The sequence below is a fragment of the Rheinheimera pleomorphica genome, from assembly GCF_011634895.1.
Lineage (GTDB): Bacteria > Pseudomonadota > Gammaproteobacteria > Enterobacterales > Alteromonadaceae > Alishewanella > Alishewanella pleomorphica.
This window is the reverse complement of the sequence record NZ_SIRR01000003.1, coordinates 346030-403700: the sequence shown is the minus strand read 5'-3', so window position 1 is coordinate 403700 and position 57671 is coordinate 346030. Positions and strand designations below refer to the sequence as shown.

The window sequence follows — 57671 nt, the reverse complement described above, 5'->3', positions numbered from 1 at the left end:
TGACAACCGGCTATATATGTCCAGATTTCTTGTTGTTTGTTTTTATCTCTCAACTCAATTGCTGAGTTCAACGCACATTCCCAAGCATTAATTGCGGTCCTAGTATCATTCAACTCAAAACGGTTTTGAGCAATCTCTTCGGCTGTGGAAAGAATCCAATTTTGATCTCCCACTCCACACTCGTGAGATAAGTTTAAAAGGCGCAATGCATAGAAAGGAGGTTCATTAAGTTTTTTTCTGTCTATCTCAGAAATAACAAAATCTGATATCGAAATAAATAAGTCAGGACGCTGTGTTTCACGGCGGAACATGCAACTGAGCCTCAAAGCTCGTTCTATTCTCTCAGCTGGATACACCCAGGTATCATTTTCAAGTAATAATATTTTGGCCGATTCAATGTAAGCTTGAATAGCCATATAGGCATGCTCAATACTTCCAGATTTCGTTACCCAACATATATCCGCTAACCTTGCTCTAAGTTCAGGAACATCAACTTCTAAGCAGAACTCAGCCAATACATTTAAAGATGATCTAGAAAAATCATTGGCTATAATTCCTCTACTATCTTGCATTATAAACTTGGGGGAAAACGGGGTTATTGTGCTTTCAGGCTTCAAATGCATTGAACACGTTGCTGATAGCAGTCTTGCAGCATTTGAGTTTTCAACATTTCTAAAAGCTGACTCCAGTTCATAATAGACTTGGCTCTTACAAGAATTAGCAATTTCAACCAGGTTAAGTGATCTAAGTTCCTCTAAAGATACTTGAATTTCTTGCACTGACACTTGAACTCCTTGTGATGATTACCAGCTAATACTTATACGATGGCTCTCCCCTTACTTCAACATGGGTTAACCAGACATTGTATAATTTATGTACAGAACACTACATTGCTTCTTTTAATCTGACAACACCTTTTAGGTACAACTAGTATTTGCATTTGTTACAAATACGGATCAAACTGCCGAATAAGCGTTGGCTATGCTCAGATGCGAACAGGATGCTTTTAAGCTCTAATGTCCGCTTTTGGCACAAACCTACCATTCCCCCTACTCGCTTTTTAACCCCACTGCCGCCAGCTGCTGCAACTGTTCAAACTGCTGCTGGGTAATTCCAAACTGCTTCAGCCTAAAGGTGTGTTTAAGTTGCAGGCTATCAACCCGGAATTTAAGCACTTTGCTATTGGGGTTTAGGCTAAAGCCACTGATATCATGCCAGGGGTAAAACTCGCTGCCGGCGATAGCATCGCCCAGCGTTATGCCATCATCGTCAGCAGTTAACGTTTTGGGCTGTTTTGTGCCTATCACAATAGAACAGCACAGTGCTAGTACTGGTGCCATTGCTACAATCACCATTAAGCGGACGTTGGGGCGTGGGTCTAACGCTAGTATTGATGGCAGGTATTTGTAGCCGAGGAAGGTAGCGCCAAGAAGAATGCAATTAACCAGCAGGATCTGATAAAGCTTGCTGGTTGGGCTAACGATGGGTTGTTGTAGTGTTATTAACATAGTGACGAGACTAACCTGCTTTTAGCCACCCAGCAAGCGGCGCTGCAGCAGGCTTTGCATATTGCGCCGGCCGTCGGCTATCAGCATCACATAGACAACATCCGCCAGGATGCGGTAGATAATACGGTAAGGTTTAAAGTAGATTTCGCGGTACTCACGCAGCCCCACTGCCAGCAGCTCTTTGGGGTAAGTACCCCGCTCTGGTGACGTCGTTAAGCTGGCAAGACAAAGCGCTAATTGCTCCAGCACATAATCGGCATTTTCTGCTACATCATGCTCAGCAATATAACGATACAGCAAGGCTAAATCCTCACTGGCGTCGTCGGTAAGCATTACCTGAAAAGCCATTAAGGCGCCGTTTTTAGCTGGCGGATGTTACTAATAACGTCGGCCAGCGGCTGCACCTTACCCTGTTCAATTTGCTGGCTGCCCAGCGCCAGGATTTTTAATAGCGCCAGGGTTTCCTGCGTTTGCTCGTAGCTGGCAATGTCTTGCAGCACAGCCTTGGCTTCGCCATTTTGCGTGATGACCAAAGGCTCTTCCTGCACGGCTAAGTTACGCACAATCTCTGCCGCGTGGGCTTTTAAATAGCTAATAGGTTTAATTTGTTGCGACAGCTTCATGCGCCCTCCTAGGTGGACCAAATATAGTCCTCTAACAGGTCTGAGGCAAGCTTCGGATCGGTGAAAATGGGGGCAGAGCACGTCTATTGTTTAACCAGCTCCGCTCCCGTTCTCGCTTTCGTGCGGTACTCAAGTCATCTAATGCACTTTTTGCACGACTTTAAATTTACTCCACTGCCCCACTGCGCCCTGGCCGAACAGCCGCTCTGAAATGGGAATAGAAACACTCAGCTCTGGCGCTTCAGGATGCTGATACGGATAGGCGTCAAGTAAACTGAACAAACCATGCCCGATAACAAAGGTATTTAACCGCTCTTTTAGCAGTTCGCCCTCACCCGTGGACGGCGCATAGCCTGTGTACGACACGCCTTGTTTATCCAGTGGTATGCCAACATTATCCACCCGGGCAAACAGCTCACCATTTAAAAAAAACTCGACAAAAGACGCATCTGGCCCACGGCTGTAACGAATCGCAACATGCTGTTTTTTACCGGGATTAATATCGACTTCACGGATGATCTGGGTGTACGCCAAGTCTAAACCGGTGCCCGGACTGCCTGTAACCACCGTTGGCAAACGCTCAATTAAGGCAAAGGCTTTGTTCTCAGAAATAAACCAATCAAATAATTGGCCGGTTTCAAAGTTAATCATATTCAGCACTACACCAGCCTGCTGGCCTTCCAATACACTCGCCTGGTAGGGCTGGTCACAGGGATCAGACAGGTTAAGGTACGAAAGCGCCGGGCCATAGCAGCCCCGGATTAATCTGCCTGGGTCAGTACCCGGGGTATGGGCGATAATTTCAGCCGAAAACTCCAGCGAGCCATGTTCAGGCACATGGAACTGCTGAGTGCTTATGGCAATGTACTTCAGATGGTCAAACACACTAAAGTCCGCCCCCACCTGAAATGGAATGGCGCTAACGGTAACCGCCTGCTTAGACACCGCCAGGCTACCGCCGGCTGAAAGCGATAAAGGCCCGTAGATATTGGCCCATTTTTGCTGATACTCCGTCAGATTTTGCGCCTCATATTTCAACACATAGTTGCCGCTTAGCTCGGCGAAAACATAAGTGCTACTTAACGCTAAACTGGCAATACAACATACGGCAGCCCAGATCTTACTGGATACAGGTAATACTCGTTTCATGATATTTCCTCTGCGATAGTGCTTAAACGACTTTGGCATATCACTGCAATTGCCTATTCGCTACCGCCAGCTGACACCGTCAAAACAAAACCGCTACAGATTAACACTTTGTTTTAACGTGCTTTTTAATGTGAGTATTAAACAAAACCACACGCCGGCATCAGCGCAATGATACGCAACAAACACGCCAGAAAATTAATATCAACACTATCAACAGCTAGCAATTGAGCACGGAAATTAGGCGATAAAGGCCGCCAAAACTGTAAATTTTTCTGACAGCTTGCTGCAGCGGTTCTTGTTAAATAATAGTTTCCGCCACACCCTGCTGGCGCAAATACCGCAGCGTAACACTGCGTCTAAGCTGATTACCAACCGAGTTAGCGGCCAATTGGTTATACACATGGTTAGCAAAAGGAATAGATACCAGTTCGAGCTCAACCCCGGCCAGACGGGCGTAGCTGGCAAAGCGCTGTACCGTCCAGGCCGGCACTAAACCGTCTTGCCGGGGTGAAAATATCAGCGTGGCCGGCGCCTGTGCCGACAGATAGCTGTAGCTGCTTACGGCCGAAATCCGTTGTGCCAGCTGGTATGGATCGCCACCAATATAGCCGGAGACCAGCATTTTAGGTGCAAAGCCGGGTATCGGATAGCCGTATTCATAAATGGCTAACGGGTCTACCGCCGGGTATTGCACCACTACTGCCGTTACCGCTGGCGGCGCTGTATCGCAGTGTGCCTGCTCTGCCTGCATCGCGCCGCCGTAGGCCATGTTCAGCGCCAGATTGCCGCCGGCTGAATCGCCCAGTAGCGCCAGTCGGTTTATATCGCCACCGTAACGGGCGGCATTGTCTTTTAACCAGCTAAGCGCACAGGCAACATCTTGCGGCGCTTTTTGCCAGCTGGGATTGTCTTCACTAAACAAGCTGTAACCTGCGCTGACAACCAGATAGCCCCGGTCGGCAAACCAGCGCAAGTCATTGCTGGTTTCCAGCAACGAGCCGGCCATAAAACCGCCGCCGTGGATATACAGCAGCACAGGTGCTTTGGCGCCTGGGTTGCTTGGTAAAAACAGCGCCAGCGGCTTTGCTATGCCGTTATAACCGTCATAACTTAACATTAGATCTGGCTTAGCTGCGGTGATGCTTTTAAGTAGCAGGGCTTGGCGCCAGTTAATATCACCCCCTGCTTTTACAGCCGTTTGCTTAAACTGATAACACACAACGCCGCTGCTTATCGCAGCCGCAACCGCCGCCGACAATGTCAGTGTCGATAAGTGCGTTTTTGGATAACGCCGTCGCCACCACCATATAAACAGGCAGCCTGTCAGGCTAAGCAATAAAAAGTGCGGTGCCAGTGTGGTCCACAGCGCCGAGCCTAGCATGCCATGCAGGCTATCGGTGGGGCTGCGCAGCGCACCAATAAACAACAGTATTATGACCAGCGCTAACAGCAATATCAGGCTGTGCAACAAACGACTAAAGTGCCTGCGCATCACTCACTCCAACCAGACTAAGCATAAACATGTAGCTTAGCGCAGCCCTGCACATTACAAAACCGGCCGCGCCGCTTAATGCTAAGCACAAGTACGATTAAAACAGCAGTGATAACTGAGCACCGACGCTAGTGCGGCTAAAACGGCGGTTCTCACCCCCTGGCTGATAATCAATTGGCGTTACCGGCGCTTGCAGGCTGTTATAGTGAAAGTTATACCAGTTACCATACAGATCAAACCGGACATTCTGATGCAGTTTAACTTCAAGCCCGGCCCTGACATTGGCATTGCAGCAACTGTTGCTATTGGTGTCTAACCAATTCATCAGGCTGCTGTTCAGATCAAATCCGGCCTGAACATAAGGGCCAACCCACCAATCCATACCGAGCCGGCCATACAAAAATACCGGCCGGAAGCGGCCGCCGTCATAATCTGCCGGATATTGTTTCAGCGTAATGCGCTGGTAACTTAAGCCCCCCTGCAGGTATAACCCATTGGCTTCGGCTTGTCGCACGCCCAGTGCAACGCCGGTAGTTTCTGCTTTGCCACCGCCTTCGGTAAATACTGAGATCACTGTCTCACTTTCGGCCAAACCGGCATCTGCCGGCACTGAAATAAGCGTTACCGCCACAATCATTGCCAGTTGAACTATTTTATCCATTGCTACCACACATTAAATTAACACTATGTACATAAGGGCGCGAATACTAGCGCAAAGCCCTGCTTTAGTGCCAGATAAATATCGGAACCCTGCCTGCGCATAGACAGCAATTTTCAGGCGCAGTAAACTGCAGCCAGAACTGATTGCTAAACAAGGTGATGCAAGTGACTAAAGAAACGTTGTCTGAACAACAAATTGCAGAAATAAAAAGCAACTTCGACTTTTTTGACCGCGACGGTAACGGCCGTATTGATTTAACTGAGTTTATCGAGCTACTTACTGCGTTGGCGCCAAAAACCAAAGCCAGCCATGTTGAGGAAGGTTTTAAGCTGGTCGACAGCAACAACAACGGCTATATCGACTTTGCTGAGTTTTTAGACTGGTGGCAAGACTGCTGGTGGGAGTACTAACGCCCCAGGCAGGCTGTTGCCTGCGCTAATCAGCAAAGCTAACCTTCCCCATCGTCACGCCCGGGATCCCTTCGCGGGCGTTACTGAACTTCTGCTTGCCACCGACCAGACATTCATTGGCCAGTACGGCAAACAATACCGCCTCTTTGGCGTCTGGGTTTATGGCTAAATCGGCGGTGGTTTTTATGCTCACCCCGGGCAAAGCTTGCTGAATGTGGTTCATCAACAGCGGGTTATGCATACCGCCGCCGCTGGCGTAAATAACAAACTTATCCAGCTGCGCTGTGGTTTGCTGAATCGCGGCAATAATCATATCGGCACTAAAACGGTTTAGCGTGGCCATAATATCGGCATGGCTTAATTGCGTAGTACCAGAGGCGTGCTGCGCTTTGGCTAAATACGGCAGGTTAAACACTTCAGGCCCGGTGGTTTTAGGGAAACTCAGACCAAAAAAGCTGTCCTGCTTCAGTGCATCAAGTAAAGGCTTACTCACCCTACCCGCCATGGCCAGGCTGGCATCTTTATCATAATACTGACCGGCAAAATGACGCTGCACATAGGCATCCATCATCGTATTGCCCGGGCCGATATCGGTGCTGAATACCGCTTCGGCGTCCAGAGTTTGCGGCAGCCAGGTAAAGTTAGCGATACCGCCAATATTTAGCATAATGCGGTTTTCGTCTTTACTGCTAAACAACAAGTAATCACCGTACACGGCTAACGGCGCGCCCTCGCCGCCGGCGGCAACATGTTTCTGGCGAAAATCACTCAGAGTAATAATGCCGGTGGCCATCGCTAAATGGTCACCATCGCCCAGCTGCAGGGTGGCGTTACCCTCACCGGCTAACTGATGCTGCCGCTTTGGGCAGTGATATACCGTCTGGCCATGGCTGGCAACAATATCAATATCGGCGGCGCTTAACTGCCAGGCGGCTAAACACTGGTTAATGATGCGGCCATGCTCCAGCGCTATCCAAGGGTTTAACAACGTCAGCGCCTGCAGGTCAACCTCGCGTTTGGCAAATACCGCTTTAACACGCTGCTTGTAGTTGTCGTCATAATCTACAGTCGCAAAGCGCAGTAACTCAACCTGGGTGTTCAGGCCATCCCCGCTTAGCTGACACAGCGCCACATCCAGGCCATCGAGCGAGGTGCCACTCATCAGGCCAATAATGGTGCGGCGCGGTTTATCGGCAATGCTATATAACTGCTGAATATGGCTGTGCATAACGGCTTCCTGTCGCTGATGTTATCAGCACAAACTGTAGCATGAATAATTTATCCAGCAATAGCCTTAATACAACTAAATAAAATTGCACAAACCCCCAAATTGGGGTATATATTCATCGAAGCGTAATTATATATGTATAAAAAATTCATAATAACGCCGCGATCTTGCTCTATCAACAGGAGTATACACTGATGACATCTTACCGTTGCAGAACATCCAACCGCCTGCAGCAGGCGACTAAACTGGCATTGGCCGTTAACCTGGCGCTGTGCAGCCCACTGCTGCTGGCGCAGCAAACTGACAGCAGTGCCGATAAAACTGAAGTGATCACTATTACCGGCTCGCGCATTGCCCGCACTGAACTGGTGTCGTCCAGCCCGGTAGCCTCGGTAGATGAAGTGCAAATTCAGCTCGATCGTGCAGTAAATGTTGAAGACATCACAGCCAAGCTACCACAAGCCGCTGCCGGCGCTAACGCCACCGGCGCCACTGTCGGTGATTCACTGGGCTCGTCGACGATAGACCTGCGCAGCCTGGGACAAAACCGCACCCTGGTGCTGATCAACGGCAGCCGCGCTGTGCCGTTTAGTTTTCGCAACTCAGTGGATGTAAATATTATTCCGGCTGGCTTAATTAAGCGGGTTGACGTATTAACCGGCGGTGCTGCCGCCGTGTATGGCGCTGATGCAGTTGCCGGCGTGGTAAACTTTATTCTTGATGATAAGTTTGACGGCGTCGAGCTATCGGCCAGCTATGAAACAGCAGACGGCGGTGGTGAAAGACTCAATACCGAAGCCATTTTTGGCGGCGATATTGCCAGTGGCCGCGGCCATGTTACCGGGTATATAGGCTATTCAGAGCGCAAGGCGCTGCTGGCGGGCGAGCGCAACTGGGCGATGCAAAACAGTGGCAGCATGATTAACAGCGGCGGCTTTTATACCGATGTAGCCAGCGGCAATAGCTTTGGTATCGACGACAACGGCGCACTGACCACTGGCCGTAACACCACTAATGTGACCGGCGAACGCTTGCTGATCCAGCCGATGGACCGGTTGTCTGCCGGCCTGTTTTTTGGCGCCGAGCTCAATGAGCATGCAGAAATTTATGGCCGCGGTATGTTTGCCAAGGTACAGGTGCAAGGTGCCGGCGCCAGCGGCCAGACACCGGTCAGCGTAAACGAGCAACTGACTCTAAGCGCCGACAATCCTTATATTCCGGCAGCGGCACGTGAATTACTCAGCTTTGATGCCAACGGTAATGCCGAGGTAAACGTAGAACGTAACCTCGGTTTGGGCCTGCAATACACCGACGCGGTGCGTGAATCCAGCCAGTTTCAGTTTGGCGTAAAAGGCGTGCTAACCGACAACTTAAGCTACGATTTGTACGCCCAATATGGTCGTACTGATGAAACCTCAACCCTTTACAACAATGCCTATCGCCTTAACAACAGCGGTGCCAGCCGTTTTGCTGCTATTGCCAACAGCACTGATATTTTTAACCCGGCGCTGGATTTAAGCAGCTTTAGCAACCCCTTGCTGTACGCCAATCGTGAACGTACGCAAAGTGTCGTGGCCGCCACCTTGTCCGGCGACTCGGCGCCCCTGTTTGAACTCCCTGCCGGAGCGGTAAGCTATGCGCTGGGGTATGAAGTGCGCAAAGAAAGCGGTAAGCAAACGCCGGGCGATGCATTTCGTAACGGTACCAGTTTCGCCGGTGTCAGCGTGTTTGAAATGGACGCCAGCTTTGACAGTAAAGAGTGGTATGCCGAGGTGTTAGTGCCGCTGCTGTTTGACCATGCCTTTGCCGATCAGCTGGATCTGGAGGCGGCATACCGCATTTCTGATTACTCTAACACCGAGGCAGAAAACACCTGGAAGCTGGGATTAAACTGGGCAATTAACGAGCAAATAAGGCTACGTGCCAGCCGCCAAACAGCATTTCGGGCGCCCAATCTGGGCGAATTTGCCAGCCCTATAACGGCGCTGTCGCTGGCACTGTTTGACCAGACCAGCGAACAGTTTGTGCCGCGTTTTGCCGGCCGTTTTGACGGCGACCCGTGTTTATTAGGTACCGGCAATGCTGAACAATGCGCCCGCTATGGTGCGCCCGCCGTCGGCACAGCGTTTGATTCGTCTACGGCCAGCTACACCTTTGGCGGTAATCCGCAAATTAAACCCGAGCAGGCACAGTCTGCTACCCTGGGGCTGGTTTATACGCCGTCTTATATCAGTGGTTTTGACGCGACACTGGATTTCTACCGCATCAAAATTACCGATGCAGTCAGCCAGATCCAACCGGCCGCAGCGCTGAAAAACTGCTATATCGATAACCCGGTGGCGGGCAACCCCTTGTGCGATGCCGTGCTGCGTGACCCGCAAACCGGCCTGATCAGCACCGCTATTGTGAACGACTTCAACCTGGCCGCGATAAAACAGGACGGTATCGACATAGCGCTTAACTACCGCTTCAACGCCCCTCTGATGCTCGGCGGCAGTATCAGACTAAGCTATCAGGCCAGCATTATTACCAAGCAAAGCCGGCAAAATAACGCCACCGTGGTGCCGACAGATTGTAAAGGCACCTATGGCAATGCGTGCTCCGGCGACTTTGCCAGCGTACTGCAGGCGGACTATAAACATCGCGCAACGTTGGACTGGAACCTGGATACGCTTGGCGTGCAGCTGGGCTGGCGTCGTATTGGCGAGGTAGAGAACGCCGCTGACCGCAGTATCCGCATTGGCGCACAAAACTATCTCGACCTGTCGGCCTCCTGGCAGGCCAGCGATACACTTAGCCTGACGGCCGGTATCGACAACCTGCTGGATAAAAACCCGCCGCTGCCACTGTCGGGCGCCAACCACTTTAATACCGTTAGTGACTACCCGGTACTGGGCCGCTCTTTCGGTGTTAGCCTGCGTTACACACCCGCGTTCTAATCCCGGACCCGGTGTTTCCCGGCCTGTATTGCAGGCCGGGCTTTTCAATTTAGCCGACTCATAATAAGCTGCGGGATATGACCTTTTTTAGCTGCGTGCCAAAGCGGCCGCCAACAGGACCTGCGGATGTCTGTACTTGATAAAATAAAAGCCCTGCGCGATAAGTTTCCCCGCGCCGAACAGCAACTGGCGGAATATATCCTGGCGAATCCGGATCATATCCGCGATATGCCCTCACAAATGCTGGCCAAAGCGGTCGGCATCAGCCAGGCCAGTGTGGTGCGCTTTACCCAGAAACTAGGCTATAAAGGCTACCCGGATTTTAAATTTGCTATCAGCGACAGCCTGCATCATCAGGCACCAGCGGTTAGCAGCGATAAACTGCATGGTGAAATATCTTTAGACGATACTTTTAGCACCATGAGCCAGAAATTGCTGGCCAGCAAAATTAATGTGTTGCAAAAAACCCATGCCATTAACAGCCAAACCAGCTTCGAACAAGCGGCGTTGTTGCTACGCAATGCCAAGCGGGTGCTGCTGTGCGGCAAGGGTGGCTCAGCGTTGGTAGCAAAAGACTTTTCTTACAAATTACAAAAGCTGGGTACTGCAGCACTGGCCGAAACTGACACCCATGTGCAGCTGGCCAATATTGCCAATTACACCGTGGAAGATGTGCTGGTGGTCATAAGCGAGTCAGGCGAAACGCCAGACAGCGTTAAAATTACTGAACAGGGCGCGGCTAATGGCGTCAACATTATCAGTATTACCGCCTATGGTGCCAATAGCGTCGCACGCTTAGCCAGTTTAAATTTGTACACCGTCGCCGATGAAAGCTCAGCGCGCTTATCGTCAATACTGGCGCGTAATGCCCAGGAGCTGGTGATCGATACGCTGTTTATTCTGCTGACGCAAACCTGCCCGCAAGGCCGCAAAAAGCTGGCCGCATCCAATAAAGCAGTCGATACCTTTCTGGCCAGGAAACGCTAGTACATTAAATTCATCTAATGTAAAAACCGCAAAGCTTGATCCAGCGCATAAGCGCTGGTGCACCTTCCTTGTATAGTGATATGGCTGTACTACTTTATAGGTACCGCTTATTTCTTACCTGCGCTGCGGAGCTTAGCGATGGATATAGTTGACCTGTCCCGGTTTCAATTTGCCTTTACGGCAATGATCCACTTTCTGTTTGTCCCTCTTACCTTAGGCATGGCGTTTATATTAGCGATAATGGAGTCGGTGTATGTGATGACCGGCAAAACCATTTACCGTGATATGACCAAATTCTGGGGTAAATTATTTGGTATTAACTTCGCGCTGGGGGTCACCACCGGTATTGCCATGGAGTTCCAGTTTGGTACTAACTGGGCCTATTACTCACATTATGTTGGCGATATTTTTGGCGCACCACTGGCAATAGAAGCCCTGATGGCATTCTTTTTAGAGTCAACCCTGGTTGGCTTGTTTTTCTTTGGTTGGGATAGGCTAAGTAAAGAAAAACACCTGGCGGTAACTTGGCTGATGGCGTTGGGCACTAACCTGTCAGCACTGTGGATCTTAATTGCCAATGGCTGGATGCAGCATCCGATAGGCTCAGAATTTAATATCGACACCATGCGTATGGAGCTGGCCAGCTTTAGCGAAGTGGTGTTTAACCCGGTGGCACAGGTTAAGTTTGTGCATACAGTATCGGCCGGCTATGTTACCGGCGCTATTTTTGTGCTGGCCATTTCCAGCTGGTATCTGCTTAAAGGCCGCGATTTAGCCTTTGCCCGGCGCAGCTTTGCTATTGCCTCGGCCTTTGGCCTGGCCAGTGCCTTGTCAGTTATCGTACTGGGTGACGAATCGGGCTATGAGCTGGGTGATGTGCAAAAGGTGAAATTAGCCGCGGTTGAAGCCGAATGGCAAACCCACCCGGCGCCGGCCGCCTTTACCGTGTTTGGTATTCCAAATGAAGAAACCCAAACTACGGACTATGCGCTGAAGATCCCCGCCGTGCTGGGGCTGATTGCCACCCGCTCATTGGATGAACAAGTGCCTGGCTTAGCCGAGTTAAAACAAAAACACCTGGAGCGGATTATCCGCGGTCAGGAAGCCTATGTACTAATGCAGCAATACCGCGCCGGTGATAAATCGCCCGCTACAGTAAACCGCTTTAACGAGCTTAAAGAAGATTTAGGCTATGGCATGCTGCTTACCGCTTATACCGATGATGTCGCCAATGCCACGCCAGAGCAGATTGCCCAGGCAGTAGAAGACTCGGTACCCCAGGTATGGCCGTTGTTCTGGAGCTTCCGCATTATGGTAGCCTGCGGTTTTGCCATGCTGCTGTTGTTTGCACTGGCCTTCTGGCACAGCGCCAAACGCACGGTCGACAAACCGAAATGGCTGCTCAAATTTGCTGTATTTAGCCTGCCGCTGCCGTGGATCGCCTGTGAAGCCGGCTGGTTTGTTGCCGAATATGGCCGTCAGCCCTGGGCGATAGGTGAAATTCTGCCCACTCACTTAGCCGTATCGCAACTAACGGTAACCGATATCTGGATAAGCTTAATCAGCATCATGGTGCTGTACACCGTCTTCGTGATTATCGAAATGTGGCTGATGACCAAGTACGCCAAAATTGGCCCATCATCACTGCATACCGGCAAATACGATTTAGAAAGCCCCGCTGTGGCGAAGGAGGCATAACATGGACTACGAAGCACTACGTTTTATCTGGTGGCTGCTAATTGGCGTATTGCTGATTGGCTTTGTGATTACCGATGGCTTTGATATGGGCGTGGCCGCGCTGTTAAAGGTGCTGGGTAACAGCAACGACGAGCGCCGCGTGATGATTAACGCCATAGCGCCGCATTGGGACGGTAATCAGGTATGGTTAATTACCGCTGGCGGCGCTTTATTCGCTGCCTGGCCCACCGTCTATGCCGCCTCCTTCAGTGGTTTTTATCTGGCACTGATGTTAACCCTGTTTGCGCTGTTTTTACGCCCTATCGGCTTTGAATACCGCGCCAAAATTGACAGTGAAACCTGGCGCAGCCGCTGGGACTGGGCGCTCACCGCCGGCTCTGCCATACCAGCGCTGATCTTTGGCGTGGCCTTTGGCAACCTGCTGCAAGGCGTGCCGTTTTACTTTGACGATATTCTGCGCCTGCATTACACCGGCAGCTTCTGGGCGCTGTTAAACCCCTTTGCCCTGCTGGCAGGTGTGCTGAGCTTACTGATGATTGTTAACCACGGCGCCACTTACCTGCAACTTAAAACCGAAGGCGAGCTAAAAGCGCGTAGCGAGAAATTATCAACGATTGTGGCCTGGCTCTGTGCCCTGCTGTTTGTGCTGGCTGGCATCTGGCTGTATGCCGGTATTGATGGTTATGTCGTCAAAAGTGTCATTGACACTAACGGCGCTAACCGTACTACCGAGAAACTGGTAGAAGTCGCTGCTGGCGGCTGGTTTGTTAACTACGGCAAACTACCGCTGCTGTGGCTGGTACCGGCGCTTGGGGTACTGGGCTTTATTGGCTGTGCGCTGGCCAGCAAAGCCAAACGTCATATCAGTGCTTTTGTCAGCTCGTCACTGGCCATGGCAATGGTAATTCTCACGGCCGGTATCAGCATGTTTCCCTTTGTTATGCCATCGAGCAGCCATCCGGCACATAGCCTGACCATGTGGGATGCCACCGCCAGTGAAACCACGCTGATGATTATGTTTGTCGTGGCATGTATTTTTGTGCCGTTAATTCTGGCGTACACCGGCTGGGGTTACTATGTGATGCGCGGGCGCTTAAACGAGCAGCATATCCGCGATAACAGCCACTCACTGTACTAATAAGGAGCCTGATATGTGGTATTTTGCCTGGATTTTAGGCGTGTTACTGGCCTGCTCATTTGGCATTATCAATGCGATGTGGCTGGAGTTAAAAGGCTACGAAGGCGAGGAAACTCCCGCTGAGTAAACCATCGCCCCCCCTGCAGCAGCTAAACCAGCTGCTGCAAAGCGTTAAACCGCGGCTAAACAAGGCGCTGTTGCTGGCGATAGCGGCAGTCGCCTTACTTGTGCTGCAATCTTATCTGTTATCACTGCTGTTTGCCGACTGGCTAACCGCACTGGCCAACGGACAAAGCCCTACCCCAACCTTATTAACCAGCTTACTGCCTGCTCTTGCCTTGTGCCTGTTGGGCCGGCCATTGCTGCACTATGGCCGCGAGCAACTTAGCGTACAAGCCAGCCAGCAGGTGCGCTTAACACTGCGTCAGCAGCTACTTCAGCCGATTGCCGCAGCCGGGCCGGGCAAAAGCCAGTACGGTACTGATGGTGCCATCAGTACCAAGCTGCTGGAGCAGGTTGATGCACTGGATGGTTTTATCAGCCGCTATTATGTGCAGCGTTATCTGGTGTTAGTCACACCGGTGATCATGGCGCTGGCAACGGCCTACTACAGCCTGCTGGCAGCGGCCATTTTGCTGCTGACAGCGCCACTGGTGCCGATGTTTATGATTTTACTGGGCAATGCTGCAGCCAGCGCCAGCCAAAAGCAGTTTACTGAACTTAGCCGCATGGGCGGTCGCTTTCTCGATTTAGTGCGGGGCATAGCAACGCTGCGTCAGCTAAACGCGCTGGACAGAGCCAGTAACTCGGTCGCCCACGCGGCAGAGCGCTATCGCGACAGCAGCATGCGGGTGCTGAAGATGGCATTTTTATCCGGCGCTGTGCTGGAGTTTTTCTCTGCGCTGGCCATCGCCTTGCTGGCGTTGTATTTAGGCTTAGGTTTATTAGGCATTTTGCCCTGGGCCAAAGGCGAGATCCCGGTACCCTATCAGGGCGCGTTATTTATTTTGCTGCTGGCACCGGAATTTTATGCGCCGCTACGTCAGCTGGGCAGTGATTACCACGCCAAAGCGCTGGCAGAAGCCGCCATCACTGAACTGCAGCCAATACTCCTTCAGCAGGCCTGGCAGCATAACGGTAATCAGCCGCTTAGTTTTGCAGCGGCACCGGCTATTCACATCAACCAGCTTAGTATTGCTGGCGCAGAGGGCCGCCAGCGACTGGCCCCGCTCAGCATCGCAATTGCCGCAGGTGAACGTATTGCACTGCAGGGGCCAAGTGGTTGTGGTAAATCGAGTGTATTAGATGCCCTGCTTGGTTTTACGCCCTATCAGGGTGAAATATGGCTTAACCAGCAAGCGCTGTCTGAAGTGAACCTGCCCCAGTGGCAAGCCAAGCTGGGCTATATGGCGCAGCAAAGCCGTTTTATCGCCGCCAGCATTGCTGAAAACCTGCGCCTGGCCATGCCAGCGGCCACAGACGAGCAGTTAAAACAAGTATTACACCAGGTTGAGTTATGGCCTCTGTTAAGCCGTTTACCTCTGGGGCTGGACACCCTGCTTGGCGAGCGCGGCCTGGGCCTGTCCGGCGGTCAGCTACAACGGCTGGCACTGGCACAACTGTTGTTGCGTGATGCTCCGATCTGGCTGCTGGACGAACCGGCAGCGCACCTGGATGGCGCTACCGCCTACCGCTTACACCAACTTATTGGTCGCTTAAGCCTAGGTAAAACCGTCATCATTGTCAGTCATCAGTTACATGGCCTGGACTGGCTGGATCAGGTTATCCAGTTACCTGAGGGCGGTAACCTTTTACGCCAGGGAGGTGCAAATGCACGCGCCTGAACCTATTCGTCTTCGTAGTTTAATGACAAGCCGCCGCGGTGCCTGGTCGCTGGCCCTGTTATTGGGTTTTGTTACTTTTGTCGCAGTGGTCACGTTGCTGGCATTATCCGGCTGGTTTATCAGCGCCGCCGCATTGGCAGGACTCGTTAGCCTGGGCGTTGGCTTTGATTATTTTCGCCCGGCTGCCATGATCCGGCTTTGTGCTATCGGTCGCACCGCCGGCCGTTATGCAGAGCGCTTAAGCTCGCATTACGCTGCACTTGGCTTACTCAAAGACCTGCGGGTATCGCGCTTTCAGCTGATGGCACAAAGCAAAACCGCCAAGCATCACTCGGCCGACGATTTACAGCGTCTGGTCAGCGATATTGATTTACTCGATCTGTTTCCACTCAAAGTGGTCGCGCCCTGGCTATCGGCCATATTGCTTAGTGCCTTGCTGCTGCTATTTTGGGCGTTACTGGCCAACAGTCTGTTGCTGGCAGCCATTCCGCTGCTTATCGCTGCCCTTATTGTGCCGCTGCTGGGGTTATCTACTGCCGTTAAACTGTCCCGCCAGCAAGCCGACACTGCCGCGCAAAGACGGCAGGCCTTGTTGGAGCCACTTAGCCTGCTGGCCAATTTAGTGTTATGGCAACGCTGGCAGCAACAATTGCAGCGGTTTAACCAGGCCGATCGCCAGTTATTAACCCTGCAACAGCGCCAACAACAGCTGATTAACCGCACGGTATTGCTGCAACACTGTTTGTTGGGGCTATCTGCATTATTACTGTTATGGCAAGGCGGTGCAGCACTGGCACAAGGTCAGCTTAAGGTGCCGTTACTGCTGGCGGCCCTACTGGTACTGTGGGCACTGTATGAAATCCTTACGCCACTGTGCCACAGTGTAGTGGCACTGGGGCTGAGTTTAGCCGCACGTGATAGGCTAAATCAGTTGGCGGGGCCCACCGCAGCGCAAACTTCCGGGCCTGTACCAACAGGCCCATTTAAACTGGCGGCCAGCCAACTGACCGCCCGTCAGCCCAACGCCATTGTTGGGCCGCACAAGATCAGTTTTACGCTTAGCAGTGGCCAGTTACTGTTTATCAACGGTGTCTCCGGTGCCGGTAAATCTACCCTACTGCAGGCATTGGCTGGCGAACTGCCTTACCGGGGCGAGCTTAGCTTAAACGGCTGGCCGCTGTCGCATTGGCAGCTTAACCACAGCATTGGCTATTTGCCGCAGCAGCCAGACTTATTTGATCTCACCCTGGCACAAAACTTACGCTTAGGTGCCCCCGACGCCAGTGACAGCGAACTGTGGCAAGTACTTGACGATGTCGCCTTAAAAACCTGGGCACAGCAGCAACCGCAACAACTGGATACCCTGTTGGGCGAATATGGTGCAGCTGTATCGGGTGGCCAGGGCCGGCGTATCGCGCTGGCACGGTTATTACTGACTAAACGGCCGATTTTGCTATTAGACGAGCCCTTTGCCGGGCTGGATAACCTAACGGCCCAGCAGGTAGCCAAAGTACTGCAACAGCGTCAGCAATCTGGCCTGTTAATTATTGTCAGCCATCAACAGCTGCAATTGAACCACAGCACAACACTAACCTTGTCTGAGCAATAAAAAACCCCGCGCCAATTGGCACGGGGCGTCAGATAAAAAGACAAAGGACAAGGATAGACGTAGTTTAGTGGATTTAGGTTTAGCTCATGGCGTTGGCACTTTGCAGTGCCGCTGCCTGAGCAGGCTCCCGGGAGGTGCCACTAACACCTCCCAGGCTGCTTACTTTACCGACGCGACAAACTCAGGATAGGCTTCAATACCACATTCTGAGGCGTCTACGCCTTCATACTCAGCTTCTTCGCTAACACGAATACCGATGGTTAACTTCAGCACATACCACACCACCAGGCTGGCAATAAATACCCAAGCGAAGATAGCAGCCGCACCAATTAACTGGCCCGTGAAGGTAGCGCCGTCTTTGCTCAGTGGCACAATCAATAAACCAAACAGACCCACCACACCGTGTACTGAAATCGCACCTACCGGATCGTCAATCTTCAGTTTGTCCAGGCCAATAATAGAGGCCACTACTATCACACCACCGATGGCACCGAATAACGTTGCCTGTAATGCTGTAGGCGTTGATGGCTCAGCTGTTATTGCCACCAGACCCGCCAGCGCTCCGTTTAACGCCATAGTTAAGTCGGCTTTACGGAATAAAATTACTGATAAGGCCAGTGCGGCTACGGCGCCAGCAGCTGCCGCGGCGTTGGTATTTAAGAACACCACAGCAACCGCATTAGCGTTACTGATATCGCCCAGCTTTAACACTGAACCACCGTTAAAACCAAACCAGCCCATCCACAGCACTAAGGTACCCAGGGTGGCCAGCGGCATATTGGCGCCCGGTATCGCGTTTACTTTACCGTCTTTGCTGTACTTGCCTTTACGCGCACCCAGCAGTAATACACCGGCTAACGCGGCTGCTGCACCGGCCATATGTACAATGCCTGAGCCGGCAAAATCAGAGAAGCCAAACTGATCATCCAGGTTTACGCCAAACATACCCTCAGCGCCCCAGGTCCAGGAGCCGTGCACCGGGTAAATAAAGCCGGTCATTACCACAGCAAAGGCTAAAAAGGCCCATAGCTTCATACGCTCGGCCACGGCACCCGACACGATAGACATGGCGGTTGCGACAAACACCACCTGAAAGAAAAAGTCAGATGCAGTTGAATACACTGCACCGCCGGTGAAGCCATCTTCACGCTCGGCAAAGCTGGTCAGGGTGGCGTCAACATCTACGGCATTAATACCGCTTAAGAAAAACTCGCCGCCGTACATAAAGGCATAGCCGCACACCAGGTACATAATGCAGGCGATAGAATATAAGGCCACGTTCTTGGTTAAGATTTCAGTGGTGTTTTTCGCCCGCACCAGGCCGGCTTCTAACATGGAGAAACCCGCGGCCATCCACATCACCAGCACACCGCAGATCAGAAAGTAGAAGGTGTCCATCGCATACTGTAAGTGATAAATTTGCTCTTGCATGATAACGGCTCCTTAGATGGCTTCTGCGTCGGACTCGCCGGTACGGATACGCACCGCCTGTTCCAGGTCATAGACGAAAATCTTACCGTCGCCAATGCGGCCGGTATGCGCGGCTTTTTGAATGGCTTCAATAAGGCGGTCAACCTGATCGTCCAGCGTGGCGATTTCCAGTTTTACCTTGGGCAGAAAATCCACCTGATATTCCGCGCCGCGATATAACTCGGTGTGACCTTTTTGCCGGCCAAAGCCTTTTACTTCTGTTACCGTTAAACCTTCTACCCCAATGTCAGCGATAGCTTCGCGGACATCGTCCAGTTTAAACGGCTTGATGATGGCACATACAAGCTTCATAGAGTGTTCCCTTTAGTAGTCGTCTTTGCGATTCGTTATTTACTAAGGAAGCCTTGTGCCAACTTTGTGAAATACATAAATATCAAAAACTTACAACATTGCGCGGGCTAGCAACGAAGAAAAGCGCACCATTTAGGTGCGTTTTTTCCCTGTGTAAGTGCATAAAAATCGCCGCGGCAACGTTGCAATTTTGTAACGCGAAAAGGTACTATTCAGCGCAGTATTAGATGCAGGATGCAGCCTTTGCCTTTTCACCAACTGTCGTTTCGCTACCCATGGCGTCCTTATCAACAAAGAGTTATTGATGCCATTCACTGCCATATGGCGGATAAAAAACTGCATATTGTCGCAGCACCAGGCGCAGGAAAAACCAGCTTGGGGCTGGAGGTTTTCAGGCTGTTACAACAAAAAACCCTGGTATTATCACCCACCCGCGTTATCCGCGATCAATGGTTGTTGCGTCTGGCAGACTTCCAGCCAGCAAACACGGCTGCGCTGCCAAACTGGACCAGCACCGATATCCGCCAACCGGGCGTACTGACATCAGTGACCTATCAGGCACTGCACTGGCAACTGTCGGGCCAGTTAGCTGAGCAGGAGACGGATCTGGTGCCAGAAGATAACCCGGCAGAAACCGAGCCTGACACGCTTAACAAGAGTGAAATAGACTGCTTTATTACTACTGTGCAACAACATCAGATTGGCGTACTCATTCTGGATGAAGCGCATCATCTTACTAACGCCTGGTGGCAGGTATTGGACAAGCTGTGTGCAGCGTTACCCGAGCTTGTTTTAGTCTCGTTAACCGCAACACCGCCTTATGACTCACAACAACACAACTGGCAGCGCTACGAGCAGCTATGCGGCCCGGTCGATGAGGAAATATCAGTCCCGGAGCTGGTAAAAGCCGGAACCTTATGCCCACATCAGGACTACATCTGGACTGAGGCCATTAATCAGTCTGAACAAAAACGTTTGCTCGAGCATGACGACAAGGTTGTCGCTTTGTGTGACAGTTTATTTGTCCAGCCTGAGTTCCTTCAGCTAATCCGCCAACATAAATGGCTAAATGCAACCATCAGTGCCAAAGACATACTGAGCCAACCAGAACTTGCCGTTGCCCTGCTGGCATTTTTAGCCGCGCACCAGCAACATCTGCCGATAGGGTTATTGCAGATCCTCGACTTCAGCTACAAAGATATCCCTACACTAAACCGCAAAAACTGGCAAATACTGCTGTCTGCCCTGCTGTTTAGCCCAGACTTCTCAGCCACTGCGGCACAACAAGAGTATATCAACCAGTTAAGACGCCAGCTTAGCGCCAGCCAGCTGCTGCATAAACGTGAACTGTTATTGGCACAGCACCCGCAGCTTAAGCGTGACCTGGCGCTCAACCCGGTAAAAATTACGGCTTGCGTTAAAATTCACCAGCTGGAATATCAGCTAAGAGGGCAGCAATTACGTCAGGTGATCCTGACAGACTATATCCGCGATGAAGCTATCAGCTCTGGTATTCACATCGGGCAGCCTGCGCTGGGCGCCTGGCCGGTGTTTGATGCGATACGGCAACATACCGCACCAACGCTTAGCATAGCCTTGCTAACCGGCCGCCTGAGTTTACTGCCTGCCACTCTGCTGCAAAAGCATAGCGATACACTAAGCCAATATAAGCTTAGCTACAGTGCTTTTGAAGCGCCCCCCGGTTACATCAAACTATCCGGGCCGCTAAATGCCCAAAGCCAGCTGTTTACCCAATTGCTCTGTGACGGTGACATTCACGTGCTAATTGGTACCCGCGCTTTGCTAGGCGAAGGCTGGGATGCCCCTGTGGTGAACTCTTTAGTGCTGGCCAGTAATGTTGGCTCTTTTATGCTTACCAACCAAATGCGCGGCCGGGCGATCAGGCTGGATAAAACCAACCCTGCCAAAACCAGTAGTATCTGGCACCTGTTGGCGGTGGACACTAAATCATTCTTTGGTTTACAGGATTTGCAGGAGTTAAGTCGCAGGTTTGATACTTTTGTTGGCCTGTCTGAACGCAAAGATGTGATTGAGAGTGGCTTCGCCAGACTGAATACCCAGGCGCTGGATAAACTGATACACAGTAACCAACCGCAGGACCTGATCCGCAATAGCAATAACAGCATGGCTAACCGGTTAAAACAACAGCATCAATTATCACAGCGCTGGCAAAAAGCACTAACGGTAGAGCATCAGGCAAAGGTTGCTCCAGGGGTAAGTACGATTAAATTACCGGCTATTCGCACCTACCACAGCGTGCAAAGCTTTAAATACCTGTTAGCACAGTTTAGTTTATTGTTCAGCCTGGTCAGTGTAATAAGCCTGGGGTTTGGCCGCACCGGCTTTAGCGCTATGTTAATGGTATTCACGCTAGGCATTATTGGCGGTATGCTCTATCTGTTACCCAGCTGTATTGCCACAGCCCGGATACTGTGGCGCCATTTACCCACAGACGGCAGCTTAAAACAAATTGGTATGGCGCTGACCGAAGCCTTATGTCAAAGCGGCCATATCAGCACCCCATTTCGGCAGTTAACGGTACAAACAACAGAGCTGGAAAACGGTCATGTGTTTTTGTCACTGCAAGGCGGCAGCTTTTATGACTCTTCACTATTTGCCGATTGTTTACACGAAGTTTTAGCACCTATTGAAAACCCACGCTATCTGGTGATTCGCGCGGGCAATTTTCTTGGCATGGCCCGTGATGACTATCATGCGGTGCCGCTAAGATTGGCCACAACCAAAGAGCAAGCCAGTATTTTTTATCGTTGTTGGAGTAAATACGTCGGTCCCGGTGATTTAATCTACTGTCGCAGTGATAGCGGCAGAGAACAACTGCTTAAAGCACGTATGCAGGCGTTTTCTGCAGCGTTTAAACCTCGGACAAAACGGCAGGACCGCTGGCTGTAAACATTATCCTGCCAGAAACTGCTGCCATTCGCGTAGCAGTTTGAGTAAATCCTCCAGCCCGCATTGGGCTTGCATACCCTGCTCGTCCAGCTGCAAATCGTCATCGGCCAGTTTATGCTGTTGCCGCTCAGGTAGTGGTTGCTCGACTGCATAAAACAAGGTGTTGTGGCTAAGCGTAACTTCACCATTATCCACTTCCAGCAAAAACTCTTTGCCCTGATATTGCATACTCTGGTGTGGCTTAAGCGCATTTAGCTGCTCAATCAGCGGCGTATACGCCTGCGCATCCTGTCCGAATTCGTCCAGCAAAAACCGGCCTATTACTTCATGCTCTGCCGCCAGCCTGATGCTGAACTGCAAGGTATTGCGGTCATAAATAAAATCGTATTCCACGCTAGTGCTCCGTTAGCGTTATATAACTGAAAGTGTAGCTGCTGCACCTGGATTCGCGAGCAGAAAAAAGGCCTGCAAAAGCAGGCCTTTAGCACAACAGGGGGCGCTTACACCGCTTGCTGGATAATCACGTTATCCGCTTTTTTGGTGTACTGCGGCATTTTGTGGAAGTTCAGGTAACGGTAAGTATCGGCCGCTGTGGCGTCAATTTGCTTAGCGTATTCCAGATACTCTGCCACCGTTGGCAATTTACCAATGATAGAAGCAACGGCTGCCAGCTCAGCTGAGGCTAAGTATACATTAGCACCCTGACCTAAACGGTTCGGGAAGTTACGGGTAGAGGTAGATACTACCGTTGACTTCTCGGCTACGCGTGCCTGGTTACCCATACAAAGTGAACAGCCTGGCATTTCAGTGCGGGCACCGACTTTACCGAAAATGCTGTAGTAACCTTCTTCCGTTAACTGCGCCTGATCCATCTTGGTTGGTGGCGCAATCCACAAACGGGTTGGCAACTGGCCTTTGTATTTATCCAGTAACTTACCGGCAGCGCGGAAGTGGCCGATGTTGGTCATACAAGAACCGATAAATACTTCATCAATCTTATCGCCGGCCACTTCAGACAGTAAACGTGCGTCATCCGGGTCATTCGGTGCACACAGTACCGGCTCTTTAATATCGGCCAGGTCAATTTCAATCACTTCTGTGTATTCGGCGTCAGCGTCAGCTTCCATCAGCTGCGGATCTTTCAGCCAGGCCTGCATCGCATTAATACGACGCTCGATAGTACGCACATCACCGTAGCCTTCAGCGATCATCCACTTAAGCATCACGATGTTAGATTCTAAGTACTCAGCAATAGACTCTTGTGACAGCTTGATAGTACAACCTGCCGCTGAACGCTCAGCCGAGGCATCAGACAGCTCAAACGCCTGCTCAACCGTTAAGTGTGGTAAACCTTCGATTTCCAGGATACGGCCAGAGAAGATGTTCTTCTTGCCTTTCTTATCAACGGTTAATAAACCTTTCTGAATCGCAGCATACGGAATAGCATGTACTAAGTCGCGCAGCGTAATACCTGGCTGCATTTCACCTTTAAAGCGCACCAGTACCGACTCAGGCATATCCAGTGGCATAACGCCGGTAGCAGCAGCAAAGGCCACCAGACCAGAACCGGCCGGGAACGAGATACCAATTGGGAAACGGGTGTGCGAGTCACCACCGGTACCGACGGTATCAGGCAGCAACATACGGTTTAACCAGCTGTGGATAATACCATCGCCCGGACGCAGTGAGACACCGCCGCGGTTCATAATAAAATCTGGCAGCGTATGGTGCGTGTCAACGTCAACCGGCTTTGGATAGGCCGCGGTGTGACAGAATGACTGCATGGTTAAATCGGCAGAGAAACCTAAACAAGCTAAGTCTTTTAACTCGTCGCGCGTCATAGGACCCGTAGTATCCTGAGAGCCTACAGTCGTCATCTTCGGCTCACAGTAAGTGCCCGGACGCACGCCTTTGACGCCACATGCCTTACCCACCATTTTCTGCGCCAGCGTAAAGCCTTTGCCAGAGTCAGCTTTAGGTTTAGGACGACGGAATTTATCAGAATGATCCAAGCCTAAGAATTCGCGGGCTCGGTCTGTTAAGCCACGGCCGATGATTAACGGAATACGGCCACCGGCACGCACTTCATCAATTAATACATCGGTTGCCAGACTAAACTCTGCCAGCACTTCATCTGTGCCGTGACGCACAATTTTGCCTTCGAATGGCAGAATGTCGATCACATCGCCCATTTCCAGCTTAGACACGTCAACTTCGATTGGCAGTGCGCCTGAGTCTTCCATAGTGTTAAAGAAGATAGGTGCAATTTTACCGCCTAATACGAAACCACCGCCGCGCTTGTTCGGCACGTAAGGAATGTCGTCACCCATAAACCACAGCACTGAGTTAGTAGCGGATTTACGTGATGAACCGGTACCTACTACGTCACCGACATAAGCCAGTGGGAAGCCTTTTTTGTTCAGCTCTTCTAATTGCTTAATCGGGCCCACTGTACCCGGCTGGTCCGGGTTAATGCCTTCACGGGCATTTTTCAGCATCGCTAACGCATGCAGTGGAATATCAGGCCGTGACCAGGCATCCGGTGCTGGCGATAAATCGTCAGTGTTGGTTTCGCCAGATACTTTAAATACGGTAACAGTGATTTTTTCCGCTAAGGCTGGCTTGGCTTCAAACCACTCGGCGTCGGCCCAGCTTTGTAATACTTGCTTGGCGTACTGATTACCTGCGTCAGCTTTTTCCGTCACATCATGGAAGGCATCGAAAATCAGTAAGGTGTGCGACAGCGCCTTGGCAGCAATCGGGGCTAATTTTTCGTTATCCAGCAGGCTGATCAGCGGCTCAATGTTGTAACCGCCCATCATAGTGCCCAGTAGTTCTGTCGCGCGCTCGGCACTGATCAGGCTGCAGCTGGCTTCGCCTTTGGCTAAGGCTGCTAAAAAACCGGCTTTAACGTAAGCAGCTTCATCAACACCTGGTGGTACGCGGTTAACCAGTAAGTCAACCAGGGTGTCTTCTTCACCTTTTGGCGGGTTTTTCAACAGTTCAACTAAAGCGGCTACCTGCTCGGCATTGAGTGGTTTTGGTGGGATACCTTGCGCTGCGCGCTCGGCCACATGTTCGCGGTATTGTTGTAGCACAGTATGATCCTCTTGGTCGTTGGCTGCAGTCTTGCCACTGCAGCGTCATTCAACAGAATGAATGGGCGTAATTATATGAAAATTCGGGCCAGATTGACATCCGGCTGTTAACCACTCAGGTTATAGTGGTTATAAATCTCGTGAATACAAAACTCAGAGTTATATATTCTTTGTTATAGTGGTCAGACCTCGCTAACCCGAAGGAGGTTGGAATCCCGAACTGGGCGTCACAGAGTGTCTGAGCCCTGCCGTAGGCATTAGGGCGAGTTGCTGTGACGAGCCAGGGCGGGAATTGCAACCGGCGGGCTGAGCTATGCTGTAAAAACAACAGGCTGAGTAGTCACCTACTCAGCCTGTGCAGTGTAGCAGATTTTTATTGCCCAGCGATTACCAGATCTTAACGCGCTGCTCCGGCGGTAAATACATCGCATCACCTTCTTTAATATCAAAGGCGGTGTAAAACTGCGGAATATTCGGCAGTACACCGATAACGCGATAATGCGCCGGAGAATGCGGGCCCGTGCTTAACTGACGACGTAGCGCCTCTTCACGGAACTTGGTACGCCACACTTGCGCCCAGCTGATAAAGAAACGCTGCTCGCCGGTAAAGCCATCCATTACCGGCGCTTCTTTACCGTCTAATGATAACTGATAGGCTTTAAGCGCGACTGTCATACCGCCTAAGTCACCAATGTTTTCGCCCAGTGCTACCGCACCGTTCACGTTAACACCTGGCAGTGGCTCAAACTTATTGTATTGGCCAATTAACTTAGCACCACGGGCCTGGAACTGGCCTTTGTCCTGCTCAGTCCACCAGTTACGCAGGTTACCATCGCCGTCGTATTTCGCGCCCTGATCGTCAAAACCGTGGCCGATTTCGTGGCCGATAACACCACCGATACCGCCATAGTTTACTGCATCATCCGCGTCCATGTTAAAGAACGGAGGCTGCAAAATGGCCGCCGGGAATACGATCTCGTTATTTACCGGGTTGTAATACGCATTCACCGTTTGTGGCGTCATAAACCATTCGCTCTTGTCGATGGGTTTACCCAGCTTAGCCACCATTTCGTCGTAACCCCAGTGACTGGCGCGCACGAAGTTACCCACCAAATCGTCGGCTTTAATTTCCAGGCTGCTGTAATCTTTCCACTTGTCCGGATAACCAATTTTCGGCGTAAACTTGCTCAGTTTATCCTGCGCCGCTTTTTTGGTGTCTTCGGTCATCCACTCCAGCTCGTTAATTGAGATTTCATAGGCTTTAATCAGGTTAGCCACTAATTCTTCCATCCGCGCCTTGGCTTCTGGTTTAAAGTGGCGCTCGACATAGAGTTTGCCGGTCAGCTCACCTAATACCTGATCTGATGCATCTACCGCGCGTTTCCAGCGTGGTTGCTGCTCTTCAATACCGCTTAAGGTTGTGCCATAGAAGGCAAAGCGCCGATCGGCAAAGTTGCTGCTTAACTTATCGGCATAGCCATGAATGGTTTTCAGGCTTAAATAATCCTGCCACGCTTGCAGATCGGTTGCTTCCAGCACTTTAGCAAAGCCTTCGAAATAACTAGGCTGGCGCACAATGATATCGCTGACGTCATCCAGTTTTACGCCCTTAGCAAATGCCGCCCAGTCAAAATTGCCCAGGCTGCTGTTTAAATCGGCCGCGGACATTTTGTTGTAGGTTTTATCGGCGTTACGGCTTTCCAGACGCGTCCAGTGATGCTCGGCCAGGGCTTTTTCCAGCGCAAATACGCGCTGTGCTGCCGCTTCGGCATCAGCGTAACCGGCCAGGCTGAACATATCGGTTAAATATTGCTGATAGGCGCTAAGGATTTTCTGTGACGCTTCATCGTCTTTAAAATAGTAATCGCGATCTGGTAAGCCTAAACCGCTCTGGCTTAAATACACCGCGTACTGGCTGGAGTTTTTCGCATCGTTATTAACATACCAGCCAAATGGAATGCCCACGCCATCACGCTGCAAACGGGCAAATAAAGCCGGCAATTGCGTTTTGTCTGTCAGCGCTTTGATGGCATCCAACTGCGGGCTCAACGGGCTTAAACCCAGCTTTTCGATAGTGGCTTCATCCATAAAACTGTTATAGAAGCTGCCCAGTTTCTGCTCGTCTGAGCCTGGTTTTAAATCGGTACGGGCAGAGACTTCATCGATAATCGCTTTGACGGCTTTTTGTGAGTTATCCGCCAGAATATGGAAAGAACCATAAGAGGCTTTATCCGCAGGGATCTCGGTTTCAGCCAGCCATTTACCGTTAATCGCCAGGAAGAAATCTTCAGAGAACTTTACCGCCGGGTCAAAGTACTGGCTATCAACGCCCGAAACCAGTGGCGCTGTTACCTCTGCGGCAGGCGCTTCGCTTGCTGCAGTTTGAGTTTGAGTGGTGTCCTGTTTATTACACGCCGTCAGGCCAAGTGCCAGCGCCACTGACGCGGCAGCTAAGGTAAGCTTTTTCATTATTGTTATCCTGATTATTGATATACAGCCGTAACATACTACGCTGTTGCCTGTAAGATGCCAAACCGTGGTCATTACGAAGTTGTAACAAGTTATAAAAACGCTATGATGCTAGTTACTTAATGTCATCATACTGATATTTATGGATAACCTAAGCCAGGCCGATCAACTGTTAAAGTGGACCGAACAGCAGCAGCTTAACCGGCAACAATTACAACAGGCAACGCAGCGCTTAGCATTGCAACCTGCAAGCGCTGACTGGCTGCGCCAGGCCAACCGCCTGTTGCTGTTTAGCGCCACAGTGCTGCTTGGCTGCGCGCTGATTTTCTTTTTCGCCTATAACTGGCCACTTATGCCTTACCTTGGCAAACTGGCCCTGGCAGGAGCGGCGGTATTGTTAAGCGGGATAGTTGCAGTGCTAAGCTCGCATAACGGCCTGGCCCGACGGGCGGCACTTTTCGTCTGCAGTATCGTCAGCGGTGCTTTGCTGGCACTGATTGGCCAAACCTACCAGACCGGCGCTGATATCTGGCAACTATTTACAGCCTGGGCAGCGCTGATTACCCCGCTGGTACTGCTGAGTAAAAGCCGTGGCAGTTATCTGCTGTGGTTTGTCTTACTTGAACTGGCGCTGTGGCGCTATCTTGATAGCCAGTCAGGGTTTTGGCTATTTGACAGCGCCCGGCAGTTACAACTGTTCACACTGGCCAACGCGGTATTACTGTTGTTTTGCGAATTTGCCCTGCCCCGTCTGGGTGTTGTTAAGCACAAACCGTTGCTGTGGCTGGCAACACTGGCCTTGCTGTTACCGCTAACTATTGGCGGCATAATTGGTGTGTGGGAAAGCCGCTATCAACTTAACCTACTGTGCTACCTGCTACTTGCCACCGCACTGACATGGTGGTTTTGGCGCTTGCAACGCGATGTACTGATCGTTGCCCTGTTATTGTTCAGCGGCATCGCTGTCAGCACGGCTGTGCTGGCACAGGTGCTGGACAGTGCCGATAGCTTTTTTCTCGTTAACCTGCTGGCTATGTATGTCATTGGCAGCAGCGCCGGCGCAGCTATTTGGCTGAAAAAGCTGTTGCAGGAGGCCCGGCATGACCAATAACAGCGCGTTACTTGCTAGCTTGCAGCAAGATGGCATTATCGACAATGCAACAGCAAAACAACTTTCCGCGGCTGGCAGCCCATGGTGGCTGCAAGTGTTACTCGGTATCGCAGCCTGGATAGCATCAATATTCATGATCTGCTCTTTTATCGGCCCTTTGCTGGCGTTGGCCGATAACACCACGGTACGGATGCTAGCGGCAGCCCTGCTGCTCGCTGCTGCTATCTGGCTGGCAACGAAACCGCATGAGTTTTTGCAACAGATGTCGGTAGCTATAGCCCTGGCCGGCCAGGGCTTGCTGGTGTTTGCCGTGTACGAACTGTTTGGCCAGCAGTATGACGCACCGCGGTATGCCTGCGCGCTAATAAGCGGTTTGCTGCTATTTAGCCCGCTAAACCCGCTGCACCAGCGTGTCAGTTTATCTATTGCCGCAGCCTGCCTGCTGTCATTGCTAAGCTCGGCGGCAATTCTGGCCAGCGTCAGCTCGGTATTGGCTGCAATAGCCGTGTGGCTGTGGTGCAACCGGCCGCGCTGGGCAAGCCTTGCACATGGCGGCAAAATTAAACCTTTACTGGAAGTTGGTACACTGGCCGCCCTTGGCCTGACGTTATTCGGTCAATGCCTGCTGGTTATTGATAGCAGCAGTTGGCTGGACAACCAGCTGGCAATAGCGCAAGCGCTGTACAGCGCGCTTGGCAGTGTATTGTTAATCAGCACAGTGTTTTGGCTCAGCCGTCTGGCAACAGTGCCCAGCCGCCTGGTATTACTTAGCATCACGACATTATTGTGCGTATTGCTGTATCCGGCGTCGGGCTTACTGACCAGCAGCGCGCTGTTGCTGGCCTGTTTTTATGGCTGCAGCACACGCTGGGCCGCGCTGTGTCTGCTTAGCATGCTGTTTGCCATCAGCCAGTTTTATTACAGCCTCGAGCTTAATCTGCTATATAAATCTGGCCTGCTGGCTCTCTCTGGCATGCTGGTATTGGCCGCCTGGTTACTGCTACAACGTTATCAGCGGAGGTTGGTATGAGCCCCCGCCTGACGCAGTTAGCGATCGCCGCTGCTGTACTATTGATACTGGCCGTTAGTGCGCTGACCATCTGGCGTTATGAACACACACTGGCCAGCGGCCAGACAGTCCTACTCGAGCTGGCACCAGTAGACCCGCGCTCAATCATGCAGGGTGACTATATGGCACTGGCCTTTGCTGTTGACAGTGCGCTGCCCGATGATGCCGCGCAGTATCGTTATGCGTGGCTAAACGTGTCAGAGCAAGGTGTTGCTGGCCTGCATAGCCTGAACAACCAGTTGCCACCGCAAGCTGGTATGGTTGGCCTGTTGTTGCGCCAGCGTGATGGCATTGTCAGTGTCGGGCCGAATGCGTTTTTCTTTACCGAAGGCAGCGCAGCAGTGTACGAAGCAGCGCGCTATGGCCAGTTTAAGGTAGACAGCAGCGGCAAAGCGCTGCTGAGCGGCTTACTGGATGAAAACCTGCAGTTGTTGGGTGAGAATGCACGCTGACGGTTTGTCGCTCCGGCATCGAGCCGGTTTGCCCACGCTAACACGCCGTAAATACGTCCCTGTAGGCTCGATTATGAACTTCATCCGTGAAGTTCACCCTAGCGGGCCAGCGGAGCTGTTCAAATTCGTTCCTGACGAATTTGTCAGCATCCTGGCCTGCAACGGTTAGCTTAGAGCAAGCCGGCTCTCGCTGGGAGTTTGTGCCTCAACCATTACACTGATAACAGCTGGGTTGTCGCGGGCAGCTATTGCCGCGGGCGCAAATCAGCTGCGCCGGTTTCTGTAAGCTGCGTGCCACCCAATTAATGTTCAGAATATTCGCCACACTGGTCAGCGCCGTTTGTATTGTCTTGGGCACTTTAGCCCCGCCGCTGCTGCCCACACACAGCTGCTTTAGCTCCGCCGCCATGCTGTCGGCGTCCACTCCCTGCGCCAGCAGCGCCGGGTTTAAATCGATACCGGCACAGAGCACATGATTATTGCCGGCCAGATCGCTGACTTTAGTCGACTCGCAACAATAAATCCGCGGCGCGCCATTAACATCCAGCAGTGATAACTGCGCGCTACTAGCGACATTATCAACATCAAACATCCGAAACACTGCCCAATGCTGACACGGATCTTCGACCTGACGCATATTACCCCAAGGTAGCGGTATGCCATTGCCGCGATACACCGCCTTTAATTTACCTGGCGTATAGGCATCAAAATAATGCCAGTGGGTATAAGGCGATACTGCCGTCATACGCCGCATTGCCACTGAGGCTGACACACCAGCTTGCTGATGGCTGCTAATTTCATAACCGCTGCGGTCCAGCAATTGACGAAACGGTAGCTTGGGGCACAATAGTGCGCCAGCGAAAAAGCTGGATTCAAAGTCACGCCAGGCGTGCAAAATATCCTGTGGTTGCACTGCAGTTGAGCTGGATAACTCGTCATCATGGGCACCGCCGACGGTCATACTGCTTTTCACACCGTCTTTGTTATGCAACACGGCGTGGCCAATATGCACCGCCAGCTCATACTTCAACCGGGTTGGGAAGGCTTGTAGCAGGCTGTTTAAATGCAGTGTGTTAGGCGGGGTAAAAAACGAGGTAGAGACGTTTTTGGATAATACCCCCAGCTCGTCCAGCAGCTCTTTCGGCGCTTCGTCAAACCAGCTTATTTTCAGTCCCAGTTGTTTGCAAATGGCCAACAGCTCGTCGACGCTCAGCGGCATGCGCTTTTGGCCAACGTCTTCAGCAGCGCGTTCCAGCTCAGGAAAGTGGTTTTGATGATGCTCCTGATGGGCCCGGATCAGCAGCTGAGCAAACTGCTTACCACTGGTACCGGTTTGCGACAGCATCTCGGGTATGGCAATTTGCAAAATATCGTTCGAGAATAAAAAACCCGGCTCCAGCGCCATACCGCTGATGCCACCACGACTGCCTTTTTCCGGTGTTAAGTCTTCACCGGCATCTTCACCGTCTAAAAACCAATCGAGATCTTTTTGAAATACTTCGGCGATCACCTCCAGCATTTCGATACCGGGCGTGCGCTTGCCACGCTCGATCATCGACAAATACGACACCGATGGCGCGTATTCCGGGTTCACCCGAATGCAGCGGGTAGACAAATCTTCCATGGTTAAGTTATTGCGTTTACGCAAGTTTCTGATCTTGGTACCAAGAAAATGCGACTTTCTGAGCAGACTTTTGTTTAGTTTCATTTTGTAAAATTCACACTGTAAAATTTTTATTGTGAAATTATGCTGATTTTTAGCCTAGACTAGTTTTTAACCGATAGCAACTGGTCTGATGTTTAGACCAACTAAGCAGATACTCGGCAATTAAACTCTGGACTGGACGATAAACGTCGTTAAAAAACGAGGATGACATCATGACAACACTGGCCCAACAACACAGCACACCATCACAGAGCCACACTGCCTGGATGGCAACCGAGCTTAGCGTGATCAACGAGCTGAACCAGCGCCATGTTAAGCAGGTGATGGATTACTCTAAAGGCTTTTTAGACAAAACCTTTCCGCTACAGCAAGGCTCACATAAAGAGGTATGCAGCTATGTCGTGTACTACCAGCAGCTGCTGGCGTTTTTTGCCGATGGCAGCACCAGTGGCCTGCAAAACCCGGCGCAATTTGTCGCCTTAAGCGGCCATCGTGAAGCCCCAACCTCAATAGTGTTGAACAACAATGGCCGCCATGTTGAGCTGATTTTAAACCGCAACGGTATTAACGGCTGCCAGGATAAAGCCAGCATTGACGATATCCAATTGCAAACCTCAGAGCCAGATAGCGTATGGTTTAGCATGGTGAGCGGCCGCCAGGTAAGCTGCGCTCACAAAGGGAACAAGCAGTTTACCTGCAAAGATGGTCTGCCATATTCACTGGCATAAAAACGATATTTACCCTAACCAGCAACGGTGACCGGCTTCAGTAGCCGATTGCCGTTGTTGTTTTTTTATGCTAATTTCCGGCACCCGATGCGCAGTCCCAAAAAATATAACAACAATGGATGTTTTTACGCTAAGTATCGTTAATGCCTTTATCGCGGCCACCTTCACCGCACTATTGGCGTTGCAGTACAAATCCGAGCGGCAGTTTCGCTATCAACGCTATTTTGTGCTGGCAGCCGTGCTAATGTTGGTGAATGCGTTGTTAAGCGTCAGCCAGGGTAGCATTACAACCTTAGCCTACTGGCTGGTGCCGGCATTATCTAATACCTGCAGTGTTGGTGCGCATTTAGCGCTGGCCTGTGGCATTCACCGTCACCTGCAATTACCAGCCAGGCGGCAATGGCTGCTATTACTGCTGCTTCCCATCTACTTATTGCAGTTAACTGACTTTGCCAGCAGCGCTACCGCCAACCGGATGCTAATTGCCATACCGCTAGTGGTTGTGTTTAACCTGTGGAGTATCCGCATGCTGTGGCAACACCGCCACAACGAGCTCGGCCGGGTATACCTGGCTTTTATTGCCGTATTTGCCTTTAATATTAGTCAGTTTATGTTGCGCTCGGCCTATATGTTGCTGGAGCACTACCAGATTGTACATACCCAGCACAGCACACTGATCCACAGTATCGGTTTTTTTGGCCTGACAGCCTTTGCCATTTTGATTATTGGCTGCGTTATTATGCTTAGCCATTCCCAGCAAAGGCTGGCGCTGCTGCATATATCAGAGCGCGACGCACTCACCGGCCTGTTAAATCGCCGCTCTTTAAACGCCCGCGTGGCGTCAGAGCTTAACCGCAGCCAACGTAACCAAAAAACACTGAGCATTTTGCTGTTCGACATCGATCATTTTAAGCAGATAAATGACAAACACGGTCACCGCGCTGGTGACCGGGCCATACAGCATGTTGTTGATATCGCCAATAAACACCTTCGTGATTACGATTTAATGTTTCGCTACGGCGGCGAAGAGTTTCTTATTTGCTTGCCCGACACTGCCCGGGACATGGCAGAGTTGATAGCTAACCGGATAAGAAAAGCGATTGAGCTGTCCCCCCTGACCACATCAACAGAAATAAAAATGACCGTTAGCATTGGGCTAACCAGTACCCAAGCTGAGACAACGCCCGACGAGCTGATAGAGCAGGCAGACATCGCCCTGTATCACGCTAAGCAAAGTGGCCGCAATAAGGTGGTTGCCTATCAACAATTATAAGTCTGACAGCCGGCTTCTCTGCCACTGCAGCGCAACATGTTGACGTTCTGTTACATTTTTACAGTTGCCCCGCCGGTTTTGCCGATTATTATCGGTAAGGCATCAGCATTTACAGGTAGCTCCCATGAAATACCGCATTAAACAGAAAATTTTCAGCCTGGCCGACAGCTTTACCATTGAAGATGAACAGGGCCGCATTGCCTATACCGCGAAAGGCAAGGTGTTTAGCCTATCTAGCAGCCAAACCTTATTCGACCATAGCGGCACTGAGCTGTTAAAAATTAAACGCAAATACTTAACTTTGCTACCGGCTTGCCGCCTGTTGAACCGCGATGGCAGCGAGTGGTTGATCCGCAAAAAATTCTGGCCGTTCTGGACCAGCCGTTTCACTATCAGCACGCCACAAGACCAGCTTGAAATGAGCGGCAACTTTTGGCAACACGAATATGAAATTCGTCAGCAGGGTAAACTACTGGCTGGCATTTCAAAAAAGTGGTTCAGTTGGTCTGACAGCTATGGTGTCGATATTTTTGCACCGCAGTGGACAGCGCAATTGCTGGCTGCCGTTATCGTAATTGACCGCATTCAGCACAGCGATAAAAACTCCACCTTTGGTGATGATTAGCCGCACGGTGCTATAAACCTGCTGCCAAAGGTGATCACAGCAAAAGTGACTTTTGGCACTAACCGCTTGCCCGCTGCCTTGTTAGGCTAAACAAAACAAGCAGAGGAACTACCATGCGGCTAATTTCGATATCTTTACTACTGATAGTTACATTAGTGACGACATGTTTCGCCGTTGCTGCTAACGGCGATGCGCAGCAAGAGCTGCAGCTGGCCAAAGCCGCTATGGCAACCAATCTTGACCTGGCAGAAAAACACATCGACAAAGCGCTGACTAAAGCGCCGCAAAATGCTGAAGTGCAGTTTATCTGTGGTCGCATTATGGGGCAGCACGCTGAAAACGCTATTTTCTCCGCACTTAGTTACGCGAGAAAGTCTTTGGCCTGCTTAAAACAAGCCGTAGCACTGCAACCGGAAAATACCGCCTATCGCAAGGGGTTGCTGTCATTTTACTTGGGTGCCCCCGGCATCGCCGGTGGTGATAAACAGCTAGCCTGGCAAGAAGTAGAGCAGATAACGCAACTAAGCGCCCTGCAAGGCATACTGGCTAAACTCAGTTATTACCGCCAAACCGAGCAAACAACACAGTATCAACAATTGCTGGCACACAGCCGGCAACACTATCCGGAGCTGGCCGAGTTTCACTATCGTTATGGCTTAGTATTACAGGAAAACAAACAGTATAAGGACGCTTTTCATGCCTTAACTGCGGCCACGCTGGCAGCGCAGGATGAAGACGGTATTTACCGGCTCAACGCCTGGTATCAAATTGGCCGCACCGCGCTTTTCAGCGGGCAGCAACTGGAACAGGGTATTCAGGCGCTAAACTACTATCTTGCTAATGCACCAGAGGCCGATAATTTACCAGACAAACCCTGGGCGCACTTTCGTCTGGCACAATTACACAAGCTTAATGGCGACAACAACCTGATGCAGCAGCATCTAAAGCTTGCCAACCAGAGTAACGATAAGGAGCTGCAACGTGAAATCAGACGCTTACAACGTTAAGCCAACAGCAAAGCCTGCCGGTTTGCTCTGCGTAGCAGCACTGGTGATATTTGTACTGATGGAATTACCGGTAAGGCTTTGGTTACAACCTGATCCCTGGCTACTAAATGCACAACACTGGTACTTTGACCAACCGTTGCGACTGGCAGTAGAACTGACACTCGTTGCGTTATTGCTTGCCGTTGTAAGATGGGTGTATCCGAATTTACTGGGTCTGCAACGCAGCCAGACTGCACTGCTACTGGGTTGCATGCTGGCCAGCGCCATATTATTCGGCCTGCTTGAAGCCAAGCAGTTGTTAAACAGCTTTTCTGCCGGTTTGTGGCTTTGGCTGGCCTGGTTTATCAGCGGTTTTTGTATTGGCATCGGCCAGGAGCTGCTGTACCGCGGGTTATTATTTAGCAGCTTAACGCGCTTTATGTCGGTAACACTTGCAGGTGCTTTAACAACATTTGCCTTTGTTATAGCGCCGCTGCACTCGGTACGGTTATGGCAGTATCTGCAACAAGAACATTTTATGGTGGTGGCGCTGCTCATCGGCATTTATATTGCTGCCAGCGTATTTTTTCAGTGGCTGCGTAATCACAGCGGCAATGTTATGGTGCCAGCACTGGTCCATGGTGTTGGCAATGCCATCACCTGGGTGGCGGTGTTTGCCTGATTTTTTCCCCGGCTGTTGCGCTACTTCCTTGTTTTTCGCGTATACCAATGCCATATCATCACCACAACATTAGCAGAGGCGAATTTATGATTAGTTATGTAACCCTGGGTGTAAACGATTTAACTGCCGCCAAAGCCTTTTACGGCGAATTATTAGGCGAGCTGGGCGGCAAAAACCTGCTGGATATGGGGCGTATTGCCTTTTTTGGTAAAAGCATGGCGCAGCCGATGCTGGCAGTGTGCGAACCCTTTAACAAAGAGCCAGCACATCCGGGTAACGGCAATATGGTGTCATTTCAGCCAGGCAGTAAAGAAAAGGTCGATGCGTTGTATCACAAAGCCATAGCGCTGGGCGCCAGCTGTGATGGTGCGCCGGGCCAGCGTATTGCAAACACTTTTTACGGTGCTTATGTTAAAGATGCCGACGGCAATAAGCTGTGTTTTTGTCACTTTGGTTAAGCCCGCATGCAGCTAAATAGCGACTTTTCCAAGCGGGTAGTGATATTGCCTGCGCAATATCACTTCGTCGACTCGCCACTGCCTGGCGTTAGCCGCATGATGTTGGACCGCGCCGGGGCTGAAGTGGCCCGCGCTACCAGCATAGTGCGCTACGCGCCGGGTAGTGGTTATAGCAGTCACCGCCATGATGGCGGTGAGGAAATACTGGTATTGGACGGCGTGTTCAGTGACGAGCACGGTGATTATCCGGCCGGTACCTATCTGCGCAACCCACCGGGGACCTCACACCAGCCATTTTCCAAAGACGGCTGCACCTTGCTGGTAAAGCTATGGCAATTTGCCGCCGACGATTCCGAGCAAGTAGTGATTAACACCAAAGCGCAAAGCTGGCATCAGGGTTTGGTACCGGGGTTATCAGTAATGCCACTGCACGAGCATAATGGTGTTAACACGGCTTTGGTACGCTGGGCACCCAATACCCAATTTAACCGTCATATTCATGTTGGTGGTGAAGAAATTTTAGTGCTGCAAGGCCTGTTTCGCGACGAGCACGGCGAGTACCCGGCCGGTAGCTGGCTACGCAACCCACGCTACAGCGAACATACCCCTTTTACCGGGCCGGAAGGTGCATTAATTTACGTAAAAGTTGGCCATATCGATGCCGGCCTGCTGGGCGACAAGTTTATGCTGTAATCGCTGATTTTCGTAATGCTGTCAACGTCCTGCGCCGCTGCACACCTGATATCAGCGGCCGTCGTTTTATAGATCAATCAGCTGATAGCGCCCGAGTAACACGGTGTAAGCCTCTGTTTTTTTGTAGCGCTGTAGCACCTGATCAAAGCGGCTAACCAGCTCAGGCGTTATGGCGCTTTGGCGGCTAAAGGCAAAGTAAATATCGACATAGTCCAGCACGGGGTACAGTATCTGCACCTTGTCACCCGCCTGCTTTAGCTCTGGTGCATGCCGCACGCTGATTAATGATGCAATACCCAACTGCAGTCGCTGTTTTATCAACTGCTTAAATAGCATAGGGTCTGAGTCCACCACGGCGGCGCGGCTAAACTCCAGCCGGTCGAGCAAGGGCCCATAAGAAAAGTCGCGCACTACCGCTACCGGTTGCTGCGCCAGGCTGGCGAGGTTGCCATCAAACGCTGTCTGGCAGGGGCGAGCGCAAAGCAGCACTATAGGGTCGCGTAAATAGCGCTCACTACTGTAATAAAACTGCTCTGCTCTGGCATCGGTTTTATAAAATACCGTAATCACATCAGCTTTGCCGCTAACCACATGCTGCACTACCCGACTCCAGGGCAGGCGCTGCCATTGCAGGCTCAAACCCAGCTCAGTCGCCACCGCTTGCAACACTTCCACTGAAAAGCCATGCAATGTATCGCCTTGCTGATAATAAAACGGCGGATAGTCGTCAGCAGAAATTGCCACGCGCAGCGCCTGCGCATGCAACTGGAACAACATAAATAACAAACCGGCCAGCAAAAAGCAACGATGCCAGAACAACCAGCGTCGCACACGGTGCGGACATGCCATAGCGCTGTCCATAGCAGCACCCTCGGAACAACACATGCCTTAATTATAGTCGGCTGTTAACAACTAACCATCACTTATTTGTATTGGTTTACTGGTCTGCCTGCCGTAGCCGGGTTACTTCAGCGTCAAAGCCGCCATCAGCCAGTTTCACCACGACTTTATCACCTGCTTTTAGCTGCTGGCTTGAGGTGACCACCTGCTGTTTGTCGTCAAAAGTAATGCTGTAACCGCGCGCCAGGGTGGCCAGCGGGCTGACCGTATTAAGTTGCAGGCTTAATTGTGCCAGTTGCTGCTTGCTATGCTTTAGCCGCAGATGCTGGGCATTGGTTAGCCGGCGCTCAAGCTCAGTAAGATGCTGGGTATGTGCCAGTAAGGTTTTAACCGGGGATAACTGGCGCAGGCTTTTATCCAGGTAAAGCTGCTGTTGCTGCGCACTTTGCAATTTACGTTTTGCGCTGGCACTTAACCGCAACTGCAGTTCATCAAGCCGCTGCTGTTGTTGCTGCAAACGCCTTTTCGGGTGCAGGGCTAACAAGCGCTGGCTCAGGTTTAACAGCTTAGGCGCGGCGTGTTGCAGTATGGTACGTTGTGCCTGTTGCAGGCGGCTTTTTAACTGCAAAATGCGATCTAATAAATGCGATTGATCCGGCGACACCAGCTCTGCGGCGGCAGAGGGCGTCGGCGCGCGCACGTCGGCGACAAAGTCGGTTAAGGCAAAGTCAATTTCATGCCCAACCGCGCTAACGATCGGAATAGGACAGGCTGCAACGGCGCGGCACAGGGCCTCGTCGTTAAAACACCATAAGTCCTCCAGCGAGCCACCGCCACGGCCGATAATTAATACATCCACTTCGTTACGCCGTATGGCACTGCTAAGCATATTTCTAAGTTGCGCAGCGGCAGTATCGCCCTGCACCTGCGACGGGTAAATAATTACCTCTATGCCCGGGGCGCGTCGCTTTAACACCGTAACAATATCGCGCACTGCAGCGCCGGTCGGTGAGGTAATTACCCCAACGCGCCGCACCTGTGCTGGCAGGGCTTTTTTCCGCTCCGGGTCAAATAAGCCTTCGCCTTGTAATTTGGCTTTTAACTGCTCAAACTGCTGTTTCAATAAGCCGGCGCCGGCGGGCTCAATAAATTCAGCCAACAGCTGATATTCGCCTCGCGGCTCGTACACACTGATGCGGGCACGGATCAGCACTTGCTGGCCGTTTTGTGGCCGGAACGTACTGTTGCGGTTAGCCATTTTAAACATGGCGCACTTTACCTGGGCAGCGCTGTCTTTTAGTGAAAAGTACCAGTGGCCACTGGCGGCGGCGACAAAATTGGATACCTCCCCCTGCAGCCACAGCGTTTGAAATTGCAGCTCCAGTGTCAGGCGTACTTCGCTGTTTAAGCGCGAAACACTATAAATATCGGGGTTTTGCATAAAAAAGCTACCATCAGCTGCCGTCACCACTAAAACGCTAGAGTAACATAAAACAAAAAAGCGTTTGTGATGCGCGCGCAAAACCGTTAAAATTGCGCCGCAACATTCCCTATCTTTTCAGCCACAGCGAGATTGTTGCAATGCTCAGGATCAAACAAGAAGCCCTTACCTTTGACGATGTGTTACTGGTACCGGCGCACTCTAGCGTTTTACCTCATACCGCCGATTTACGCACCCGACTGACCAAAAGCATCACGCTGAATATTCCTATGGTTTCTGCGTCTATGGACACCGTGACCGAAGCCCGCTTAGCGATAGCGCTGGCGCAGGAAGGTGGCTTAGGTTTTATTCATAAAAACATGACCATCGAAGAGCAAGCCGCTAACGTGCGTAAAGTGAAAAAGTACGAAAGCGGTGTCGTATCTGACCCGGTTACTGTAACACCGGATATGAGTATCCGTGATGTGCAAAGCCTGGCACAGCAATGTGGTTTTTCTGGTTTTCCGGTCGTTGATGCCAAGCATAATCTGGTTGGCATGCTAACCAGCCGTGATATGAGCTTTGAAGCGAACAACAACGAAATTGTCTCTAGCCTGATGACACCGCGCGAGCGCTTAGTCACTGTGCTGGAAAGCGCGCCACGCGAAGAAGCCTTTAAAAAAATGCACCAGCACCGCATTGAAAAAGTGCTGGTGGTCGATAACGACTTTAAATTAAAAGGCCTGATCACCGTACGTGATTACTACAAAGCGGCCAGCAAGCCCAACGCCTGTAAAGACGAGTTAGGCCGCTTACGTGTTGGCGCTGCAGTAGGCGTAGGCCCGGGCACCGACGAGCGCATTGCGGCGCTGGTGGAAGCCGGTGTTGATATCCTGCTGATTGATACCTCACACGGCCATTCGCAAGGCGTGATTGACCGCGTTAAACACACCCGAGCCCAGTACCCTGATTTGCAAATCGTTGCCGGTAACGTGGCTACCGCCGAAGGCGCTAAAGCACTGGCAGAAGCGGGCGCCAATGCGGTTAAAGTGGGCATTGGCCCGGGCTCTATTTGTACTACCCGTATTGTGACCGGTTGTGGTGTACCACAAATTACCGCTATTTCAGAGGCCGTGATGGGCGTGGCCGGCACTGACGTGACGATTATTGCCGACGGCGGCATCCGCTTCTCTGGCGATATTGCCAAAGCCTTAGTGGCTGGCGCCAACTGTGTGATGGTCGGCTCGATGTTTGCCGGTACTGAAGAAGCGCCGGGCGAAGTGGAACTGTATCAGGGCCGCTATTACAAATCTTACCGTGGTATGGGCTCACTGGGCGCGATGGCGCAGCGTAACGGTTCGTCAGACCGTTACTTCCAGGGCAGTAACAATGCCGAGAAACTGGTGCCAGAAGGCATTGAAGGCCGTGTGGCGTACAAAGGCCCGATGGAAAACATTATTCATCAGCAAATGGGTGGCCTGCGTAGCGCCATGGGCTTAACCGGTTGCCCAACCATTGACGAGCTGCGTACTAAGCCTCAGTTTGTGCGGGTAACCTCGGCCGGTATGGGCGAGTCGCATGTGCATGATGTGCAGATCACCAAAGAAGCCCCGAACTACCGTTTAGGCTAAACTGATTTCGGTTTCATCGGCTGGTTTACTCCAGCCGCTTTATTTTTAAAGGTCGCTATGAACAAAAACATTCATCACCACCGCATCCTGATCCTCGACTTTGGTTCGCAATATACCCAGCTGATTGCCCGTCGCGTGCGCGAAATTGGCGTCTACTGTGAGCTGTGGGCCTGGGATGTCACCGAGGCGCAAATCCGTGACTTTAACCCCACCGGTATTATTTTATCCGGCGGCCCGGAAAGCGTACACGAGCTGAACTCGCCGCGCGCACCACAATATGTGTTCGAAGCTGGTGTGCCGGTGCTGGGCATTTGCTACGGCATGCAAACCATGGCCGAGCAGTTAGGCGGCAAGGTGCAGGGTTCTGACATGCGTGAGTTTGGTTATGCCCAGGTAGAAGTGGTAGCCGAAAACGACCTGTTTGCCAAAATTGAAGACCACGTTGGTGGCAACGGCAATGCGCTGCTAGACGTGTGGATGAGCCACGGCGATAAAGTGGTACAAATTCCCGAAGGCTTTATTACCTGCGCCAGCACACCCACCTGCCCGCATGCCGGTATGGTAGATGAAGCGCGTCAGTTCTACGGCGTGCAGTTCCACCCGGAGGTGACTCATACCCGCCAGGGCCTGCGCATGTTAGAGCATTTTGTGGTGGATATTTGCGGCTGCGATAAATTATGGACGCCGGCGTCGATTATTGAAGATGCCATTATCCGCTTAAAGCAGCAAATTGGTGATGATCAGGTTATTTTAGGCCTGTCAGGCGGTGTCGACAGCTCAGTAGTGGCCATGTTGCTGCACCGCGCTATCGGTAAAAACCTGACCTGCGTCTTTGTGGATAACGGCCTGCTGCGTTTAAACGAAGGCAAGCAGGTGATGGATATGTTTGGCGACCATTTCGGCCTGAACATTATCAAAGTCGATGCCGAAGAGCGTTTCCTGTCGGCACTGGCCGGCGAGAACGATCCGGAAGCCAAGCGTAAAATTATCGGCCGCGTCTTTGTTGAAGTATTTGACGAACAGGCGCAAAAACTGGCCAACGCCAAGTGGCTGGCGCAGGGCACTATTTATCCGGATGTTATCGAATCAGCCGGATCAGCGACTGGTAAAGCCCATGTGATTAAATCGCACCATAACGTTGGCGGCCTGCCAGAGCATATGAAGCTGGGCCTGGTCGAGCCACTGCGTGAGCTGTTTAAAGACGAAGTGCGCAAAGTGGGCTTAGAGCTTGGCCTGCCATACGACATGCTGTACCGTCACCCGTTCCCGGGCCCGGGTTTAGGTGTGCGCGTGCTGGGCGAAATTAAAAAAGAATACTGCGATATTCTGCGCCGTGCCGATGCCATCTTTATTGAAGAGCTGCACAAGGCTGAGCTGTACCACAAAGTAAGCCAGGCCTTTGCTGTGTTTCTGCCGGTAAAATCAGTAGGCGTTATGGGCGATGCGCGTAAGTACGACTGGGTAGTCTCACTGCGTGCAGTAGAAACCATCGACTTTATGACCGCACACTGGGCGCATCTGCCGTACGATCTGCTGGGTAAAGTATCTAACCGCATTATCAATGAGATCAACGGTATTTCCCGCGTGGTATACGATATCAGCGGCAAACCACCAGCAACGATTGAGTGGGAATAATAGCCCTTAGCTAAATAACAAGGCCAGCGTCATGCTGGCCTTTCTGTTTTAATGCCCGCTACTGGCCTGTTGCAGTATTGCAGCAAACCGGTTTAGCTGCTCATCGTTAAGACAAGGCTGGGTAAACTGTTTTAGGTAAGCTGAAATACCGTCGACATAATCAACATTCGCCGGCATTGGCGTTTCAAACCGCGCCACCCGGCTAAACGCCACCACCGAGTGCAATTGCTCAGTGGCATCATAAGCCGATATTTGTAACAGATTGCGCACCGCTTCAGTGTTTTTAAAGTTCTGATGCAGCGGGTTCATCACCTGGGTTTTACGGCCAAGGTACTGCCGCGTCCAGTTAGCCTCGGTTTCACTGCCCCAAATGCGGCCACGATGGCTTTTTACCGCAATAACAAAAATGCCAAACGGGCTTAGCACCAGATGATCAATCAGGACCGGCTCTTCTTTTGCGGTCAGTAACTTTAATTTACGAAAGTGCTGGTATTGCCGCGACAGGCGCCAGCGCAATAACCGGTTTAATTTATATTCGGCAAAAGCCCCTTTAAAGCCAGGTAAGTTCAGACCAAACCAGGACGTGACTAAAAATACTGCCAGTAAGAAAGCAAACAGGTTCGCGGCGATAAGCGGTATATGGGTGATGATATTCATCAGCCGATCATCAGCGGCCAGCACCGGTGCTGCTACGGTCTGACGCTTCAGCTCTGGCACAGCAATAACCGGCGCTGCAGGTGCTGCCGACGCTGTTGCCTCGGCCGCAGGCAAGGTTCTTTTGACAGCTTCAGAGCTAACTGCTGCCACGCTAGGGTCTTGTTGCTCGGTGCTATCTTGGCGCTCGGTGCTTAAGCCGCGTTCTGCTGTATCCGGGTTAACGGCTGCGGCTTTTTCCGCCGGTTCAATAATCGGCGCGGCAACCGTTGTTACAGCAGGTTCGGCGGTTTGCTGCAATGCGGTTGCAGCTTTGGTTGGCGTTGGCTCTTGCACAGCGCTACTGACTGGCAGGTTTTTAGCGACAGCCGGAGGGCGGGTTGCGGGCTGCAGACAAAAGCGGTCGTATTCACGTCTGGCGCTGCGGTAATTACTACTTTGTTTTTGCTGGCTAAAACGGTCTATCTGCTGTTGCAGCAAAATACAGGCGCCCTCGCTATATTGCTGCTGACTATAGGCCAGCGGCGAAACGAACAATAGCAATAATAAGGTAAGTAGCAACAGTCGCATCTGTCTTCCCTGAATGATAATGCGCTTATGCTAGCAGCAACGGCAAAAATTAACAGCCATTAATCAAACTACGCTGTTAACTTATTAAAACAACGACAAGCCCAGCTCCTCCGCCAGCTGGCTAATGACTTGCATTGCCACAACCGAATTCCCATAAGGATTAAGGGGCGGGCTCCATGCGGCAATGACGCCAAACTGCGGTACTATGGCGACAATAGCACCACCGACACCGCTCTTGGCCGGCAGGCCGACTTTAAAAGCAAACTCACCGGATTGATCATACATACCGCTGGTAGACAAGATAGCATTAACCCGGTGCGCGTCACGCCGGCTGCATATTATTTCGTTACTGAGCGGCTGCACACCACGGTTAGCTAAAAACAATAACGAGCGTGCCAGTTGCTCACAGCTGATGGCGGTAGCGCATTGGTGAAAATAATGCTCCAACACTTGCGGTACCTCGGCTTCAATATTGCCAAAACTTTTCATCAGATACGCCAGGGCGGCATTGCGGTTGCCATGTTCTAATTCAGACAAGTACACTTGCTGATCAGCATAAATGGTTTCCACCCCGGTTAAACGGCGCAAAAAGGTTAAAAATGCGGTTTTGCTGGCCGAGTAATGGCTAACCAGCACATCCGCGACCAAAATTGCCCCGGCATTAATCACCGGATTGCGGGGTATGCCCTGCTCCCACTCCAGTTGCACGATAGAATTAAACGGCTGGCCAGAGGGCTCCATATGTACCCGCTGCCACAGCTCATCACTCAACCGGTTCATTGCCATTACCAGGCCAAAAATTTTCGAAATACTCTGCAAGGAAAAATTTTGCTGCGCTGCGCCAGCGCTGAATATCTTACCGTCCAGTGTGGCCACCGCTACCGCAGCCTGTTGCGGTGCTACTTGGGCCAGCGCCGGAATATAATCGGCCACTTTGCCCTGGCTATATAGTGGGCGGCTATGCTCTAACAGCCGTTGTAGTAAGCCAGTTAAGTTGGCAGTTTGTTTCATCGGTAAAGCCCTTAATTTGCATTGCCCGCGGCTGCGCATTTTAACTACTTAATAGTCAGATCGGCTATCTTGTTGCTCACCTTGGCTGAAAAACACAGAGTAAACTTAGTAATTTATTGATTTAATTAAAAATAAATAGTGGCATAGCAATTGATATAGATAAATAACTTTATGCAAATTATCAATACGCAAGGAAATGACCATGACCAGAACCCTCGCCATCGTGTTATTAATCATTGTTGGTATTTACTGCCTGCCCAGTGTGTTAGCCATACTGGCAACCGTTTTCGCTGTTGCTGTTGGCCTTTTTGGTGCCATTTTAGGTGTTGCTGTAAGCCTGGCCGTAACACTACTGCCAATCATTATTGTCGGCTACCTGATCTGGTGGCTGATACGCGATAACCGCCGCAGCCGTCAGTATTAAATTCAGCTAAATATACAGCGCCACTGCTTTTGCAATGGCGGCTGATTTCTGTTCAGATAACAGCATCTTCCACTGACGATTAATGTCTTATGTTGAAATGGTGTCGCCGCCTGCACAACTGGCTGGGTTTACTGCTGGTAGCACAAATACTGCTGTGGTTTTTAAGCGGCCTGGTAATGGCCGTTTTGCCGATTGAACAGGTAAGGGGCGAGCATTTACGCAGCCAACCACTAGCCAACTGGCAGCAGGCACAGGTTAGCCCGGCCGTTGTACTGGCGCAGCACAGTAGCGAAGCGATATTAAACCTTAGCCAGCAGCTGGCGGTTACCCATAGCCATCTCAGCGCGGTGCCCGTGTACGTGATAGACGATGGTGGCCAGCGTTTTCGCTACAGTGCCGTCGATGGCTCGTTATTAACAGCGCTGGCCGAGCAGGACATCAGTCAACTGGCGCAGTTGCAATATCAGGGCAAGGCCGGGCTTCACCAGATTAAGTTACTGCAACAGGCACCGGCCGAAGTGCGCCACCTACCTGCACCACTGTGGCAGCTGCAGTTTGCCGACAGCGACAACACACATTTTTATCTCGACCCGGCCACTGGCGCCGTACTGCGGGTGCGCACCGACAGCTGGCGCTGGTTCGACTTTTTCTGGATGCTGCATATTATGGATTACGACGAACGCAGCAACTTTAATAACCCGCTACTGATCACCACCGCTGGCGCCTCTTTGCTGTTCACCCTGACCGGCATTTTGCTGCTGTGGCAGCGCTACCGGCCAAGGCGTAAGCTAGCCATCTAAGTAGCGCCACACTGCTGATACAATGCCGCCAAACAATATTCAGGATCGACAAGATGCACTTTTTTCAGGTAATACAACAATTTGGCCCAGATAAACCAGATACTATGGCCATTGACGTGCCTGCTGGCTGGGGCCAGGGCCGGGCCGTCTTTGGCGGTATGGCCGCGGCGCTGGCAATGGCGCATTTACTGCCAGTTATTCCGCAAAACATGCCAGTGCGCTCAGTGTCAGTCTCCTTCGTTGCACCGTTAAATGCCGGGCCGGCAAGCGTGCAGCGGCGCATTCTGCGCCGGGGCAAATCGGTTATACAGGCGCAGGTCGACATAGTGCAAGACAACCAGGTCGCTCTGGTACTGCTGGCCAGTTTTGGTGCCGCCCGCCCGTCGGCCCACCAGCTAACTGCCGATACCGCGCCCCAGTGGCAAACAGAAAGCAGTCTGACGCTGCCAAAACAAGGCCCGGTACCTGAATTTACCACCCACTTTGATTACCGCATTGCCCACGGTCAACTGCCCTTTAGCGCCAGCCCGCTACGCCAATTGGGCGGTGACATTCGCATGGCCGGCCATGAGAGCAAACAAGCCGGCATACTGGAGCTACTGGCCCTGGTCGACGCCTGGCCTCCGGTAAGCCTAACCTTACTTAACCAACCCGCTCCGGCCAGCTCACTGACCTGGACTATCGAATTTATCGCGCATGATTTACCCTTTAGCAATACCGATTGGTGGCGCTACCTGGCTGAGATTGACTACGGCGCCGATGGTTATCATCATATCGCTGCCAAACTATGGCAGCCCGACGGCAAGCTGGCCGCCATCAGCCGGCAAACCGTGACCGTATTCGCTTAGGAGGCGTTTATGCTTAAGTGCGACTTACATGACTATATTGAAATGGTGTGTCTGTATCATTATCCACTTAAGCTAACACTCAGCGGTGGCACCGTGCTCACCGGCACGGCACTCACCACCCGCTATAACGACCAGCGGCAGGAATGTTTAGTTATCCAGCAGCATAAAGCCGAGCAGCAAGTGCTGCTGGAGGAGATTGCGCTGCTGGAAGTTACGGTGCAAAACCCACATTTGCAGCAGGTGCGGTTTAAATAAGTTAGCGTGCATGCTTTGAATTAGGAAAACTGCAATCTGATGCCTGTACTGCTTAAAACAAGTTTGTTGCTGTTAATGCACACGTTGGCAGTGGCTTTTGCTGTATTTTTTCTATGGCAGCAACAACAGCACTATGTTGCGATGCAACAAGCAGCAGTGGTAGAAATTCAAAGCGGCAGTGCATTCTTACTGCTGCCACTGATCTTGCCATTGCTGCATCTGATGAGCATTGTTGCCAGGCGTTACACCAATAAAGTTGCGGCAGTAAAAGCTCGCAAGATGCAAAGCAGACTGTTTGTATTATTGGTGCTGGGCTTACCCTTGTCTGGCTTTATGGCTAACCAATGGTTGTTGTGGCAATTAAAACAACGGGGGTATCAGGCCTGCGACGCAGTGCATTCGGAGACCAAGTCAATATTCACCACCTATAGCAAGGATGTTGCGTTATGCCCGGTTTCTTCAGCAGCACGCTAATAACGGCAGGGCTTAAACGCTGCACGAGAACACTGTTGTTATGTAGCTCACTTACCGCCTGCAGCGAAACAGTGCAACAACGCGAGGCTGAGCATTATATTCTGCCGGGGAATTATGTTGGTGCCTTCTATGTGATATTTGCGCAAACCCGCGGTGAGCCGTTGCAATATCAGGGTGACGCCCGCCAATACCAGATCCCGGCAAACGGCGTACTGTTAACTCAAGGCAACATTAGCGAAGGTGTTATCGCCATCGACAAACTGCGCTTCTTCCGCCGGGACACGCCAGAGCAGCTTACAGAGATCACCGCTCGCTGGTTAACCAGCATAGATCCAGAGCAAGCGCATCAAGACAGTACCACCTACATTTTTGGTGGCGGGCCGGGGGTTTACAGCAATTCAGAGCCAGGTTGCGACATCCACTTTCGCGGCTTTCATATCGGCACTAAAAGCCAGATACTGGACGAGGTAAACCACTTTGATATTGAAAGCTTTATTCTGAACAACAAATTGTGTTGAACTGGTATTACGCCAAATGAGACAAAGCAGCAAAACTGGCAGTAAAGGTATTAACAGAGTAAACTTTAGCCACTGTTAGGAGGAAATATGACTAAGCCCTACCCCCACAGCGTTAAAGAAAAGCCGGTTAAGTTTATACCTAATCCGCAAAACTATGAAACCAGCCTGCAATACGAAGGTATGCGGTTGAAACAAGAAAACAAGGGTAAAACTATCGAGCAGTTACGCCGTAAGTATGCGCAATAAATACGGCGTATTGCAGGATGTAAACCTTGACCCACTGCAACAAATCTTTAGACAAGCACTGGTGTTGTAATTGCGGGTAGCCAGCATTAACTCTGATTTAATTTTTATCTGACCCTAATATTCAAATGTATTTCAAAGGGCTATGCAATCCATGCACACTACAAAATCCGGCTTATCGTTAATTCCTGACACCCTCGCACGCGCTGTTTCAACAACAGCCCTACTGTTTGTCATTGTTGCACTTATCGCAGTACTGCGCGGCTTAAGTCAGGACATCCGCTACCCGCTGGCCAGCGACGACTGGTACTTAGTGGCTGGCTTTGTTAGCGTCTGGTGCCTTGTTCCAGCTTTGTTGTCCACTATCACCAGCGCCTTTAGCAAAGTTAGCCAGAGCAAAAGTTATATGATGCTTGGACTACTGCAAGTCACGTTGTTCTATGGCTACAGCTATCATATCGCTAAACAACCGGGCAATGAACTTGGCAGCTCCCCTCTTATTTTGCTGATATATCTGGCAATACCGCTGGCGGCTATTTACTACCCGTTATTTTTTGTCGGTAACGCTTTTAGTAAATTCCGGCTCTTGGCAGTTTTAATGGCAGCGCTGCTGTTAATTTATGCCGTTATGGCTTGAAAGATAACCCTTACGAGAAAAGCTCTTTATGACAAAACCTCACAACCCCACCCCAGGCACGCCGGAATTTGATGCCTGGCTTCTAAAACGCGCCAAAGAGCGTGCGGCTGAGTATTTAACCGATGAATACGATTTAGGTGATGATGAACATGGCTTATTAGCTGTTGGTTATGATCGCTTGCTGATGTCAGACGAAGAATTGGCCGTAGCCTCACCCTGCTATAGGCAAGGCTTGCTTTAGGTTTGCCAATTGGCTATGGTATTAGCCGCTGACACAGCCTGATTTTAGATGAGTATTCAACAATGCTTATTGCGTTTTACCCTATAGTGAATTACCCACTCGCCTTCCAGCCTTAAACCGGCCGCATTCTGTTGCGCCCGGTTCTAACAATTTAAAAATCTAAATATTTCAATGCTTAACCTTCTTTTGCATAGATTGGGGGCAACATGCCATTGCGTCAGTTTTGGGTAGATTTCGACGTGCACAGTGTAACAGCGAAGCAAACGTCATTATCATCTGAGTGTTCTTTTATATCGCTGCTAACACAGCAACAACCCCTTAGCCCATCACAGCGGTTAAATGCCGTTGCGCAAAAGAAACTACCGTTGTATGTAACCGCTGGCTGCACGGTGCAACTTGTCTCTATGCATGATGATCTACGCTGTTGGTTAAAACTCGTCGCCAGCGCTAACCCTGATATAAGCAAAGGTGAAGTAGCAGAGCTTTCGCCGCTCGGCCTGGCCATGCTGGGTAAGGGCGTTGGTGAGCAGGTTAAACTGCACATTCCAGGTATCGATATTCATTTTCTAATTACAGATATCCTCGGCGACTAACACGCCAGGTAATACGTAACTCTAACCTGTATATGAAGGAGAATTCCATATGAAGCACTTAGGTTCGCAGCACGGTTTTTCACAGCATTAGTTCGCCAGCCAAGATTGTAGCCCGCTGCGACTACAACACCAACTGGTTATTGCCCTGGAGCATGCCATGAGTAAGCAAAACACCAAAAAGAAGCCGCAACATGATATTAAAGAAAAGCGTCGGCTGAAACGCGACAAACGCAATAATGATTCCTAGATAACTAGCGAATAACCGCCGAGGGTGCAAACGGATTTGCCCCTTTATCCCTAATGGCTTAGTTTTCCTCAGGTTTGGCAGGTCGGTGATTGAACCTTCGTAAATCTCCGCTTTAAACCGAGGCTTCGGTTCGCGGATGATTTTTCAGCGCTTCGCTTTGAACCCGAAAGATCTCAGCTAATTGCTCAGACTCGGCAAAATCGATGCATTTCATCAGGTTATTTTGCTTGCCCGCTTGGGTGGCATAGTCTTTTTGCAGCCACTGCTGTATCGGCGCTATCAATGCTTCATAGGCTTCCAGCGGCATGGCACCAAACTCGCGGTAGCCATTTAGCGCACTTACTGCCTGGTCGTAAATCCCACCTTCTGTAAAGGCGGTAGCTAAACAGCTGGCCTGAGCATAGTACTGAAACAGCTTTAACTCGTTTTGCTGCTTAAAAGCCATTTCAGCCTGAGCAGTATCAGGCACAGCCATCACTAACGTAAACACAGTTAACACCGCCCAAATTTTCATACTTATTTTGCCTTTTTACGATCGAAGAAGTCTCGGTAAACCTTCTCATCAAGCCCAATGGCAGGACAGGTTAAAGCGCCTTCTTTAACAGCAGATAGCTGAATTTTTCCATCGGTAACAATTATCGCCTGTGACTGCAGTGAGCATTTGTCCTCTGCGGTAACTGACCATTTTGTTAACTGCGATACCGGCGCAGCTTGCCCTGCGACAATGTATACCTTGCTTTTATCATATTGATAATAGTCGTGTTCTTTGTAGTCAATTTTAACCAGCTCGCATGGCGGTGTAAGCTGCAATGCTAAACTCTCGCCTCCGCTATTCAACATGCATTGCTCATTTACCATGCTAACGCTAACATCTGCCTGAGCACAGGATGCCACACCTAGAATGGCAAACAGAAAGGTGAACCGGTTTATACTGAAATTCCGCAGAAGCATCCCCTTCTATTCAAATTCGATGACACCGTACCTAGATTAACCAAAATCATTTTTGCTCTGGCACTAATATGTTTAACCCATGTGCGGTGCTGAGAAACGGTTTAATCCCCCGTGCCAATTTTTTTTGTACAGCGTAATGCCGCTCTATTACTTGAGCCGGTACACAGGCGCTGGTTAAATGAAAACTATCTGCCTGAGACACATCCAGCATTGAGACGACTAAATCATCTTTTGATACTAATAAAATATCGCTGCTGAGCATATCGCCAAGTCTGGTTTGACGGTTAACGAACAAAGATTGATAGCTTAAGCCGCCACCATCTGCATGGGAAAAGGCCAGCACCTCAGTGTCAGGCAGACGGTCCATTTCAATATAAGTAGTCAGATTGTCAGGCGCCATTGTTGAAAACATTACTGAGCTAAACGACTTACTCAGCTCATTCGATGTGGGAAGCTTTCTGTACTCGTTATCGGCAATTTTTGAGTACTCAGTGGGTACAAACCACGTACATCCAATATATGTATAACTGGTCGCTGAAGTGCTGCAGGCCGAAATTAACAATACAACAGCAAGTATTCTCTTCATGGCGTAATAACCTTAATTACAACAAAGGCCGCATTCGCGGCCTTTGTACTAAACACTCAACTCAGAAAAATTACTTCTTCTTCGCTTTCGGGTTTGGCAGGTCGGTGATTGAGCCCTCGTAAATCTCTGCCGCTAAGCCGATAGACTCGTTCAGCGTTGGGTGAGCGTGGATAGTTAACGCGATATCTTCGGCGTCGGCACCCATCTCTACTGCTAAGCAGATTTCACCCAGCATTTCACCGGCGTTGATACCAACAATAGCGCCACCTAAAATACGGTGCGTTTCTTTGTCGAAAATCAGCTTGGTGAAGCCTTCTGTACGGGCTGAAGCGATAGCACGGCCAGACGCTGCCCATGGGAAGGTCGCGGTTTCTACTTTTAAGCCCTGCTCTTTGGCTTCTTTCTCGGTAACGCCAGTCCAGGCCATTTCCGGGTCGGTATAGGCCACTGATGGAATGCAGCGTGGGTCGAAGAAGTGTTTCATACCAGAGATTACTTCAGCCGCAACATGGCCTTCGTGTACCGCTTTGTGCGCTAACATTGGCTGGCCGATAACGTCACCGATAGCATAGATATGTGGTACGTTGGTGCGCAGTTGCTTATCTACATTGATAAAGCCGCGCTCGTCTACGTTAACACCAGCTTTGGCCGCATCTAACAGGTTGCCATTTGGCTTACGGCCAACGGCAACCAGGATCTTGTCGTAGCGTACGGCTTTTTCTGGCGCGTTTTTGCCTTCAAACGTCACGTACAGGCCGTCTTTTTTCGCTTCTACTGCAGTCACTTTAGTCGACAGCATGATGTTGAAGTTTTTGCTGTTGTACTTAGTGTAGGCTTTTACGATGTCAGCATCAGCTGCTGGTACTAACTGATCAGCAAATTCTACTACCGATACTTTAGAACCCAGTGCGCGGTATACGGTGCCCATTTCCAGACCGATAATACCGCCGCCTAATACCAGCATTTCGCCTGGAATGTCTTTTAATTCCAGTGCGCCGGTTGAATCGATAACACGTGGGTCATCTTTTGGAATAAACGGCAGTGCAACTGGCTCTGAACCTGCCGCGATAATAGCGTGTTCAAAGGTAATTTTAGTGTCGCCAACCTGTAAGGTATTGGCACCGGTAAATTTGCCGTAACCGTTAACCACTTTCACTTTACGCATTTTTGCCATGCCGCCCAGGCCATTGGTCAGCTGACCAATTACCTTGTCTTTCCAGGCACGGATTTTATCTAAATCGATTTCTGGTGCGCCGAAGGTTACACCGTGTGAGGCCATGTCTTTGGCATCATCAATAACTTTAGCAACGTGTAATAAGGCTTTAGACGGGATACAACCTACGTTTAAGCACACGCCACCTAAGGTGCTGCGGGCTTCTACCAGGGTAACTTCTAAACCTAAATCTGCTGCACGGAAGGCTGCAGAGTAACCGCCAGGGCCGGCGCCCAGCACCACTACTTGGGTTTTGATTTCGTTGCTCATCGTATTACCTTTTATATCGGGTCAGTTCGGTTGACTGATAGCCGCATGTAGGGCAAGGCCATCAGGCGAAAAAAGTGGCAGAATTTTAACATCCTGCCTGAGCGATGTCCCGTAACTTTTCAGCACGGGACACAAAATTCGCTCTTCGTTAAACAGTTACATAATGATCTGACGAATATCGGCCAGATAACTGGCTAACGTCGCAGTAAAGCGGGCCGCCAGCGCGCCGTCGATAACGCGGTGATCGTAAGATACGCTCAGCGGCAACATCAGCTTAGGTTCAAACTCTTTGCCGTTCCATTTCGGTTTAATGTCTGATTTCGACACACCCAAAATGGCCACTTCCGGCGCGTTAACAATAGGCGTAAAGGCCGTACCGCCAATACCACCGAGGCTGGAGATCGTAAAGCAGCCGCCTTGCATATCGGCCGAGGTTAGTTTGCCTTCACGCGCTTTTACCGAGATATCCTGCAGCTCGCGTGACAGTTCGATAATGCCTTTTTTGTTTACGTCTTTTACTACCGGCACCACCAGGCCGTTTGGCGTGTCTACCGCTATACCTAAGTGCACGTATTTTTTCAGGATCAGGCTTTGGCCATCCTCTGACAATGAGCTACAAAAGGTCGGGAATTCTTCCAGCGCCTTAGCCACCGCTTTCATAATAAACACCAGCGGCGTGTACTTAACGCCGAGCTTTTTCTTCTCGGCCAATGCGTTTTGCTCTTTACGGAAGTCTTCCAGGCCGGTGATATCAGCTTCATCAAACTGAGTCACATGCGGAATACGTACCCAGTTACGGTGTAAGTTAGCACCGGAGAGCTTCTGAATACGTGACAGCGGCTTGGCTTCTACTTCACCAAACTTGGCAAAGTCGACTTTGGGCCAGGCGATTAAGTCAAAACCCATGCTGTTGCCAGCACCAGCGCCTGAACTTACTGCGCCAGACTCAACCTGCTTCACTAACTGCTTAACGTAGTTTTGCACGTCTTCTTTGACGACCCGGCCTTTACGGCCTGTGCCTGAAACTTTGGCCAGGTTAATGCCAAATTCTCGCGCTAAGCGGCGGATAACCGGTGAAGCGTGGGCATAGGCGCTGTTTTCGACAAAGCCGTCGCTGCTGGCCGATGGCGTTGCAGCAGCCTCTGCTTTAGGCTCGGCTTTGGCTTCAGTTTTTGCTGTTTCAGCTTGGGCTTCTGCTTTGGTTTCTACTATAGTGTCAGCATCGTCAGCAGCACCGCCTGCAGTTTCAAACAGCATAATCAGGCTGCCGGTAGATACCTTGTCGCCAACACTGATTTTGATCTCTTTTACCTTGCCAGCGAACGGTGCCGGCACTTCCATACTGGCTTTGTCGCCTTCAACGCTAAGCAAAGATTGCTCTTCGCTCACGCTGTCGCCAACGTTAACCATAATCTCAGTCACTTCTACGGCATCGCCGCCAATATCCGGCACTTTAACCTCTTGTACCGCCGCGCCGCTGGCTTTTTTCGCCGCCGCGGTTTCAGCTTTCGGCTCAGCTTTGCTTTGCTCTTTCGTATCTTCTTTAGCTGGCGCAGCGCCCTCACCTTCAAAGGTCATAATCAGGCTGCCGGTTTTTACCTTGTCGCCTACTTTTACGTTGATGCTTTTTACCACACCCGCCTCTGCCGCAGGCACTTCCATCGACGCTTTGTCGCCTTCAACACTTAGCAGTGACTGATCGGCGGCGACCTTGTCGCCCACCTTCACCAGAATCTCGGTTACTTCAACTTCATCCGCACCGATGTCCGGCACATGAATTTCAATAGTCATGAATAATCCTCTTATGCGTACAGTGGGTTGATTTTGCCGCTGTCGATGCCAAATTTCTTAATCGCATCGCTGACTACCGACTTTTTCAACTCACCCTGCTTCACCAGCTCGCTAAGTGCAGCCACTACGATATAACCGGCGTTTACTTCAAAATGGCGGCGCAGGTTTTCACGGCTGTCCGAGCGGCCAAAACCGTCGGTACCCAGCACCTTGTACGACACCGCTGGCACAAAAGCGCGCACCTGGTCGGCGTAGTTTTTCATATAGTCAGTGGCAGCAATCGCCGGTGCGCTGTTCATTACCGTAGCAATGTAAGGCGTTTTCTCTTTCGCATCCGGGTTTAGCATATTAAAACGCTCGCAGTCCTGGCCATCGCGCGCCAGTTCGTTAAACGAGGTGACTGAGTACACGTCAGACGCTACGCCGTAATCTTTACTTAAAATATCAGCCGCTTTACGCACTTCATTTAAGATAGTGCCCGAGCCTAACAGCTGCACCTTGCCACGGTCGCCGTTTAGGCTTTCCAGCTTGTAAATGCCTTTACGGATGCCTTCTTCAGCGCCTTTTGGCATCGCCGGGTGGTGGTAGTTTTCATTCATTACCGTGATGTAGTAATAAATGTTTTCCTGCGCTTCACCATACATGCGGCGAATACCGTCTTGTAAAATCACCGCCAGCTCAAAGGCATAGGTCGGGTCGTACGAGATACAGTTCGGCACAGTGCCAGCCAGAATATGGCTGTGGCCATCTTCGTGCTGTAAGCCTTCACCGTTTAACGTGGTACGCCCTGCAGTAGCGCCTAACAGGAAGCCACGTGCTTGCTGGTCGCCCGCCAGCCAGGCCATATCGCCGACGCGCTGGAAACCGAACATCGAGTAGTAGATATAAAACGGGATCATCGGCAAATCGTTAGTGCTGTACGACGTCGCCGCTGCTACCCAGGATGACATAGCGCCTAACTCGTTAATGCCTTCCTGCAATACCTGGCCACCCACATCTTCTTTGTAGTAGCTCACCACAGAGCGGTCTTCCGGCGTATAGTTCTGGCCGCCCGGGTTATAAATACCAATCTGGCGGAACAGGCCTTCCATACCAAAGGTACGGGCTTCGTCGGCAATTATCGGCACAATTTGCTTACCAATATTCTGATCTTTAAGCAGAATATTCAGCGCCCGCACGTAGGCCATGGTAGTGGAAATTTCGCGCTTTTGCTCTTCCAGCAGGCCGTCAAAGGCGCTCAGCTCTGGCAGTTGTAGTTTCTGGCTGAATTTTGGCAGCCGCACCGGCGTATAACCGTGCAACGCTTTGCGCCGTGCGTGCAGATATTCCAGTTCTGGCGAGCCTTCCGGCAGCGTGATATACGGCAGCTCGTTAACCTGCTCTTCGCTGATATAATCTTCCAGGCCTAAACGCTTGCGCAGTTGCAGCACATGCGTCATGTCCATTTTCTTCACCTGGTGGGCAATGTTTTTACCCTCAGCCGCTTCACCCATACCGTAACCTTTTACGGTTTTCGCTAAGATTACTGTTGGCTTGTCGCTGCACTCTTGTGCCGCTTTAAAGGCCGCAAACAGTTTTGATGGCTCATGGCCGCCGCGCTTTAAGGCGAAGATTTCTTCATCGGTCATATCGGCTACCAGTGCTGCGGTTTCCGGATAACGACCGAAGAAATGCTTACGTACATAGGCACCATCATTGGCTTTGTAAGTCTGGTAATCGCCGTCTACCGTTTCATTCATCAGCTGCAGCAGCTTACCGGTGGTGTCTTTGGCCAGCAGCTTATCCCAGCCACGGCCCCACACTACCTTGATGACGTTCCAGCCGGCGCCGCGGAATAAGCCTTCTAATTCCTGAATAATCTTACCATTACCCATAACAGGTCCATCAAGACGCTGCAGGTTACAGTTAATTAAAAAGCACAGGTTGCCCAGCTTCTCACGCGCGGCAAAGCTTATCGCACCGCGTGATTCCGGCTCGTCCATCTCGCCATCGCCCAAAAACGCGTAGACGCGCTGCGCGCTGGTATCTTTTAAACCACGGCCGTTTAAATACTTTAAGAAACGCGCCTGATAAATCGCAGTAATTGGGCCTAAACCCATAGAAACAGTCGGAAACTGCCAGAACTCGGGCATTAATTTCGGGTGCGGGTAACTCGACAAACCTTTGCCATCCACTTCCTGACGGAAGCTGTCCAGCTGTTCTGCCGTTAAGCGGCCTTCAACAAAGGCGCGGGCGTAAATACCCGGCGAAATATGGCCCTGGTAATACACTAAGTCGCCGCCGTCTTTTTCATTTGGCGCGCGGAAAAAGTGGTTAAAGCAGGTTTCGTAAAACGCTGCCGAAGACTGGTAAGACGCCATATGGCCGCCTAAATCCAGCTCTTTTTTCGAGCCGCGCAGCACGATCATAATGGCGTTCCAGCGGATCACCGAACGGATACGTCGTTCCAGGTTAACATCGCCCGGGTAAGCCGGTTCTTGCTGCGGTGGAATAGTATTAATGTAGTTGGT

55 protein-coding genes (2 of these 55 only partly in view) are annotated in these 57671 nt (G+C 51.0%); 31 read left to right on the top strand and 24 right to left on the bottom strand.

What is annotated here, in order from left to right; genetic code table 11:
* The 7 genes from EYB30_RS02935 to EYB30_RS02905 form a co-directional block, all read right to left on the bottom strand.
* A protein-coding gene (locus tag EYB30_RS02935; protein WP_166836913.1) for a DUF4209 domain-containing protein crosses the window boundary here: on the bottom strand, positions 1-785 show its beginning. Its footprint begins 1027 nt before the window's first position; only the first 785 of its 1812 coding nucleotides appear in the window; it begins with the start codon at positions 783-785; the stop codon falls past the left edge of the window.
* Positions 786-1049: 264 nt separating this feature from the next.
* Positions 1050-1508: a PH domain-containing protein gene (locus tag EYB30_RS02930; protein WP_166836911.1), complete on the bottom strand. Its 459-nt coding sequence runs from the start codon at positions 1506-1508 to the stop codon at positions 1050-1052.
* Between the two features lie 21 nt (positions 1509-1529).
* On the bottom strand, positions 1530-1856 hold the full coding sequence (locus EYB30_RS02925) for a type II toxin-antitoxin system RelE/ParE family toxin (RefSeq protein ID WP_166836909.1): 327 nt from the start codon (positions 1854-1856) through the stop codon (positions 1530-1532).
* Positions 1856-2131 carry a type II toxin-antitoxin system Phd/YefM family antitoxin gene (locus EYB30_RS02920; protein ID WP_166836889.1) on the bottom strand — a complete coding sequence of 92 codons (276 nt, stop codon included), beginning with the start codon at positions 2129-2131 and terminating at the stop codon, positions 1856-1858. The genes EYB30_RS02925 and EYB30_RS02920 overlap by 1 nt, the downstream gene beginning before the upstream one ends.
* Before the next feature lie 138 nt (positions 2132-2269).
* Entirely contained in the window at positions 2270-3280 is a 1011-nt protein-coding gene (locus EYB30_RS02915) for a DUF6081 family protein (protein ID WP_166836886.1), read from the bottom strand.
* Between the two features lie 298 nt (positions 3281-3578).
* Positions 3579-4772 carry an alpha/beta hydrolase gene (locus tag EYB30_RS02910; protein WP_166836884.1) on the bottom strand — a complete coding sequence of 398 codons (1194 nt, stop codon included), beginning with the start codon at positions 4770-4772 and terminating at the stop codon, positions 3579-3581.
* Positions 4773-4869: 97 nt separating this feature from the next.
* Positions 4870-5433 carry a hypothetical protein gene (locus EYB30_RS02905; RefSeq protein ID WP_166836881.1) on the bottom strand — a complete coding sequence of 188 codons (564 nt, stop codon included), beginning with the start codon at positions 5431-5433 and terminating at the stop codon, positions 4870-4872.
* 158 nt (positions 5434-5591) lie between these two features.
* Here EYB30_RS02905 and EYB30_RS02900 point away from each other — a divergent pair, with 158 nt between their 5' ends.
* Positions 5592-5843, top strand: coding sequence for an EF-hand domain-containing protein (locus tag EYB30_RS02900; RefSeq protein WP_166836878.1), 252 nt, complete (start codon positions 5592-5594; stop codon positions 5841-5843).
* Positions 5844-5868: 25 nt separating this feature from the next.
* Here the strand turns inward: EYB30_RS02900 and EYB30_RS02895 are convergent, their stop codons facing one another.
* Positions 5869-7071: an anhydro-N-acetylmuramic acid kinase gene (locus EYB30_RS02895; protein ID WP_166836875.1), complete on the bottom strand. Its 1203-nt coding sequence runs from the start codon at positions 7069-7071 to the stop codon at positions 5869-5871.
* 194 nt (positions 7072-7265) lie between these two features.
* Here EYB30_RS02895 and EYB30_RS02890 point away from each other — a divergent pair, with 194 nt between their 5' ends.
* From EYB30_RS02890 to EYB30_RS02860, 7 genes are all read left to right on the top strand, one after another.
* Complete coding sequence (locus EYB30_RS02890; protein ID WP_166836872.1) at positions 7266-10010, top strand: TonB-dependent receptor domain-containing protein; 2745 nt, start codon at positions 7266-7268, stop codon at positions 10008-10010.
* A 126-nt stretch (positions 10011-10136) separates the two neighbouring features.
* Positions 10137-10997, top strand: coding sequence for a MurR/RpiR family transcriptional regulator (locus tag EYB30_RS02885; RefSeq protein ID WP_166836870.1), 861 nt, complete (start codon positions 10137-10139; stop codon positions 10995-10997).
* 138 nt (positions 10998-11135) lie between these two features.
* Positions 11136-12695, top strand: a complete 1560-nt coding sequence (locus EYB30_RS02880) for a cytochrome ubiquinol oxidase subunit I (RefSeq protein ID WP_166836868.1) — start codon at positions 11136-11138, stop codon at positions 12693-12695.
* A 1-nt stretch (position 12696) separates the two neighbouring features.
* Positions 12697-13833 (top strand): cytochrome d ubiquinol oxidase subunit II, encoded by a 1137-nt coding sequence (gene cydB / locus EYB30_RS02875; protein WP_166836866.1) that lies wholly within the window; start codon positions 12697-12699, stop codon positions 13831-13833.
* A gap of 13 nt (positions 13834-13846) precedes the next feature.
* The gene (gene cydX, locus EYB30_RS02870; protein WP_166836864.1) at positions 13847-13960 is read left to right on the top strand and encodes a cytochrome bd-I oxidase subunit CydX; all 114 of its coding nucleotides are present in this window, start codon (positions 13847-13849) and stop codon (positions 13958-13960) included.
* Complete coding sequence (gene cydD, locus EYB30_RS02865) at positions 13953-15677, top strand: thiol reductant ABC exporter subunit CydD (protein ID WP_166837644.1); 1725 nt, start codon at positions 13953-13955, stop codon at positions 15675-15677. The genes cydX and cydD overlap by 8 nt, the downstream gene beginning before the upstream one ends.
* Positions 15664-17286, top strand: a complete 1623-nt coding sequence (locus EYB30_RS02860; protein WP_166836862.1) for an amino acid ABC transporter ATP-binding/permease protein — start codon at positions 15664-15666, stop codon at positions 17284-17286. The genes cydD and EYB30_RS02860 overlap by 14 nt, the downstream gene beginning before the upstream one ends.
* Positions 17287-17445: 159 nt before the next feature.
* On the opposite strand, the gene EYB30_RS02855 is transcribed toward EYB30_RS02860, so the two are convergent.
* Entirely contained in the window at positions 17446-18717 is a 1272-nt protein-coding gene (locus EYB30_RS02855; protein ID WP_166836860.1) for an ammonium transporter, read from the bottom strand.
* Between the two features lie 12 nt (positions 18718-18729).
* Positions 18730-19068: a P-II family nitrogen regulator gene (glnK, locus tag EYB30_RS02850; RefSeq protein WP_008217600.1), complete on the bottom strand. Its 339-nt coding sequence runs from the start codon at positions 19066-19068 to the stop codon at positions 18730-18732.
* A gap of 243 nt (positions 19069-19311) precedes the next feature.
* On the opposite strand from glnK, the gene EYB30_RS02845 reads away from it, so the two are divergent.
* Positions 19312-21999 (top strand): DEAD/DEAH box helicase family protein, encoded by a 2688-nt coding sequence (locus EYB30_RS02845; RefSeq protein WP_166836858.1) that lies wholly within the window; start codon positions 19312-19314, stop codon positions 21997-21999.
* Positions 22000-22002: 3 nt separating this feature from the next.
* Here the strand turns inward: EYB30_RS02845 and EYB30_RS02840 are convergent, their stop codons facing one another.
* The 3 genes from EYB30_RS02840 to EYB30_RS02830 form a co-directional block, all read right to left on the bottom strand.
* A complete protein-coding gene (locus tag EYB30_RS02840; protein WP_166836856.1) occupies positions 22003-22392 on the bottom strand; it encodes a YacL family protein in 390 nt (129 codons plus the stop codon).
* Between the two features lie 107 nt (positions 22393-22499).
* On the bottom strand, positions 22500-25097 hold the full coding sequence (acnB, locus tag EYB30_RS02835; protein ID WP_166836854.1) for a bifunctional aconitate hydratase 2/2-methylisocitrate dehydratase: 2598 nt from the start codon (positions 25095-25097) through the stop codon (positions 22500-22502).
* A gap of 387 nt (positions 25098-25484) precedes the next feature.
* On the bottom strand, positions 25485-27566 hold the full coding sequence (locus EYB30_RS02830; RefSeq protein WP_166836852.1) for a M13 family metallopeptidase: 2082 nt from the start codon (positions 27564-27566) through the stop codon (positions 25485-25487).
* 142 nt (positions 27567-27708) lie between these two features.
* Here EYB30_RS02830 and EYB30_RS02825 point away from each other — a divergent pair, with 142 nt between their 5' ends.
* Genes EYB30_RS02825 through EYB30_RS02815 form a run of 3 tightly spaced genes read left to right on the top strand, consistent with a single transcriptional unit; the run spans position 27709 to position 30198 of the window.
* Positions 27709-28677, top strand: coding sequence for a DUF2157 domain-containing protein (locus EYB30_RS02825; protein WP_166836850.1), 969 nt, complete (start codon positions 27709-27711; stop codon positions 28675-28677).
* Positions 28667-29707 (top strand): DUF4401 domain-containing protein, encoded by a 1041-nt coding sequence (locus tag EYB30_RS02820; protein ID WP_166836848.1) that lies wholly within the window; start codon positions 28667-28669, stop codon positions 29705-29707. The genes EYB30_RS02825 and EYB30_RS02820 overlap by 11 nt, the downstream gene beginning before the upstream one ends.
* On the top strand, positions 29704-30198 hold the full coding sequence (locus EYB30_RS02815; protein WP_166836846.1) for a GDYXXLXY domain-containing protein: 495 nt from the start codon (positions 29704-29706) through the stop codon (positions 30196-30198). The genes EYB30_RS02820 and EYB30_RS02815 overlap by 4 nt, the downstream gene beginning before the upstream one ends.
* Before the next feature lie 205 nt (positions 30199-30403).
* Here EYB30_RS02815 and EYB30_RS02810 read toward each other — a convergent pair whose 3' ends face one another.
* On the bottom strand, positions 30404-31906 hold the full coding sequence (locus tag EYB30_RS02810; protein ID WP_166836844.1) for a DUF3612 domain-containing protein: 1503 nt from the start codon (positions 31904-31906) through the stop codon (positions 30404-30406).
* 170 nt (positions 31907-32076) lie between these two features.
* On the opposite strand from EYB30_RS02810, the gene EYB30_RS02805 reads away from it, so the two are divergent.
* The 7 genes from EYB30_RS02805 (at position 32077) to EYB30_RS02775 (ending at position 37309) form a co-directional block, all read left to right on the top strand.
* Positions 32077-32592 carry an aldolase/citrate lyase/malate synthase family protein gene (locus tag EYB30_RS02805; RefSeq protein ID WP_166836842.1) on the top strand — a complete coding sequence of 172 codons (516 nt, stop codon included), beginning with the start codon at positions 32077-32079 and terminating at the stop codon, positions 32590-32592.
* 115 nt (positions 32593-32707) lie between these two features.
* Complete coding sequence (locus tag EYB30_RS02800) at positions 32708-33865, top strand: GGDEF domain-containing protein (RefSeq protein WP_166836840.1); 1158 nt, start codon at positions 32708-32710, stop codon at positions 33863-33865.
* 124 nt (positions 33866-33989) lie between these two features.
* The gene (locus EYB30_RS02795) at positions 33990-34490 is read left to right on the top strand and encodes an LURP-one-related family protein (RefSeq protein WP_166836837.1); all 501 of its coding nucleotides are present in this window, start codon (positions 33990-33992) and stop codon (positions 34488-34490) included.
* A gap of 155 nt (positions 34491-34645) precedes the next feature.
* Complete coding sequence (locus EYB30_RS02790; RefSeq protein ID WP_241697944.1) at positions 34646-35497, top strand: tetratricopeptide repeat protein; 852 nt, start codon at positions 34646-34648, stop codon at positions 35495-35497.
* Complete coding sequence (locus EYB30_RS02785) at positions 35472-36158, top strand: CPBP family intramembrane glutamic endopeptidase (protein ID WP_166836834.1); 687 nt, start codon at positions 35472-35474, stop codon at positions 36156-36158. Before EYB30_RS02790 ends, EYB30_RS02785 begins: the two co-directional genes overlap by 26 nt.
* An 86-nt stretch (positions 36159-36244) precedes the next feature.
* Entirely contained in the window at positions 36245-36616 is a 372-nt protein-coding gene (locus EYB30_RS02780) for a VOC family protein (RefSeq protein WP_166836832.1), read from the top strand.
* 6 nt (positions 36617-36622) lie between these two features.
* Positions 36623-37309, top strand: a complete 687-nt coding sequence (locus EYB30_RS02775) for a cupin domain-containing protein (protein ID WP_166836830.1) — start codon at positions 36623-36625, stop codon at positions 37307-37309.
* Between the two features lie 66 nt (positions 37310-37375).
* Here EYB30_RS02775 and EYB30_RS02770 read toward each other — a convergent pair whose 3' ends face one another.
* Positions 37376-38158: a substrate-binding periplasmic protein gene (locus EYB30_RS02770; protein ID WP_166836828.1), complete on the bottom strand. Its 783-nt coding sequence runs from the start codon at positions 38156-38158 to the stop codon at positions 37376-37378.
* 88 nt (positions 38159-38246) lie between these two features.
* Positions 38247-39590, bottom strand: coding sequence for an exodeoxyribonuclease VII large subunit (gene xseA / locus EYB30_RS02765; RefSeq protein WP_166836826.1), 1344 nt, complete (start codon positions 39588-39590; stop codon positions 38247-38249).
* 140 nt (positions 39591-39730) lie between these two features.
* Here xseA and guaB point away from each other — a divergent pair, with 140 nt between their 5' ends.
* Positions 39731-41200: an IMP dehydrogenase gene (guaB, locus tag EYB30_RS02760; protein WP_166836824.1), complete on the top strand. Its 1470-nt coding sequence runs from the start codon at positions 39731-39733 to the stop codon at positions 41198-41200.
* A 57-nt stretch (positions 41201-41257) separates the two neighbouring features.
* A complete protein-coding gene (guaA, locus tag EYB30_RS02755; protein ID WP_166836822.1) occupies positions 41258-42835 on the top strand; it encodes a glutamine-hydrolyzing GMP synthase in 1578 nt (525 codons plus the stop codon).
* Between the two features lie 48 nt (positions 42836-42883).
* Here guaA and EYB30_RS02750 read toward each other — a convergent pair whose 3' ends face one another.
* Together EYB30_RS02750 and glsB are read right to left on the bottom strand one after the other, a co-directional pair.
* Complete coding sequence (locus EYB30_RS02750; RefSeq protein ID WP_166836820.1) at positions 42884-44059, bottom strand: nuclease-related domain-containing protein; 1176 nt, start codon at positions 44057-44059, stop codon at positions 42884-42886.
* A gap of 84 nt (positions 44060-44143) precedes the next feature.
* Positions 44144-45070, bottom strand: coding sequence for a glutaminase B (glsB, locus tag EYB30_RS02745; protein WP_166836818.1), 927 nt, complete (start codon positions 45068-45070; stop codon positions 44144-44146).
* A 202-nt stretch (positions 45071-45272) separates the two neighbouring features.
* On the opposite strand from glsB, the gene EYB30_RS02740 reads away from it, so the two are divergent.
* The 10 genes from EYB30_RS02740 to EYB30_RS02695 all read left to right on the top strand — a co-directional run bounded on the left by EYB30_RS02740 (position 45273) and on the right by EYB30_RS02695 (position 50103).
* Positions 45273-45494 (top strand): hypothetical protein, encoded by a 222-nt coding sequence (locus tag EYB30_RS02740; RefSeq protein ID WP_166836816.1) that lies wholly within the window; start codon positions 45273-45275, stop codon positions 45492-45494.
* 89 nt (positions 45495-45583) lie between these two features.
* Positions 45584-46294 carry a PepSY domain-containing protein gene (locus EYB30_RS02735; RefSeq protein ID WP_166836814.1) on the top strand — a complete coding sequence of 237 codons (711 nt, stop codon included), beginning with the start codon at positions 45584-45586 and terminating at the stop codon, positions 46292-46294.
* 53 nt (positions 46295-46347) lie between these two features.
* Positions 46348-47142, top strand: coding sequence for an acyl-CoA thioesterase (locus EYB30_RS02730; protein ID WP_166836811.1), 795 nt, complete (start codon positions 46348-46350; stop codon positions 47140-47142).
* 9 nt (positions 47143-47151) lie between these two features.
* Positions 47152-47397, top strand: a complete 246-nt coding sequence (locus tag EYB30_RS02725) for a Rho-binding antiterminator (RefSeq protein ID WP_166836809.1) — start codon at positions 47152-47154, stop codon at positions 47395-47397.
* A gap of 39 nt (positions 47398-47436) precedes the next feature.
* Positions 47437-47871, top strand: coding sequence for a hypothetical protein (locus EYB30_RS02720; protein WP_206674547.1), 435 nt, complete (start codon positions 47437-47439; stop codon positions 47869-47871).
* The gene (locus EYB30_RS02715) at positions 47844-48389 is read left to right on the top strand and encodes a DUF6843 domain-containing protein (protein ID WP_166836805.1); all 546 of its coding nucleotides are present in this window, start codon (positions 47844-47846) and stop codon (positions 48387-48389) included. Before EYB30_RS02720 ends, EYB30_RS02715 begins: the two co-directional genes overlap by 28 nt.
* 87 nt (positions 48390-48476) lie before the next feature.
* The gene (locus EYB30_RS02710; RefSeq protein ID WP_166836803.1) at positions 48477-48635 is read left to right on the top strand and encodes a hypothetical protein; all 159 of its coding nucleotides are present in this window, start codon (positions 48477-48479) and stop codon (positions 48633-48635) included.
* A gap of 151 nt (positions 48636-48786) precedes the next feature.
* Positions 48787-49269 (top strand): hypothetical protein, encoded by a 483-nt coding sequence (locus EYB30_RS02705; protein WP_166836801.1) that lies wholly within the window; start codon positions 48787-48789, stop codon positions 49267-49269.
* Between the two features lie 28 nt (positions 49270-49297).
* The gene (locus EYB30_RS02700; protein WP_166836799.1) at positions 49298-49510 is read left to right on the top strand and encodes a hypothetical protein; all 213 of its coding nucleotides are present in this window, start codon (positions 49298-49300) and stop codon (positions 49508-49510) included.
* A gap of 206 nt (positions 49511-49716) precedes the next feature.
* Entirely contained in the window at positions 49717-50103 is a 387-nt protein-coding gene (locus EYB30_RS02695) for a GreA/GreB family elongation factor (protein ID WP_166836797.1), read from the top strand.
* A gap of 359 nt (positions 50104-50462) precedes the next feature.
* Here EYB30_RS02695 and EYB30_RS02690 read toward each other — a convergent pair whose 3' ends face one another.
* From EYB30_RS02690 to aceE, 6 genes are all read right to left on the bottom strand, one after another.
* Entirely contained in the window at positions 50463-50864 is a 402-nt protein-coding gene (locus tag EYB30_RS02690; protein ID WP_166836795.1) for a T6SS amidase immunity protein Tai4 family protein, read from the bottom strand.
* A gap of 2 nt (positions 50865-50866) precedes the next feature.
* Complete coding sequence (locus EYB30_RS02685) at positions 50867-51208, bottom strand: hypothetical protein (RefSeq protein WP_166836793.1); 342 nt, start codon at positions 51206-51208, stop codon at positions 50867-50869.
* Positions 51209-51347: 139 nt separating this feature from the next.
* Positions 51348-51887 (bottom strand): hypothetical protein, encoded by a 540-nt coding sequence (locus EYB30_RS02680; protein ID WP_166836791.1) that lies wholly within the window; start codon positions 51885-51887, stop codon positions 51348-51350.
* Positions 51888-51957: 70 nt separating this feature from the next.
* The gene (gene lpdA, locus EYB30_RS02675) at positions 51958-53370 is read right to left on the bottom strand and encodes a dihydrolipoyl dehydrogenase (protein ID WP_166836789.1); all 1413 of its coding nucleotides are present in this window, start codon (positions 53368-53370) and stop codon (positions 51958-51960) included.
* Between the two features lie 156 nt (positions 53371-53526).
* Positions 53527-55161: a pyruvate dehydrogenase complex dihydrolipoyllysine-residue acetyltransferase gene (gene aceF, locus EYB30_RS02670; RefSeq protein WP_166836787.1), complete on the bottom strand. Its 1635-nt coding sequence runs from the start codon at positions 55159-55161 to the stop codon at positions 53527-53529.
* 11 nt (positions 55162-55172) lie between these two features.
* On the bottom strand, positions 55173-57671 hold the 3' portion of the coding sequence (gene aceE, locus EYB30_RS02665) for a pyruvate dehydrogenase (acetyl-transferring), homodimeric type (protein ID WP_166836785.1). It continues 168 nt past the right edge of the window; only the last 2499 of its 2667 coding nucleotides appear in the window; the start codon falls outside the window, past its right edge — the gene reads right to left on this strand; it ends in the stop codon at positions 55173-55175.

Excerpts from the sequence above, each read along its gene's own strand:
- EYB30_RS02930 (WP_166836911.1), bottom strand. The coding sequence starts at position 1,508 with ATGTTAATAACACTACAACAACCCATCGTTAGCCCAACCAGCAAGCTT.
- EYB30_RS02925 (WP_166836909.1), bottom strand. The coding sequence starts at position 1,856 with ATGGCTTTTCAGGTAATGCTTACCGACGACGCCAGTGAGGATTTAGCC.
- EYB30_RS02920 (WP_166836889.1), bottom strand. The coding sequence starts at position 2,131 with ATGAAGCTGTCGCAACAAATTAAACCTATTAGCTATTTAAAAGCCCAC.
- EYB30_RS02915 (WP_166836886.1), bottom strand. The coding sequence starts at position 3,280 with ATGAAACGAGTATTACCTGTATCCAGTAAGATCTGGGCTGCCGTATGT.
- EYB30_RS02910 (WP_166836884.1), bottom strand. The coding sequence starts at position 4,772 with ATGCGCAGGCACTTTAGTCGTTTGTTGCACAGCCTGATATTGCTGTTA.
- EYB30_RS02905 (WP_166836881.1), bottom strand. The coding sequence starts at position 5,433 with ATGGATAAAATAGTTCAACTGGCAATGATTGTGGCGGTAACGCTTATT.
- EYB30_RS02900 (WP_166836878.1), top strand. The coding sequence starts at position 5,592 with ATGCAAGTGACTAAAGAAACGTTGTCTGAACAACAAATTGCAGAAATA.
- EYB30_RS02895 (WP_166836875.1), bottom strand. The coding sequence starts at position 7,071 with ATGCACAGCCATATTCAGCAGTTATATAGCATTGCCGATAAACCGCGC.
- EYB30_RS02890 (WP_166836872.1), top strand. The coding sequence starts at position 7,266 with ATGACATCTTACCGTTGCAGAACATCCAACCGCCTGCAGCAGGCGACT.
- EYB30_RS02885 (WP_166836870.1), top strand. The coding sequence starts at position 10,137 with ATGTCTGTACTTGATAAAATAAAAGCCCTGCGCGATAAGTTTCCCCGC.
- EYB30_RS02880 (WP_166836868.1), top strand. The coding sequence starts at position 11,136 with ATGGATATAGTTGACCTGTCCCGGTTTCAATTTGCCTTTACGGCAATG.
- cydB (WP_166836866.1), top strand. The coding sequence starts at position 12,697 with ATGGACTACGAAGCACTACGTTTTATCTGGTGGCTGCTAATTGGCGTA.
- cydX (WP_166836864.1), top strand. The coding sequence starts at position 13,847 with ATGTGGTATTTTGCCTGGATTTTAGGCGTGTTACTGGCCTGCTCATTT.
- EYB30_RS02860 (WP_166836862.1), top strand. The coding sequence starts at position 15,664 with ATGCACGCGCCTGAACCTATTCGTCTTCGTAGTTTAATGACAAGCCGC.
- EYB30_RS02855 (WP_166836860.1), bottom strand. The coding sequence starts at position 18,717 with ATGCAAGAGCAAATTTATCACTTACAGTATGCGATGGACACCTTCTAC.
- glnK (WP_008217600.1), bottom strand. The coding sequence starts at position 19,068 with ATGAAGCTTGTATGTGCCATCATCAAGCCGTTTAAACTGGACGATGTC.
- EYB30_RS02830 (WP_166836852.1), bottom strand. The coding sequence starts at position 27,566 with ATGAAAAAGCTTACCTTAGCTGCCGCGTCAGTGGCGCTGGCACTTGGC.
- EYB30_RS02825 (WP_166836850.1), top strand. The coding sequence starts at position 27,709 with ATGGATAACCTAAGCCAGGCCGATCAACTGTTAAAGTGGACCGAACAG.
- EYB30_RS02820 (WP_166836848.1), top strand. The coding sequence starts at position 28,667 with ATGACCAATAACAGCGCGTTACTTGCTAGCTTGCAGCAAGATGGCATT.
- EYB30_RS02815 (WP_166836846.1), top strand. The coding sequence starts at position 29,704 with ATGAGCCCCCGCCTGACGCAGTTAGCGATCGCCGCTGCTGTACTATTG.
- EYB30_RS02810 (WP_166836844.1), bottom strand. The coding sequence starts at position 31,906 with ATGAAACTAAACAAAAGTCTGCTCAGAAAGTCGCATTTTCTTGGTACC.
- EYB30_RS02805 (WP_166836842.1), top strand. The coding sequence starts at position 32,077 with ATGACAACACTGGCCCAACAACACAGCACACCATCACAGAGCCACACT.
- EYB30_RS02800 (WP_166836840.1), top strand. The coding sequence starts at position 32,708 with ATGGATGTTTTTACGCTAAGTATCGTTAATGCCTTTATCGCGGCCACC.
- EYB30_RS02795 (WP_166836837.1), top strand. The coding sequence starts at position 33,990 with ATGAAATACCGCATTAAACAGAAAATTTTCAGCCTGGCCGACAGCTTT.
- EYB30_RS02780 (WP_166836832.1), top strand. The coding sequence starts at position 36,245 with ATGATTAGTTATGTAACCCTGGGTGTAAACGATTTAACTGCCGCCAAA.
- EYB30_RS02775 (WP_166836830.1), top strand. The coding sequence starts at position 36,623 with ATGCAGCTAAATAGCGACTTTTCCAAGCGGGTAGTGATATTGCCTGCG.
- EYB30_RS02770 (WP_166836828.1), bottom strand. The coding sequence starts at position 38,158 with ATGGCATGTCCGCACCGTGTGCGACGCTGGTTGTTCTGGCATCGTTGC.
- xseA (WP_166836826.1), bottom strand. The coding sequence starts at position 39,590 with ATGCAAAACCCCGATATTTATAGTGTTTCGCGCTTAAACAGCGAAGTA.
- guaB (WP_166836824.1), top strand. The coding sequence starts at position 39,731 with ATGCTCAGGATCAAACAAGAAGCCCTTACCTTTGACGATGTGTTACTG.
- guaA (WP_166836822.1), top strand. The coding sequence starts at position 41,258 with ATGAACAAAAACATTCATCACCACCGCATCCTGATCCTCGACTTTGGT.
- EYB30_RS02750 (WP_166836820.1), bottom strand. The coding sequence starts at position 44,059 with ATGCGACTGTTGCTACTTACCTTATTATTGCTATTGTTCGTTTCGCCG.
- glsB (WP_166836818.1), bottom strand. The coding sequence starts at position 45,070 with ATGAAACAAACTGCCAACTTAACTGGCTTACTACAACGGCTGTTAGAG.
- EYB30_RS02740 (WP_166836816.1), top strand. The coding sequence starts at position 45,273 with ATGACCAGAACCCTCGCCATCGTGTTATTAATCATTGTTGGTATTTAC.
- EYB30_RS02735 (WP_166836814.1), top strand. The coding sequence starts at position 45,584 with ATGTTGAAATGGTGTCGCCGCCTGCACAACTGGCTGGGTTTACTGCTG.
- EYB30_RS02730 (WP_166836811.1), top strand. The coding sequence starts at position 46,348 with ATGCACTTTTTTCAGGTAATACAACAATTTGGCCCAGATAAACCAGAT.
- EYB30_RS02725 (WP_166836809.1), top strand. The coding sequence starts at position 47,152 with ATGCTTAAGTGCGACTTACATGACTATATTGAAATGGTGTGTCTGTAT.
- EYB30_RS02720 (WP_206674547.1), top strand. The coding sequence starts at position 47,437 with ATGCCTGTACTGCTTAAAACAAGTTTGTTGCTGTTAATGCACACGTTG.
- EYB30_RS02715 (WP_166836805.1), top strand. The coding sequence starts at position 47,844 with ATGCCCGGTTTCTTCAGCAGCACGCTAATAACGGCAGGGCTTAAACGC.
- EYB30_RS02710 (WP_166836803.1), top strand. The coding sequence starts at position 48,477 with ATGACTAAGCCCTACCCCCACAGCGTTAAAGAAAAGCCGGTTAAGTTT.
- EYB30_RS02705 (WP_166836801.1), top strand. The coding sequence starts at position 48,787 with ATGCACACTACAAAATCCGGCTTATCGTTAATTCCTGACACCCTCGCA.
- EYB30_RS02700 (WP_166836799.1), top strand. The coding sequence starts at position 49,298 with ATGACAAAACCTCACAACCCCACCCCAGGCACGCCGGAATTTGATGCC.
- EYB30_RS02695 (WP_166836797.1), top strand. The coding sequence starts at position 49,717 with ATGCCATTGCGTCAGTTTTGGGTAGATTTCGACGTGCACAGTGTAACA.
- EYB30_RS02690 (WP_166836795.1), bottom strand. The coding sequence starts at position 50,864 with ATGAAAATTTGGGCGGTGTTAACTGTGTTTACGTTAGTGATGGCTGTG.
- EYB30_RS02685 (WP_166836793.1), bottom strand. The coding sequence starts at position 51,208 with ATGGTAAATGAGCAATGCATGTTGAATAGCGGAGGCGAGAGTTTAGCA.
- EYB30_RS02680 (WP_166836791.1), bottom strand. The coding sequence starts at position 51,887 with ATGAAGAGAATACTTGCTGTTGTATTGTTAATTTCGGCCTGCAGCACT.
- lpdA (WP_166836789.1), bottom strand. The coding sequence starts at position 53,370 with ATGAGCAACGAAATCAAAACCCAAGTAGTGGTGCTGGGCGCCGGCCCT.
- aceF (WP_166836787.1), bottom strand. The coding sequence starts at position 55,161 with ATGACTATTGAAATTCATGTGCCGGACATCGGTGCGGATGAAGTTGAA.